This window comes from Pseudomonas sp. FP603 (assembly GCF_030687415.1).
Classification (GTDB): Bacteria; Pseudomonadota; Gammaproteobacteria; order Pseudomonadales; family Pseudomonadaceae; genus Aquipseudomonas; species Aquipseudomonas wuhanensis.
Map to the genome: position 1 here is coordinate 1,830,457 of NZ_CP117431.1, position 57,671 is coordinate 1,888,127.

A 57,671-nucleotide genomic window follows, 5' to 3' on the forward strand; every position below is an offset into this window, starting at 1 on the left:
AATCAGGCGCGACAAGGCTTGGGGTTGAGTGACACACTTTTTTAGGTGCAGAATGGACGCCCTTGAGGTTTTGCCTCGCCTGCTAGAAAAGGAAACTCGATGACTCGTCTTCGTGCCATCTGTACCGCGGTTGCACTGGTTTGCGCCAGCGGCCAGGTTTTTGCCGATACCGCCAGCCACAACGCCAGTGCCGAAGCTTTCCTGACCCTGGCGCACGCTGACAAATTGGGCACTCCGGTGTACATGCAAGTGCAGCAAATGTTCGCTCAGCGCTTTGAACAGACCAAAGCTCCTGAATCGAAAAAAGCCCTGCTGGAAACCTATCAAGCCAAGGCCAACGCCGCTCTGGACGCAGCCATTGGCTGGAACAAGCTGAAGCCGGACATGGTCAAGCTTTACACCACCAATTTCAGCGAATCCGAACTCAAGGATCTGGTTGCGTTCTACCAGTCGCCACTGGGCAAGAAAGTCCTGGAAAAAATGCCGCAGCTGACTCAGCAATCGGCCCAGATGACTCAAGCCAAGCTGGAAAGCGCGGTGCCTGTGGTCAACAAACTGCTGGCTGACATGACGGCCGAGCTGGAGCCTAAAGGCGCCGCTCCTGCCAAGAAAAAGCCTTAAGCGGAGTTCGGGATGACCATGCAACAACGCATCGAATCGACGCTGGGGCTGCTACAGCCCGAGCATCTGCAAGTGCTGGATGAAAGCCACATGCACAGCCGTGGGTTACAGACCCACTTCAAGGCGGTGGTGGTCAGCCGGCAGTTCGAAGGGCTCAATCGCGTCAAGCGTCACCAGAAGGTGTACGGCACTTTGGGCGAACTGATGGGCGAGTTCCATGCGTTGGCGCTGCATACTTACACGCCGGAAGAATGGGCACAGATCGATGCGGCTCCGGCCTCGCCTACCTGTGCTGGCGGCAGCAAGCATTAAACATCGGTTTTTTGCTAGAATCCGCAACGCGCCGCTCACCCGGCGCGTTTTTTTTCGCATCCGGTTCACCCCTTACGAGGGTAGCCACCTGGAGAATTACCCATGACACAACAGATTGTCGTGGCGGCACTGTATAAGTTCGTCACCCTGGAAGATTACGTCGCCCTGCGCGAGCCGCTGCTGCAAGCAATGGTCGACAACGGCATCAAAGGCACGCTGCTGATCGCCGAAGAAGGCATCAACGGCACTGTGTCTGGCAGCCGCGAAGGCATTGACGGGCTGATGGCCTGGCTCAAGAACGACCCGCGCATGGACGACATCGACCACAAAGAGTCGTACTGCGACGAGCAGCCGTTCTACCGCACCAAAGTCAAACTCAAGAAAGAAATCGTCACCCTCGGCGTCGAAGGCGTGGACCCGAATAAAAGTGTCGGCACTTATGTGGATCCGCAGAACTGGAACGCGCTGATCAGCGATCCTGAAGTGCTGCTGATCGACACCCGTAACGACTATGAAGTCTCGATCGGGACCTTCGAAGGCGCCATCGATCCGAAGACCACCAGTTTTCGCGAATTCCCCGACTACATCAAAGCCAATTTCGACCCGGCCGTGCACAAGAAAGTCGCGATGTTCTGCACCGGCGGCATTCGCTGCGAGAAGGCTTCGAGCTACATGCTCAGCCAGGGTTTCGATGAGGTTTATCACCTCAAGGGCGGCATTCTGAAGTACCTCGAAGAGGTGCCGCAGGAAGAAACCAAATGGCAGGGCGACTGCTTCGTGTTCGATAACCGCGTGACCGTGCGTCACGACCTCAGCGAAGGCGACTACGATCAATGTCATGCCTGTCGTACGCCCGTCAGTGTGGAAGACCGCGCATCCGAGCATTACGTGGCCGGCATCAGTTGCCCGCATTGCTGGGATAAGCTGAGCGAGAAAACCCGTCGCAGTGCCATCGACCGGCAGAAGCAGATCGAACTGGCCAAGGCGCGCAACATGCCGCACCCGATCGGTTACAACTACAAGCAAACTCCTTCCGAGGCTTGAACCATGTCTGCATGTCGCCTGCTCTATGTGATGGATCCGATGTGTTCCTGGTGCTGGGGTTTTGCACCAGTGGCCAACGCGCTGGTCGAGCAGGCGCAGGCAGCGGGGGTGGACGTGCATCTGGTCGTCGGCGGTTTGCGTACCGGCAGCGGCTCAGCGCTGGAGCCGACCACCCGGCGCTACATTCTTGAGCACTGGCAAGCGGTGCACGAGGCCACCGGCCAACCGTTCAAGTTTGAAGGCGCGCTGCCCGACGGGTTTGTCTACGACACCGAGCCTGCCTGTCGGGCGCTGGTGACGGCGCGCAGCCTGGCACCGGATTGCGCCTGGAAACTGCTCGGGTTGATCCAGCATGCGTTCTACGCCGAAGGTCGCGACGTCACCCACGCCAGCGTGTTGGTGGAGCTGGCAGAGCAGGCCGGTTTGCCGCGTATCGAGTTCGCCGCCGCTTTCGACCGTGCCGATCAGCACGCGGCGACCGCTGCCGATTTCACCTGGGTCCAGGACCTGGGCATTGCCGGTTTCCCGACCTTGCTGGCGGAGCGTGATGGTCAATTGGCGTTGCTGACCAATGGTTATCAGCCTTTGAGTGTGTTGTCACCGTTGCTCGGCCGCTGGCTGGAGCGCGCTGCCTGTGCATGACCTGCCCGACGACGTTCCAGCCCCTGCACGTGTCGACCGTCTGAGCTGGGCGGAAATCCGTCGCCTGGCCCTTCACCATAAAAAATCCTTGTGGATCGCCAACGGCGTCGCGGTATTGGCAACGCTGTGTAGCGTGCCGATCCCCTTGCTGTTGCCGTTGCTGGTCGACGAAGTGCTACTGGGCCACGGCGACGCCGCGCTGAAAATCATGAACCACGCGCTGCCCGACGTCTGGCAAAAAGCCGCGGGTTACATTGGCCTGATGCTGCTGGTGACTCTGGCGCTACGCTGTGCTGCGTTGTTGTTCAATGTGGTGCAGGCGAAGTTATTTGCAGCGCTGGCCAAAGACATCGTGTATCGGATTCGGGTTCGGTTGATCGAGCGACTCAAGTGCATCTCACTGGGGGAATACGAAAGCCTGGGCAGCGGCACGGTCACTACGCACCTGGTCACCGACCTGGACACGCTGGACAAATTCGTCGGCGAAACCCTCAGTCGTTTCCTCGTGGCCATGCTGACGCTGGTGGGCACCGCCTCCATCCTGATGTGGATGCACTGGAAACTCGCGCTGCTTATTCTGTTGTTCAACCCGCTGGTGATTTATGCCACGGTGCAGTTGGGCAAGCGGGTCAAACACCTGAAGAAACTCGAGAACGACAGCACCTCGCGCTTCACTCAGGCCTTGACCGAAACCCTGGATGCCATCCAGGAAGTGCGCGCCGGTAATCGTCAGGGCTTTTTCCTCGGGCGGCTTGGCCAGCGAGCGCGTGAAGTGCGCGATTACTCGGTGAACTCGCAATGGAAAACCGATGCATCGAACCGTGCCAGCGGCTTGCTGTTCCAGTTCGGCATCGATATTTTCCGTGCCGCGGCCATGCTCACCGTGCTGTTTTCCGACCTGTCCATCGGCCAGATGTTGGCGGTGTTCAGCTACCTGTGGTTCATGATCGGTCCGGTGGAACAACTGCTCAACCTGCAGTACGCCTTTTACGCTGCCGGCGGTGCGCTGTCGCGGATCAACGAACTGCTGGCCCGTGCAGACGAGCCGCAATACACCGGCAGTGTCGACCCGTTTCAAGGGCGCGACACGGTGGGCATCGAAGTTCAGGGACTGAGTTTCGGCTACGGCGACGAGTTGGTGCTGAACCAAATGAACCTGTCGATTGCCCCCGGTGAAAAAGTCGCGATTGTCGGCGCCAGCGGTGGCGGTAAAAGCACCCTGGTGCAGTTGCTGCTGGGCTTGTACACGCCGCTGGCCGGCACCATCCGTTTCGGTGGTTCGACTCAGGAAGAGATCGGTCTGGAAACCGTGCGTGAAAATGTCGCCGTGGTCTTGCAGCATCCAGCACTGTTCAACGACACCGTGCGCGCCAACCTGACCATGGGCCGTGAACGCAGCGACGAGGCCTGCTGGCAGGCGTTGGAAATTGCTCAGTTGCACAACACGGTGCGTGAATTGCCCAATGGCCTGGACAGCATTGTCGGGCGATCCGGTGTGCGTTTATCCGGCGGGCAGCGTCAACGCCTGGCGATTGCGCGGATGGTGTTGGCCGAACCCAAGGTGGTAATCCTCGACGAGGCCACGTCCGCCCTGGACGCGGCCACCGAATACAACCTGCACCAGGCATTGGCGCGGTTCTTGAGCAACCGCACCACGCTGATCATTGCGCATCGGTTGTCGGCCGTGAAGCAGGCTGACCGGGTGCTGGTGTTCGATGGTGGGCAAGTTGCCGAGGATGGCGACCATCAGCAATTGATTGCTGATGGTGGGTTGTATGCAAAGCTTTATGGGCATTTACAGCGGTGGTAAGTGGTGTGCCGGATTAGTCCCAGATGACCTTAAGTGCATCTTTTCCACCCGTATGAGCAAACTGTTGCATCACCACCGAGCAGGAGTCGCAAGGCGCCATGGTGGTGGCCACTATGACGTTACTGCGAGTGGCGTCATCCGGATATTTATCTCGTATCACCTTGATCAGCTTGCTTTCGCTATCCAGAGAGGTAGGTCTGAGGGTCAACTCCGGTGTGTAAGTCGCCATGTTGTCTATGGTGCGAGGTATGGATTGCAATTGTCCCTGGACCTCTGTGCCGAGGGATGTCCTTGGGAAGGTGGTGCGATAGTCGATATTGAAGTAGGTGGTGTCACCCACCTTTACCTCTTTGGCGTTGGGATGCTTTGCAAAGAGTGGTAAGAATCGGGTGTCACCTCCGCCACCAGAGACGCTGACATAAACCTCGGTATTTCCCGGACGAGGCGTTATTTCTGCATAGGCAATGTTTCGGGGGCGATCCATGCTTTTGTGTTTTTTTACAATGGATTGAAGCTCCTTCATCGTATTGGATATTCTCAAGTCGCTCAGTTCATCCGCTTTGTAGAGTGGCTTGTCAAACAACGTGTTGAAGATTTCTGCGGTTCTGGTACGTAGTGCCGTTGGGGCTTCCTTACTGCGCGTCCAGGTTTTCGTCGATTCGGGGAACTGGCAGACGATCATGCGTGTTTTGTGATCGAACATGACTGCCTCACCCGGGGTAGTGGAAACTTTAACTTTCTTCAAATTATCAAACGGGGTGGTCGGCGTGCCAAGGGCGATGGAAAGTTCGTCCAGAGAGCGGACTGCTATATCCACTTTTTCCACTCCGTGGATTCTAGCCATATTGTTGGCTTGTAACGATCCGGTAAATACGGTGAAGAGCTCTTGATATAGCGGATCCTCCAGTAGTTGATGGGCGGGAATGCGCTGTAACCTATGTGAGCCGATGAGACTCTGCCCTTTAACGATTTCGGCGTAGTAATAGTCCGCAGCGCTGAGCTGGGTGAATAAATACTCTTTTTTTGCATCAATTTTCGATTCGATGATCAGTCCGCCGACTTGTCGCATGTCGTCATCAAGCCCCTCATACAATCCCCTGATTTTGAATCGTCCAAATATCCCCTTATGAAACTCGATAGTCACTTGGATACGTGCGTTTAAAGACAGTTTTTTACCGACACCAAATACAGATTTTGCGCCTCTGTAAAAATTTAATACTGAGCCCGACCCTGTATAGAGTTGGCCGTCCAGCGCCAATACGGGTACAGAACGACCTGGTTTGACCGGTGCAGGTGTATAGATCTTGTCGCCGAACCACTCGCAGTAGTACGGGCTGGGGTCGTAACTGCCTTGTTCCGGTGTGGGCGCCAACTCTCTATGAACGAAGCTATTACGGCAGACCGGATCTCCAAGGCCGCGCCGCACACGACAGGGTTGAGCCTTCAGTGTATTGCTGGCATCAATAACATCGACACGGCGCAATGCTACTTGGTCGAGTCGATAGGGAATCTTGTCGATGAGTAGGGTGGTGCGCCCATCCACTTCAAGTATCTTGTGCAGGTGGACGTGCTCCGGCAGATCAAACAGGATGTCAGTGTTCGTCTCTGCAAGGCTGGTGTAACTGGAACGGCCAATCGAAACTTCTCCAGCGCTTTCACTCAGTCGTGGCCCGTAAGGCTTACCCGACACAGGGTCGATAAGGTGATACGCCGATTTCCCGATCAAACCGGTGTTGCGTACAGGCACATCTTCGACTCCCCGCAATACTGTCAGTTGGTCATTTGACGCCAGAGGACGCCATCGGCCTGGATCAGTCACTTGTGGCATACCTTGTACAAAGTCGTATTGTCCTGCTCTACCGGCCCATGCCTTCAGGTTTAAGTAACCTCTTTTACTGAGTCTGAATACGCTTCGGCCTCCTGCTTTTAACAAGGACGGGACGCCATCGAGCGGGTTCAGGGTTGAAATAAGTAGCGTACCCGTGAGTTTTGCGAAGGAGGGGAGCGTGGTGCTAATACTCACTTTACCTGCCGTGGTGATTAGCTTCAGCGACCCTGATGCGAATTTCCCTACGGGAAGCGCGAATGAAACCAGATCAGCGAATATGCCAAACACGCCACGAGCCAACCGATCACGATCTCCTGATATCAGGTCGTCGACGCTACCCCAGAAGGGCACAAACATCTTGGCCACTTCAATTACTTTGTCACGCCTGGCGTCTTCACGGTCAAACCGGGTTTCACCATAGCAACTGTCGTAAAGTTTTTTTTCGTCAATAAAGAGCAGGTTGCTCGATATGAAATTAGTAATTGTAAAGGTGGTCGCCGATTCTAATGTTTGAGGGATGACGTCGTAGTCCTCCCTCTTACCTGATTCGCCAAGCGTGCTGCCAAGCTGATCCATGATGGCCTGGCATTCTGCGTTGGTGCCAGGAGGGGTTCCTTTTACGTGCGCATCCCAATCGAAAGGCAGGGTTTTGTGGCGTAGAACAGTCACGCTAACAGACGAACCCTTGCCGATTTTCCATTTTTCCAGCGTACTTCTTCCCCCGATATGGTGTGGTTGAATATCCGGTCGACGACGAATCACACCCGCCCGTGGCAGGAGTTCGTAGTAGTAAGTTCTGCCATCGCAGGTCGCTTCTAAAATGAAGCCATTGCGCGCCCGAAGGGGTAACGTTTTATTTTCGGATTCATTCTCTGCCTCAATCCCCGTGGTTGCTTTTCTTAGGGTGTATACCTTCACCGCGCCACATTCCAAGGCTTGGCGATCAGCCAAGGGAAGGGAGGCGAGCTGGTGGGTGATTAACGTCCGATAGGCACTTCTGGTGAAATCAAGGTAGATATTGAAGTGAGTTTTGAACGCCTTCTCAATATCTGGCAGTGTTCTGTTTTCATGAGGGTTTGAGGTAAAGCCGGACCAATCCAGATTAGTCTGCACCGTACGATCGTCATCGATTCTGACCCAGGCATCGGTTACGACTTTGCCGTCTGGCTCAGTGATGAGCCATTTTTTTTCTCCGGAGAGCTTTCCGGATGCATAGACATCAAGAAACGTATATGCATTAGGTGCGAGCCTGCCTACGGGGCCGCTAAACCGTATAGCGGGAGCGGTATAAGAGCTGGCCTCTTCGACGAGTTTCCTGCCGTCCATCACGAAGCGGCCGTCCCCGAACAGTTTTGCCATTTTAAGTTTGGCAATGTTCAGTCTCTCGGGTGGACGGAGATCGAGCCAGCTGACAGTGCTTTTTAAACTGTGGACCGTGGAATCAAGCTTTTTCGTAGCCTCTTCCACTTCCTGCATTGTGTAGTTTGCGTCGGCCTTGTAGGGAACCAGGCCGTTTGTGACTGCCCACTCCAACGTCGGTTTCAATCTTGTAAGGGTGATCAGTTTCAGATCTTCAGCCGTGGCTTCACTGGCGTGTTCGATAGGTAGATCGACCAGTTGCTGGAAACTCAGTCTTCGCAACAACATCGGGTTAATAGCGTTGGCAAGATAGACACCATGGACAAAGTTTACCCAAACGGTAGAGCTGCGGTAGGGCAGTTTGGGTGGGATATCGCGGATCTGAAATTCTGCTGGAAACAGCGGTTGATAAAGGCATGCAATCAAAACAGCTTCCTTCACTGATGAGGCGCGTTTTGAAGTGAGTAAATGCGACTCGAACTCGGTCTGGATCTCCTGGTAGCTTTTCCCCCAGTTGGATGGCTTTTGCCAAAGGTAGCCGGCTATACCGTCTGGATTTTCGTTATTAGGAGACGCGAGCCAGAGGCGAAGGGCTTTGACCAGCAACTTGATTCGTATCCCCGGAGCAGTATCTTCACCGGGCTTGCCGCCGAACCAGCCCAGGGCTTGCAATAGCTTGTTTGCCAGTTCCTGAGCTTTGGCCGATACCAGGATTTTTTCCAGGTATACCGAAGGTCTCGCACGGATTTGCATTGTCGTCAGGTTGTCAGGATCGGTATCGCCAAGGTACCTCACCAACGGTGTTCCCGGTGCAGGCAGGAATTGACGTACCGTGTTGATGATCTGTGTGTGGGTGATTGCGCGGACCCATTCGTCAATCGTGATCGGCAACGACGAGTGTGTTTTTTTCAAGAAGTTATAAGCTTTGCGCTCTTTTGAGGTTGGTGCGCGGCTCAACTCGTCGATGTCTATTCCGTTTCCAAGCTCCATTGAGTGGCGAGCGCGCTTGTCCTCCAATGCATGAATCGCGGCTTCGCGTTGTTCGGAGTTTTGCGGATCCCAGGGCGCAATACCGTAAAACAGGGTCATTCTTGCAAGAGTGAAGAGGTTGTCGAAGCGAATCTGTCCACCTAGCATTCGAGCGGCTTTTTCGATTTTCGCAAGCAAGTCGCTCAATACGGGTTGCTTGTTCAGTTCAAGCGGGACGGTTGTTTCCCTGTTCTGTGCGCGTGATTCATAGATGGCCTGCCCATCTTTCATAGTGACCGTCAAATAGCTGTATGACGCGTTCAGTGTTGTGCACAGTGTCCGATAGTCCTTGTCTTGAATCAGTGCCTGCAGCCAACGCTGCCCGATTTCATTTTCCAGGGCCATGGGAGAAAAAGATCGGGGTGTGATCTGCATGTCGGCAAGCTTGGCCAGCGGTGTTTCATTGTTTCGCATGAGCGATAGCAAAAAATCGTAGTCGTCCAGTAGGCCTTGATGTTTTTGCGCATGAGAGGGCGATTGGCTTTGTGACGAATCCGCTGAGGGGGTGGGGGAAACTGGTATTGATGGCATGTTGATGATCTCTGGTAATTAATGAGCGGTCCTCTGCGCGCCTGGATAAAGTGCAAGTCTGAGGAGGCCCATATCAAATCAGTCCAGAAAAATCAGTGGTGGTAGATATGTATGGCGTCCGGGAGCGTTGTAACTATCTGCCTTAGGTATTCAAGGGTGGGTTGCGCCAAAGAATCCTCTACCTCTTGCGAGGAACTGCTGCGGCTCCTAGTCTTGCGTGAGTGGTCGGTCTGGATGCTGATCGCCAGCGCCTATGCAAGGGATCTCATGAAGCAAAAAAGGACTCGCGCAACCCCTCGGCTGTTGGGCATCGTCTGGCCTTTTATCGCCGTCGTGTTATTTCAGGCTCTGTTGGGAGGCGTCAGTCTTTACGTTCTTGCAGCGGTTCGCGGCTACGTAGGCGGTGAGAGCCTGTGGTCCAAGGGCCAGAAAGACGCCATCTATTACCTCAATCTCTACGCCGACAGTCGTGACGAAACGATTTTTCTCAAATACCAGAACGCGATTGCGGTGCCTCAGGGTGGCCATGAATTGCGCCTGGCGCTGGATCATCAGCCGCCCAATATCGAGGCGGCGCGAACCGCGATCCTCAAGGGCGGCAACCACCCGGACGACGTCTCCAGCGTGATTTGGCTGTACCTCAATTTCCGGCACTTCAGCTACCTTGAAAAAGCCATCGAACTCTGGGCGGTCGGTGACGGGTATCTGGGGCAACTCGATGACGTCGCCCGGGAGATGCATCAGCGCTTTACTGAAAGCCAGGCCACCGATGCCGACGTAAAACGCTGGAAAGACCAGATTTTTGCCATCAATGATGGCGTGACGCCAGCCGCCAAAGCATTCAGTGATGCCTTGGGCGAAGGCTCGCGGGTAATTCTGCGGCTGCTGTTGGTGACGAACCTTGCCACTGCGCTGGGTTTGATTGTGTTGGCGCTGCTGCGCACTCAAAAACTGCTCAAGCAGCGCCATGCCTTCGCCGATGCCTTGCAGTTGGAGAAAGACCGGGCACAGATCACTCTGCAATCGATTGGCGATGGGGTGATCACCACGGACGTCGAGGGGGCGATCGCCTATATGAATCCGGCCGCCGAGGCCTTGACTCACTGGAAGGCCGAACAGGCGGCGGGGTTGCCATTGGCAGCACTGTTCAATCTGTTGGACGAGAACGCCCAGACCGATGGTTTTACTTTGATCGAGCACATTTTGAGCGGTCAGCTCGGCGGTGGCAGCGAGCATTCCAAACTGATCCAGCGTCTGGATGGCAGCACGGTTTCGGTCACTCTGGTCGGCGCGCCGATCCGCAACGTGGGCAAGGTCAGTGGCACCGTGCTGGTGCTGCACGACATGACTCAGGAGCGGCAGTACATCGCCAATCTGTCCTGGCAGGCGACCCATGACGCCCTGACCGGGTTGGCCAACCGCCGCGAATTCGAATATCGCCTCGAACAGGCCCTGCATTACCTGACGCGCCAGGCGGGGCGTCACGCCTTGATGTTCCTCGACCTGGATCAATTCAAACTGGTTAACGACACCTGCGGTCATGCGGCGGGCGACGAGCTGTTGCGGCATATCTGTGCGTTGTTGCAATCAGGTTTGCGCGAAGGCGACACCCTGGCCCGGTTGGGTGGCGACGAGTTCGGCATTCTGTTGGAAAACTGCGCGCCGGAAGCGGCCGAGAAAATCGCCGAAAGCCTGCGCCAGACGGTGCAGAACCTGCATTTTGTCTGGAAAGGCCGGCCGTTTGTGACCACCGTGAGCATCGGGCTGGTGCATGTAGCCCAGAGTCCGGCCACCCTCGAAGCTTCGCTGCGTGCCGCTGACATGGCTTGTTATATGGCCAAGGAAAAGGGCCGCAACCGGGTTCAGGTCTATCACGCCGACGACACGGAGCTGTCCTTGCGCTTTGGCGAGATGGCGTGGGTGCAGCGCCTGCACGTGGCGTTGGAAGAAGACCGCTTCTGCCTGTACGCCCAGGAAATCGCGCCCCTTGGTCCTGACGAGCAGGGTGGCGGGCATATTGAAATCCTGCTGCGCCTGCATGACGAAGCGGGGCGCATGATTCTGCCGGACAGTTTCATTCCCGCCGCCGAGCGTTACGGTTTGATGACGTCGATTGACCGTTGGGTGGTGGAAAACGTTTTCAAGGTGATTGCCCAGTGCATCGTTGAAGAGCGCGAAGGGCCGTTGGCCATGTGTGCGATAAATCTGTCAGGTATTACTATCGGAGATGAGGCGTTTCTGGACTTCCTTCGTGAACAGTTTGTTGCATATTCAATTCCACCTGAAATGATTTGTTTTGAAATTACAGAAACCAGTGCGATTGCAAACCTGGGCAGTGCAATTAGATTTATCAATGAACTCAAAGGTTTAGGTTGTCGTTTTTCGCTAGATGACTTTTGCGCCGGTATGTCTTCATTCGCTTACTTGAAACATTTACCTGTAGACTTCCTGAAGATCGACGGGAGTTTCGTAAAGGATATGCTGGACGACCCGATTAACCGCGCCATGGTCGAAGTGATCAATCACATCGGTCATGTCATGGGTAAGCGCACGATTGCCGAGTTCGTTGAAACACCTCAGATCGAGCAGGCATTGCTGGAGATCGGGGTGGATTACGCTCAAGGGTATGTGATTGAACGCCCGCATCTGTTTACCTGGGATAGTTTGCAAAGTCGTCCTGCCCGGCCCCGACCTTTGTTGTTCAAGGCGCCCGGCACGTTCCGTTGAAACTCTTGCTGATCTGAAAATCACAATCAAAAGGAGCGCGACAGTGATCGAGACATTCAACAGAATCGGACCACTCATGGAAGCTGCAAGTTACCCCGCCTGGGCTCAGCAACTGATCCAGGATTGCAACGAGAGCAAGCGCCGGGTTGTCGGACACGAACTGTATCAACGCATGCGAGATAACAAACTCAGCGCTAAAACCATGCGCCAGTACCTTATTGGTGGCTGGCCGGTGGTCGAACAGTTCGCTTTATACATGGCACAGAACCTGACAAAGACCCGTTTTGCACGCCACCCTGGCGAAGACATGGCGCGTCGCTGGCTGATGCGTAACATTCGCGTCGAATTGAACCATGCCGATTACTGGGTGCATTGGAGTCGTGCTCACGGTATCAGCCTGGAAGATCTGCAAGCCCAACAGGTGGCCCCTGAGCTTCACGCCTTGAGCCACTGGTGCTGGCACACCAGTTCGTCGGATTCGCTGATCGTGGCCATCGCCGCCACCAACTACGCCATCGAAGGGGCGACGGGGGAGTGGTCGGCCCTGGTTTGCTCCAATGGTGTCTATGCGGCAGCGTTCCCCGAGGAAGATCGCAAGCGGGCCATGAAGTGGTTGAAGATGCATGCCCAGTATGACGATGCCCATCCATGGGAAGCGCTGGAGATCATCTGCACCCTGGCGGGCATGAACCCGAGCAAAGCGCTGCAAGTGGAATTGCGCCAGGCTGTCTGCAAAAGTTACGACTACATGTACCTGTTCCTGGAACGTTGCATGCAGTTGGAACTGGCAGTGAAAACTCCGGTTGCCCGTGAGCGGATGGCGTTGGCCGAAAGCTGATCCCCTGAAAGCAACACAAACCAAATGTGGGAGCAACTGTCTTGATGTCTTTTATTTTGAAGTTTGATCAAAGGGCAGCCGAACTTCCACAGTCTCAAACCATGTGATTTCCCAAATGAGCAAGCAGTCTGTTTAGGCTGCCTGCTCTCTCCACTCAGTTTGGTCACGGATCATCGCGTTCAGCCTTATCAACAACACCCGCATGCAGGCGATCAGCGCCACTTTCGCGCATTTACCTCTCAGGCGAAGCGCGTCATATCGGGCTTTGAACTCGGGTTGTCGCAAAATCACAGCCCAACTGGCCATGTACATCGCACGTCGCACGGCAAATCGGCCACCGCTTATATGACGAGGCCCTTCGTGGTTGCCGCTGTCGTCGTTGTAAGGGGCGATCCCTGCCAGTGCTGCGATCTCGTGCCGTCCAACCTCTCCCAGCTCAGGCAGGTAGGCCATGATGCTGGCTGCGGTCACGAGCCCTAGTCCCTTAACCGAGCGCAAGCGGGCAATTTTTTCACTGTCCAGGTCTTTGGCGCTTTGGCAGATCAGCTGTTCTATCGACTTTATTGCCTGATCTAAATAGTCGATATGGCTTTGCAACAAGGGTTTTATCGAGTCGACAGAAGCCGTTTTGATACGCCGCCTGTCGTCACTTTGCTGCTGAACAAAGTTTTCGCGTTGCTGTACCAGCGCACGCAAATTGTCCTGTTCGGCGCTGGTGATACGGCTATCGGCGTCCTTTATAATCGTTGCAAATTCGGCGAGAAGCCGCGCATCTATCGCGTCTGTTTTAGCGCGATAACCCATTGCCTTGGCAAAATCTTTCGCCCGACGAGGATTGATTCGTAAGACGTCAAAGCCGCCCCTTTGAAGCACCTTCATGGGCCCCCGCTCGTAGCCACCGGTGGCTTCCAGTAACACGCGGGTGACTTCGAAGCCTTTTAACCAATCAATCAGCACCGGGAAACCACTGGCGCTGTTCGGAAAACTCGCACCAATGCCTTGCGAATTAATCCAGACTTCCAGACTGTCTTTGGAAACATCAATGCCTGCGCAGGAAAACATGGCTAAACCCTCTTACACTCATAGAAGCGCTCTGGTTGGGCTCCACGCTTGTAATGTTCGAGGTCGGCTCGTTCAACTGTTCGGGCTCAATAACCAGAGTGGAGAGGTGAATGGCAGCATGGGCTCCCACACGTGCTGCTAGCACTCCGGGCGTTCAGCTTGCCACTCACCGCTCTCATCTTCAGTCTAAGTCCTGCGCAAGACACAAGCGGGCTTGTGTGGCACAAGCCCGCTCCCACATGGATTATGCAGCGTTGCTGAAATATCAGCCCGCCATCGCCAGGCGGTTACGCCCCTCGCGCTTGGCCACATACAGCGCACTGTCGGCCCGTCGCAACAAACTTTCGGCAGACTCGCCGGGCAGCAGCGTCGAGCAACCGATGCTGACCGTCAGATCGATCATCTTGCCCTCGGCCTCATAGTCCTGAGCCTGCGCCGCAAACCGCAGTCGTTCACCGACCATGGCTGCAGCTTCCCGACTGGTGTTGGAAAGCAGAATCATGAATTCTTCGCCACCAAACCGGAACACCATGTCGACGTTGCGCAACTGGTTTTTGATCGAGGCTGCGACGGCCTTCAGTACTTCATCGCCGGCACTGTGCCCATAGGTGTCGTTGATGTGTTTGAAGTGATCGATGTCCAGCATCAGCAGCGACAGGGGCTGCGAGTGTCGCCGCGACATCTCGATTTCCCGTTCCAGCGTCTGATCCATGGCGATGCGGTTGCCGGTATCGGTCAACGGATCACGCAATGCACTTTGGGTCGCTGCTCGGTAGAGCAGGGCGTTTCGCATGGGGAAGAGCAGGGTCGATAGCAATGACTCCAGGTTGCCCTGTTCCTGTTCGCTGAAACGCTGATTGCGACGGAACACCAGCTCACCCAATTGCTCGCCTTCATGGCTAAGGCTGTAGCTGATTGAATGATGACCCCGTGCGCCGAATTGCAGGCGCAAGTCGCTGGGCTGATGTTCATAATTCAAGGCATCCAGCGGCACAAGGCGCTGAATTTCACGGAAGAAAAGTCCGAGAATGCGTTGCGGCTCAAGACTGGTTTGCAGTTGCAGGCCCAGCGCTTGGCGCAACTGCGCAAGACTGACGGGCCGCTCCAGGAGGGGAGGCTGCTGACCAAAGCCCAGGCGTTGCAATTTGGCACTGTCGAAGTCAATTGCGTTGGTCTGGGAAGGTGATTTCATATGGCGTGAGCCCCTAAGCAGTAAGGCTGTCTTACAGGCTGGGTGAGAGCGGCTTTGGGCTGCGCGTCATACTGGTCCATCAGTCCCGTAGGACATGTGGCACGAGTTTAATCCGCTTTGCCGAAGATTAGTAACCTCTCGGCCGAAGCTCCGCTTCTTCTGCTTTCACACGGCGTGTCTGAACAAAATTAGAGCGAAAGTCGTGCCATTCGGTTCAGTCGAATAAAAAGCTTTAAAAATCAAAATACTGGAAGGTTGTACGCGAGAAATTGCGCAGGGTTATGACATTTATTTGACTTGAAGCAGGGTGGTTACCACAGGGTTTGAGTGCCGCGGCGGGAAGCCGTCGCGGCAGAAAAGCGACGCACGGGCATTACTGAGCGTTGAATGCCTGGCCATTGATACCGGTACTGTCCGGACCCATCAGGTAAAGGTAGACCGGCATGATCTCCTCGGGTGTCGGGTTGTTCAGCGGGTTTTCACCGGGGTAGGCCTGAGCGCGCATGCTGGTGCGGGTAGCGCCGGGGTTGATGCTGTTGGAACGCACCGGTGCCACTGTATCTACTTCGTCGGCCAGGGTTTGCATCAAGCCTTCGGTAGCAAATTTGGAAACGCCGTAAGCGCCCCAGTACGCACGACCCTTGCGGCCGACGCTGCTGGAAGTGAACACCACTGAGGCGTCCTGAGACAGCTTGAGCAGTGGCAGCAGGGTGCTGGTGAGCATGAACATGGCGTTGACGTTGACGTGCATGACGCGCATGAAGTTCTCGCCGGACAACTGCTCGATCGGTGTCCGGGGACCGATGATCGACGCGTTGTGCAGCAAGCCATCGAGGTGGCCGAACTCGGTTTCGATCATTGCCGCCAGTTCATCGTACTGATGGGGCAGGGCGGTTTCCAGATTGAACGGGATCACAACCGGTTGTGGATGCCCGGCTGCTTCGATCTCGTCGTAGACCTGAGTCAGGTTGGCTTCGGTCTTGCCCAGCAACAGCACGGTGGCGCCGTGGGCGGCGTAGGTTTTTGCAGCAGCAGCGCCGATGCCACGGCCAGCGCCGGTGACCAGGATGACCCGATCCTTGAGCAATTCAGGGCGGGCGGAATAATCAAACATAAAAAACCTCACAAAAACAGAAGACAGATCGCGGCGCGGCCAATCGCGGGCAAGCCCGCTCCCACAGGATCCCGTTGTTGGGCAAAGAATGTGTGAACACTCTCAGTCCTTGTGGGAGCGGGCTTGCCCGCGAAGGCGTCATCATTCACGCCACATCCCCGGAGCTTGAAACCGGTTCTCAGCAGCCACAAAGGGCGCTATCAAGCACCTGACGCAACTCCAGCGGATGATCGACCACCACATCCGCGCCCCAATGCCGCGGGTTATCGTCCGGATGAATATAGCCATAGGTCACGGCAGCCGTTTTGGTGCCGGCATCGCGGCCGGATTCGATATCGCGCAGGTCATCGCCGACAAACAGCACACTGGCCGGGTCCAGGTCGAGCATCTTGCACGCCAGGATCAACGGCTCCGGATCCGGTTTGCTGTTCTTCACATGATCCGGGCAGATCAGCAGCGCCGAACGCTCGGCCAGCCCCAGTTGTTGCATGATCGGCTCGGCGAAACGCAGCGGTTTGTTGGTGACGACGCCCCAGATCAGGTTGGCCTTCTCGATGTCGGCCAGCAATTCGCCCATGCCGTCGAAGAGCTTGCTGTGAACCGCGCAACCTTTGACGTAGCGCTCCAGAAACTCCAGGCGCAGCTCCTCGAAACCCGGCGATTCCGGGTCCATCGAGAAAGTCACCGCGACCATCGCTTTGGCGCCGCCGGAGATCTCGTCACGGATGTGTTTGTCATTCATCGGCGGCAAACCACGATCCGCGCGCATCGCCTGGCAGATGGCGATGAAATCCGGCGCGGTGTCGAGCAGGGTGCCGTCCATGTCGAAAAGGACTGCTCTGATACGCATCGGCTTACTCCTCGCGCAGGGTCTGGATCATGTAGTTGACGTCGACATCCGCCGCCAGTTTGTAGTGCTTGGTCAGTGGATTGTAGGTCAGGCCGATGATGTCCTTGACGGTCAGGCCAGCCATGCGGCTCCAGGCGCCAAGCTCCGAGGGGCGGATGAATTTCTTGAAGTCGTGGGTGCCGCGCGGCAGCAACTTCATGATGTATTCGGCGCCGACGATGGCGAACAGATAGGCCTTCGGGTTGCGGTTGATGGTGGAGAAGAACACCTGGCCGCCCGGTTTGACCATTTTGAAACAGGCGCGGATCACCGACGACGGATCCGGCACGTGTTCAAGCATTTCCAGGCAAGTAACTACGTCGAACTGCTCGGGCATTTCTTCAGCCAGGGCTTCGGCGGTGATCTGCCGGTACTCGACGCTCACACCGGATTCCAGCTGATGCAGTTGAGCGACGGCCAGCGGCGCTTCGCCCATGTCGATACCCGTCACGGTCGCGCCGCGTTGAGCCATGGCTTCGCTGAGGATGCCGCCGCCGCAACCGACGTCGAGGACTTTCTTGCCGGCCAGATGGACGCGCTCGTCGATCCAGTTGACCCGCAGCGGGTTGATGTCGTGCAGCGGTTTGAACTCGCTTTCGCGGTCCCACCAGCGATGGGCCAGGGCTTCGAATTTGGCGATTTCGGCGTAGTCGACGTTGCTCATGGTGTCAGTCCTCTAAAACTTGAAAAATCCTGTTGCCCCGGTTTTGGTCCAGGGTGCTTACGATTCGGTGTGGCCGCTGATGCGCCTGCCCCAGGCCTTGGCAGTGGCACACAGCTGCGCCTCATCCAGGCGGGTCAGGCGACGGTCGTCGAGCAGTTGCTTGCCAGCGACCCAAAGGTGTTTCACGCAGTCGCGGCCAGTGGCATAGATCAGTTGCGAAACCGGGTCGTAGACCGGCTGCTGTGCCAGGCCCGACAGGTCGAACGCGACGATGTCCGCCGCTTTGCCGACTTCCAGCGAACCCGTCTCAGCTTCGATTCCCAGCGCGCGAGCGCCATTGAGCGTGGCCATGCGCAGCGCGCGATGGGCATCCAGCGCCGTGGCGGAGCCGGCGACGGCCTTCGCCAGCAACGCAGCGGTGCGGGTTTCGCCGAGCAGGTCGAGGTCACTATTGCTGGCCGCGCCATCGGTGCCGACCGCCACATTGACCCCGGCCTGCCACAAGCGCTCGACCGGGCAGAAACCGCTGGCCAGCTTCAGGTTCGACTCCGGGCAATGAATCACATGGGTGTTACTTTCTACCAGCAGCACCAGGTCTTCATCGCTGATCTGGGTCATGTGAACGGCCTGCAGGCGCGGCCCGAGCAGGCCCAGGCGGCCGAGGCGGGCCAGCGGGCGTTCGCCGCACTGCTCGACCGACTGCTGCACTTCGAAAGCGGTTTCATGGACGTGCATATGAATCGAGGCGTCCAGTTCTTCAGCGATCACCCGGATTTTTTCCAGGGTTTCGTCGCCCACGGTGTAGGGTGCATGGGGTCCAAAGGTGATTTTGATTCGCTCGTGATGCTTGAGATCGCCAAATAATTCAACACCCTGACGAATGGCTTCATCCGCCGAGCCGGCGCCTGGAATCGGGAAATCGAGGATCGGAATGGCGATCTGGGCGCGAATGCCGCTGTTATGGACGCGTTCGCTGGCAACCTTCGGGAAGAAATACATGTCGGAGAAACAGGTGATGCCGCCTTTGATCTGCTCGGCAATGGCCAGGTCAGTGCCGTCGCGTACGAAAGCCTCGTCGACCCACTTGGCTTCGGCCGGCCAGATGTGGCTTTCCAGCCAGGTCATCAGCGGCAGATCGTCGGCCAGCCCGCGGAACAGCGTCATTGCCGCATGCCCGTGGGCATTGATCAGGCCGGGGGCGAGCAACATGTCCGGCAATTCGCGGACTTCGGTTGCGTTAAACTTCAAGGCTGCTGCGCGCGGGCCGATAAATACGATGCGACCGTCGCGGATGCCCAAGGCATGCTCTTTAAGGACCACGCCAGCCGGTTCGACGGGTACCAGCCAGGTCGGCAGCAATAACAGGTCGAGCGCAGCGGTGGGGGTCGGCATCGAAAGTCGGTTCCAGTGCTTTTGTAAAGGATGGCGAAGTATACCCGAGCGTCTTCGCGGGGGGATCGCTATAATCGGCGGCTTTTGTTCATGAGTGCGGGGTATGTGGATGCGCGATCGACTGTTGGCTGCGGAGAAGGTGAAGGCCATCGATTGGCGTGATGGCGCCCTGTATCTGCTGGATCAGCGTATTTTGCCATTCGAGGAAACCTGGATCGCCTACACCAGCGCTGCGGGAGTGGCTGAGGCCATTCGCTCGATGGTGGTGCGCGGCGCGCCGGCCATTGGCATCAGCGCGGCGTATGCCATGGTGCTGTCAGCCCGCGCCCGAATTGCCGAGGGCGGTGACTGGCAGGCAGCGTGGGAAGAGGATTACGCGTTACTGGCCGATTCCCGTCCAACAGCGGTTAATCTGTTCTGGGCCTTGAGTCGCATGCGTGACCGCCTGGACCGCCTCAAGGAAGACGCAGACCCTCTGGCTGCGCTGGAAGTCGAAGCCATCGCCATCCATGAAAGTGATCGCGAAGCCAACCTGACCATGGCCCAACTGGGTGTCGATCTGATCCGCAAGCATCAGGGCAACGCCCAGGCGATCCTCACGCACTGCAACACCGGCGCACTGGCCACCGGCGGCTTTGGTACGGCGCTGGGGGTGATTCGCGGGGCTTTCATCGAAGGCATGGTCGAGCGCGTTTACGCCGACGAAACCCGGCCATGGTTGCAAGGTTCGCGATTGACCGCATGGGAATTGGCCAATGAAGGCATTCCCGTGACCCTCAATGCCGATTCCGCCGCTGCGCACATCATGAAAACCAAAGGTGTGACCTGGGTGATCGTCGGCGCCGACCGCATCACCGCCAATGGTGATGTGGCGAACAAGATCGGCACCTACCAACTGGCGGTCAACGCCATGCACCACGGCGTGCGTTTCATGGTGGTGGCGCCGAGTTCGACCATCGACATGAACCTGGCCAGTGGTGACGAGATCCCCATCGAAGAGCGCGACGGCCGCGAGTTGCTGGAAGTCGGCGGCAAGCGGGTCGGGGCGGATGTCGATGCGTTCAACCCGGTGTTCGATGTGACGCCTGCGGATTTGATCGACGCGATCGTTACTGAAAAAGGCATCGTCGAACGGCCTGATACCGCGAAAATGGCGCAGTTGATGTGCCGTAAGCGGTTGCATTAAAGGTATCCGGCGCCTGATAAATCGCCTTCGCGGGCAAGCCCGCTCCCACAGGAATCTGTGTCGAACCGAAAATCACTAGGCAGGCAGCGATCCCTGTGGGAGCGGGCTTGCCCGCGATTAGGCCCTGAAAATCAATGAAGCAAGCCGAATCTGCCCTGAATTCTCCATTCAACACGGCTCTAAGCCCCTCTCGTCCCCTTCAAGCCTGTCACCGGTCAACTAACTATGCTCCATGCGCATCTGGGGGATAGGTGCGTGGCGGCTCTTGTGATAACATCCGGCGGTTTCCAGGGTAGCCTGATGTGGCTGCCTTTACTGCGCAGATCCATGGCATAACTCGTTGATTTGTCGTAAGTCGGTGCATGGCACTCAGTCTGCATCGGCGAGCTTCGTTCGTCCCATATGGATGTGACGAAGTTTCACCAGAAAAAGGAATCAGGCTTCTCATGGGCGAACTGGCCAAAGAAATCCTCCCGGTCAATATCGAAGACGAGCTGAAGCAGTCCTACCTCGACTACGCAATGAGCGTGATTGTCGGGCGGGCACTGCCGGATGCGCGCGATGGCTTGAAGCCCGTGCACCGGCGTGTGCTGTTCGCGATGAGCGAGCTGGGCAACGACTTCAACAAGCCGTACAAGAAATCTGCCCGTGTTGTCGGTGACGTGATCGGTAAGTATCACCCTCACGGTGATACCGCGGTGTACGACACCATCGTTCGGATGGCGCAGCCATTCTCGCTGCGTTACCTGTTGGTAGACGGTCAGGGCAACTTCGGTTCGGTGGACGGCGACAACGCCGCGGCCATGCGATACACCGAAGTGCGCATGACCAAGCTGGCGCACGAGCTGCTGGCTGACCTGCACAAAGAAACCGTGGACTGGGTGCCGAACTATGACGGCACCGAAATGATCCCGGCGGTCATGCCGACCCGTATTCCCAACCTGCTGGTCAACGGTTCCAGCGGTATCGCCGTGGGCATGGCGACCAACATTCCGCCGCACAACCTCGGTGAAGTCATCGACGGTTGCCTGGCACTCATCGACAACCCGGAACTGACCGTCGATGAATTGATGCAATACATCCCCGGTCCGGACTTCCCGACCGCCGCGATCATCAACGGTCGCGCCGGCATCATCGAAGCCTACCGCACCGGTCGCGGACGCATTTACATGCGTGCCCGCTCGATGATCGAAGACATCGACAAGGTCGGTGGTCGTCAGCAGATCGTCATCACCGAACTTCCTTACCAGCTGAACAAGGCCCGTCTGATCGAGAAGATCGCCGAGCTGGTAAAAGAGAAGAAGCTCGAGGGCATCACCGAGCTGCGCGACGAGTCCGACAAGGACGGTATGCGCGTCGTGATCGAATTGCGTCGCGGTGAAGTGCCTGAGGTGATCCTCAACAACCTCTACGCCCAGACCCAGCTGCAAGCGGTGTTCGGTATCAACATCGTCGCGCTGATCGACGGCCGTCCGCGGATCCTGAACCTCAAGGACCTGCTGGAAGCGTTCGTTCGTCACCGTCGCGAAGTGGTTACCCGCCGTACCGTGTTCGAACTGCGTAAGGCGCGCGAACGTGGTCATATTCTGGAAGGTCAAGCGGTTGCCCTGTCGAACATCGACCCGGTCATCGCCCTGATCAAGGCTTCCCCAACACCGTCGGAAGCCAAGGAAGCGCTGATCAGCACGGCCTGGGAATCTTCCGCCGTGGTCGCGATGGTTGAACGTGCCGGTGCCGATTCTTGCCGTCCAGAGACCCTGGACCCGCAATACGGTCTGCGTGAAGGCAAGTACTTCCTGTCGCCAGAGCAGGCGCAAGCCATTCTGGAACTGCGCCTGCACCGTCTGACCGGTCTGGAACACGAAAAGCTGCTGGCCGAATATCAAGAGATCCTCAACCAGATCGGCGAGCTGATCCGCATCCTCAGCAGCGCCACGCGCCTGATGGAAGTGATCCGCGAAGAGCTGGAAGTGATCCGCGCCGAGTACGGCGATGTGCGTCGCACCGAGATTCTCGATGCCCGTCTCGACCTGACCCTGGGCGACATGATCCCGGAAGAAGAGCGCGTCGTGACCATCTCCCACGGTGGCTACGCCAAGACCCAGCCTTTGGCTGCGTACCAGGCTCAGCGTCGTGGCGGTAAAGGCAAATCGGCTACCGGCGTCAAGGATGAGGACTACATCGCTCACCTGCTGGTCGCCAACAGCCACACCACGCTGCTGCTGTTCTCCAGCAAAGGTAAAGTGTACTGGCTGAAAACCTACGAAATTCCGGAAGCGTCCCGTGCTGCCCGTGGTCGTCCGCTGGTCAACCTGCTGCCGCTGGACAGTGATGAATACATCACCACCATGCTGCCGGTCGAGGAATACACCGAAGGTCACTTCATCTTCATGGCCACTGCTAAAGGCACCGTGAAGAAGACCCCGCTGGAATCCTTCAGCCGTCAACGCAGCGTTGGCCTGATCGCGCTGGAGCTGGACGAAGGTGACGTACTGATCTCTGCCGCCATTACCGATGGCGAGCGCGAAGTCATGCTGTTCTCCGACGGCGGCAAGGTCACTCGCTTCAAGGAAACCGACGTTCGCGCCATGGGCCGTACCGCTCGCGGTGTCCGCGGTATGCGTCTGCCGGAAGGCCAGAAGCTGATTTCCATGCTGATCCCGGAAGAAGGCAGCCAGATCCTCACCGCTTCGGCGCGTGGTTTCGGCAAGCGCACCGCGATCACCGAGTTCCCTGAGTACAAGCGTGGCGGTCAGGGCGTTATCGCCATGGTCAGCAACGACCGTAACGGCCGTCTGGTCGGCGCGGTCCAGGTGCTTGACGGCGAGGAAATCATGCTGATTTCCGACCAGGGTACTTTGGTTCGTACCCGTGTCGACGAAGTGTCCAGCCTGGGTCGTAACACCCAGGGCGTGACCCTGATCAAGCTGGCCAGCGATGAAACACTGGTGGGCCTGGAGCGGGTTCAGGAGCCGTCGGAAGTCGAAGGCGAGGAGCTGGAAGGCGAAGGTCTTGAAGGTGAAGAGGGTGCAGTGTTCGACGGTGAGGTCGTGATCGACGACGTTGCCGAAGACCAGCAACTCGACGCCGCCGCTGACGAAGAGCCGCAAGAGTAAGCGGGCAAGCAGGGGGCGGATGAAGATTCGCCCCCTTGTTGTTTGTCCCGGTTGAAAATATCGACACCCACGAAGATCCTGTGTGGAAGGGCTTTTGTGGGAGCCGGGCTTGCCCGCGATGCAGGCGCTGCGGTGTTTCTTGCACACCGCGGTGATGCAATCGCAGGCAAGCCAGCTCCCACAAAAGCTTGCTCCAGCAAGGGGTTGTGTTGACTGATATCGTGATTTTTATTGCGTGATACCACCAAATCAGAGCGAGATTGGATGTGAGCAAGAGAGCCTATAACTTCTGTGCCGGTCCTGCGGCGCTTCCCGAAGCTGTCCTGAAGCGCGCCCCAGGCTGAACTTCTTGATTGGCACGGCAAGGGTCTGTCGGTCATGGAAATGAGCCATCGCAGTGATGAGTTCGTGTCCATTGCCACCAAGGCCGAGCAGGATCTGCGTGATCTGCTGAATATCCCCTCGAACTATAAAGTGCTGTTTCTGCAAGGTGGCGCGAGCCAGCAATTTGCTCAGATTCCTCTGAACCTGTTGCCGGAAAGCGGCACCGCCGACTATATCGACACCGGTATCTGGTCGCAGAAAGCTATCGAAGAAGCCTCGCGCTACGGCCACGTCAATGTTGCCGCCACCGCCAAGCCTTACGACTATTTCGCTATTCCCGGTCAGAACGAATGGAGCCTGTCGAAAGATGCGGCCTACGTTCACTACGCACCGAACGAAACCATTGGCGGCCTGGAATTCCAGTGGATCCCGGAAACCGGTGATGTACCGCTGGTTGCCGACATGTCCTCGGACATTCTCTCGCGTCCGGTGGATGTCTCGCGCTTCGGCATGATCTACGCCGGCGCCCAGAAAAACATCGGCCCGAGCGGCATCGTCGTGAACATCGTTCGCGAAGACCTGCTGGGTCACGCCCGTTCCATTTGCCCGACCATGCTCAACTACAAGGTCGCGGCCGATAACGGTTCGATGTACAACACCCCGCCAACCCTGGCCTGGTACTTGTCCGGTCTGGTGTTCGAGTGGCTGAAAGAGCAGGGTGGTGTTGAAGCCATCGGCAAGCTCAATGAAGTGAAGCAGCGCACGCTGTATGACTTCATCGACGCCAGCGGCATGTACAGCAACCCGATCAACAAGTCGGACCGCTCGTGGATGAACGTGCCGTTCCGTCTGGCCGACGATCGTCTCGACAAGCCGTTCCTGGCCGGTGCCGACGAGCGCGGCCTGCTGAACCTCAAGGGCCACCGTTCCGTGGGCGGCATGCGTGCCTCCATCTATAACGCCGTCGATATCGTTGCGGTCAACGCGCTGGTTTCGTACATGGCAGAGTTCGAGAAGGAACACGGTTAATGTCTGAGCAAGAACTCAAGGCACTGCGCCTGCGCATTGATGCTCTGGACGAAAAAGTCCTGGAGCTGATCAGTGAGCGCGCACGCTGCGCCCAAGAAGTTGCGCGAGTAAAGATGGCCTCGCTGGCCGAAGGCGAAGTGCCGGTGTTCTATCGTCCCGAGCGTGAAGCTCAGGTGCTCAAGCGTGTGATGGAGCGTAACCAGGGGCCGCTGGGCAACGAAGAAATGGCGCGGCTGTTCCGCGAAATCATGTCCTCGTGCCTGGCCCTCGAGCAGCCGCTGAAAGTGGCGTACCTCGGCCCTGAAGGCACCTTCACTCAGGCTGCGGCCATGAAGCACTTCGGCCACGCGGTGATCAGCAAGCCGATGGCGGCGATCGACGAAGTGTTCCGTGAAGTGGCAGCCGGTGCGGTGAACTTTGGCGTGGTTCCGGTGGAAAACTCCACCGAAGGCGCGGTCAACCACACCCTCGACAGCTTCCTCGAACACGACATGGTGATCTGTGGCGAAGTCGAGCTGCGTATTCACCATCACCTGTTGGTGGGTGAAAACACCAAGACCGACAGCATCAGCCGCATCTATTCCCACGCCCAGTCCCTGGCCCAGTGCCGCAAGTGGCTGGACGCCCATTACCCGAATGTCGAGCGCGTGGCGGTTTCGAGCAACGCCGAAGCGGCCAAGCGGGTCAAGGGTGAGTGGAACTCGGCGGCGATTGCCGGCGACATGGCCGCCGGTCTGTACGGGTTGACTCGTCTGGCCGAAAAAATCGAGGATCGTCCGGACAACTCCACGCGATTCCTGATGATCGGCAGCCAGGAAGTGCCGCCGACCGGCGACGACAAGACCTCGATCATCGTCTCCATGAGCAACAAACCCGGCGCGCTCCACGAGCTGCTGGTGCCGTTCCACGACAATGGAATCGACCTGACGCGCATCGAGACCCGTCCGTCGCGCAGCGGTAAATGGACCTACGTGTTCTTCATCGACTTCGTCGGCCACCATCGCGATCCGCTGATCAAAGGTGTGCTGGAAAAGATCAGTCAGGAAGCAGTAGCACTCAAAGTGCTGGGTTCCTACCCGAAAGCAGTTCTCTAAGGGCGGTAGCAAATGAGTGGCAACTTCCTCGCTCTGGCACAGCCGGGCGTGCAACAACTTTCGCCTTACGTTCCGGGCAAGCCCGTGGACGAACTGGCCCGCGAGCTGAACCTCGATCCGGCCAATATCGTCAAACTGGCGAGCAACGAAAACCCGTTGGGCGCCAGTCCGAAGGCACTGGCAGCCATTCGCGAGGCGCTGACCGAACTGACCCGCTATCCGGACGGTAACGGTTTTGCGCTCAAGACCCTGCTGGCCGATCAATGCCGAGTCGAGCTGAACCAGGTAACGCTGGGCAACGGCTCCAACGACATTCTGGAGCTGGTGGCGCGTGCCTATCTGGCGCCGGGCCTGAACGCGGTGTTCAGTGCGCATGCGTTTGCGGTCTATCCGATCGTTACCCAGGCCGTCGGTGCCCAGGCAAAAGTGATCCCGGCCAAAGACTGGGGCCATGATCTGTCGGCCATGCTCGCCGCGATCGATGCCGATACTCGCGTGGTGTTCATTGCCAACCCGAACAACCCGACCGGGACCTGGTTCGACGCCCAAGCGCTGGACGATTTCCTGCAGGACGTGCCGGCCCATGTGCTGGTGGTGCTGGACGAGGCCTACATCGAGTACGCCGAAGGCAGCGACTTGCCCGATGGCCTGGACTATCTGGCGGCCTACCCGAACCTGCTGGTCTCGCGCACCTTCTCCAAGGCCTATGGTCTGGCGTCGCTGCGGGTTGGCTATGGTTTGTCCTCGGCCATCGTCGCCGATGTGCTGAATCGCGTGCGTCAGCCGTTCAACGTCAACAGCCTCGCACTGGCGGCCGCTTGTGCGGCGCTGCAAGACGTCGAGTACCTGGCCGAAAGCCGTCGCCTGAACGAGTCCGGCATGCAGCAGTTGCAAGCGGGTTTCCGCGAGCTGGGGTTGAGCTGGATTCCATCCAAAGGCAACTTCATCTGTGTCGATCTGGGTCGCGTTGCGGCTCCAGTGTTCGAGGGGTTGCTGCGTGAAGGCGTGATCGTGCGTCCGGTGGCCAACTACGGCATGCCGAACCACCTGCGTATCACCATCGGTTTGCCGGCAGAAAACAGCCGTTTCCTCGAGGCGCTGACCAAGGTTATGGCTCGTGGTTGATGTCACTGCACTGCAATCTGCTCAGCCTATGATCGGTCGCCTGGTGGTGGTCGGCCTGGGGTTGATCGGCGGTTCGTTTGCCAAAGGCTTGCGTGAAAGCGGCCTGTGCCGCGAAGTGGTCGGGGTCGATCTCGATCCGCAGTCGCGCAAGCTGGCAGTCGAGTTGGGCGTGGTGGATCGCTGCGAAGAAGACTTGGCAGCGGCTTGCCAGGGCGCTGACGTTATTCAACTGGCGGTACCAATCCTGGCCATGGAGAAATTGCTCGCGCTGTTGGCGGGCATGAACCTGGGGCAAGCGATTCTGACCGATGTCGGCAGTGCCAAGGGCAACGTCGTGCGTGCGGCGACCGAAGCGTTTGGCGGCATGCCGGCGCGTTTCGTGCCGGGGCATCCGATTGCCGGTTCCGAGCAGAGCGGGGTGGAAGCCTCCAATGCCGACCTGTTCCGTCGCCATAAAGTGATTCTGACGCCGCTGGATCAGACCGACCCGGCCGCCCTGGCGGTGGTCGACCGGTTGTGGCGCGAACTGGGTGCCGATGTCGAGCACATGCAGGTCGAGCGTCACGACGAAGTGTTGGCGGCGACCAGCCATTTGCCGCACTTGCTGGCGTTCGGTTTGGTCGATTCGTTGGCCAAACGCAATGAAAATCTTGAGATCTTCCGTTACGCTGCGGGCGGTTTCCGCGATTTCACAAGAATCGCCGGTAGCGACCCGGTCATGTGGCACGACATCTTCCTCGCCAACCGCGAAGCTGTCCTGCGCACACTCGATACATTTCGCAGCGATCTCGACGCCTTGCGCGACGCGGTCGATGCAGGGGATGGGCACCAATTATTGGGCGTGTTCACGCGCGCCCGGGTTGCCCGCGAGCATTTCAGTAAAATCCTGGCCCGCCGGGCCTATGTGGACGCTATGAATTCCAACGATCTGATTTTCCTGGCACAACCTGGTGGCCGCCTGACTGGGCGGATTCGTGTACCGGGCGACAAATCGATTTCCCACCGTTCGATCATGCTCGGTTCCCTGGCCGAAGGCGTCACCGAAGTGGAAGGTTTCCTCGAGGGCGAAGACGCCTTGGCGACCCTGCAAGCTTTTCGCGACATGGGTGTCGTCATCGAAGGTCCGCACCACGGTCGTGTGACCATCCACGGCGTCGGCCTGCATGGCCTGAAGCCTGCGCCGGGCCCGATCTATCTGGGCAACTCCGGCACTTCGATGCGTCTGCTGTCTGGCCTTTTGGCTGCGCAGAACTTCGACAGTACGCTGACCGGCGACGCTTCGCTGTCCAAGCGTCCGATGAATCGCGTGGCCAATCCGCTGCGTGAAATGGGCGCCGTGATCGAGACCGCTGCTGAAGGTCGTCCACCGATGACCATTCGTGGTGGCAACAAGCTCAAGGGCCTGACTTACACCATGCCAATGGCCAGCGCCCAGGTTAAATCCTGCCTGTTGCTGGCGGGTCTGTATGCCGAAGGCAAGACCACCGTCACCGAGCCGGCACCGACTCGCGATCACACCGAGCGCATGCTGCGCGGCTTCGGCTATCCGGTGACCGTCAACGGCGCGACTGCCTCGGTCGAGTCCGGCCACAAGTTGACCGCGACCCACATTGAAGTGCCGGGCGATATCTCGTCGTCGGCGTTCTTCCTCGTGGCGGCGTCGATTGCCGAAGGTTCGGAGCTGGTGCTTGAGCACGTCGGCATCAACCCGACCCGTACCGGCGTGATCGACATCCTGCGCCTGATGGGCGCTGACATCACCCTGGAAAACCAGCGTGAAGTGGGCGGCGAACCGGTAGCGGATCTGCGCGTGCGGGCAGCTAAACTCAAAGGTATCGAGATCCCTGAAGCGCTGGTTCCACTGGCTATCGACGAGTTCCCGGTGCTGTTCGTGGCCGCTGCATGTGCCGAAGGGCGCACCGTGCTGCGCGGCGCCGAAGAGCTGCGCGTGAAGGAGTCGGACCGGATCCAGGTGATGGCGGACGGTCTGCTGGCGCTGGGCGTCAAGTGTGAGCCAACCCCGGACGGCATCATTATCGACGGCGGCCAGATCGGCGGCGGCGAAGTGCACGGTCACGGCGATCACCGAATTGCCATGGCCTTCAGCGTGGCTTCGCTGCGCGCCACTGCACCGATTCGCATCCATGATTGCGCCAACGTCGCGACCTCGTTCCCGAACTTCCTTGCGCTGTGCGCGCAGGTCGGTATCCGTGTTGCACAAGAGGCTCAGTCGTGAAAATCATCGCACCGGTCATCACCATTGATGGGCCAAGCGGCTCTGGCAAGGGCACAGTCGCCGGGATGCTGGCCAAGCGCCTGGGCTGGAACTTGCTGGATTCCGGTGCGCTGTACCGATTGCTGGCGTTCGCGGCGTATAACCATGGCGTCGATCTGACGAATGAAGAGCTGCTCAAAAAACTGGCCGCTCATCTGGATGTGCAATTCATCGCGGCGACCGACGGTCAGCTGCAGCGCATCATTCTGGAAGGCGACGAAGTCAGCGATGTCATTCGCACCGAAAGTATCGGCTCGGGCGCCTCGCAGGTCGCTGCGCTGCCCGCCGTGCGTGAGGCGCTGCTTCAGCGCCAGCGGGCCTTTCAGGAATTACCGGGTCTGGTGGCCGATGGTCGCGACATGGGCACGGTGGTATTTCCCGACGCACCGTTGAAGATTTTCCTGACCGCCAGTGCCGAGGAGCGTGCGCGCCGTCGATACTTGCAGTTGAAGGGCAAAGTCGATGGTGTTAGTCTGTCGAGTCTGCTAGATGAGATACGTGCGCGCGATGAGCGCGACACCCAGCGAGCGGTAGCCCCGCTCAAACCGGCGGCTGACGCCATCCAGCTGGATTCCACGGAATTATCCATCGATCAGGTGCTGGAACGCATCATGAGCGAAATCGCCATTCGCGATATCGCCGGGTGACCAAGAAGCTTCGCAGGGGACCAGTCATAGTCCTGCGGCGCTTCTTTAAAATGAAACTAACCCACATCGTCTGGGATGTGGAGATGGGCGTATTCTTCGCCCTCATCAACAGGAATTAAAATGAGCGAAAGCTTTGCGGAACTCTTTGAAGAAAGCCTAAAAACCCTGAACCTTCAGGCAGGCTCCATCATCACCGGTGTTATCGTTGATATCGATTACCAGGCTCGCTGGGTAACCGTTCACGCTGGCCTGAAGTCTGAAGCACTCATCCCGCTTGAGCAGTTCTACAACGACGCTGGCGAACTGAACATCAACGTCGGTGACGAAGTTCACGTTGCGCTGGACTCGGTTGAAGACGGCTTCGGTGAAACCAAGCTGTCCCGTGAAAAAGCCAAGCGCGCTGAATGCTGGATTGTTCTGGAAGCAGCCTTCGCAGCCGAAGAAGTGGTCAAGGGCGTTATCAACGGTAAGGTTAAAGGCGGCTTCACTGTCGACGTTAACGGCATCCGTGCGTTCCTGCCAGGTTCTCTGGTTGACGTCCGTCCAGTGCGCGACACCACGCACCTGGAAGGCAAAGAGCTGGAATTCAAGGTCATCAAACTCGACCAGAAACGCAACAACGTTGTCGTTTCCCGTCGCAGCGTCCTCGAAGCCGAGAACTCCGCCGAGCGTGAAGCTCTGCTGGAATCCCTGCAGGAAGGCCAGCAAGTCAAAGGTATCGTCAAGAACCTCACAGATTACGGCGCATTCGTCGATCTGGGTGGCGTCGATGGCCTGCTGCACATTACCGACATGGCTTGGAAGCGTATCAAGCATCCTTCCGAAATCGTCAACGTTGGCGACGAGATCGATGTCAAGGTTCTGAAGTACGATCGCGAACGCAATCGTGTTTCCCTGGGCCTCAAGCAACTGGGCGAAGATCCATGGGTTGCTATCAAAGCCCGTTACCCAGAAAGCACTCGCGTTACCGCTCGTGTAACCAACCTGACCGACTACGGCTGCTTCGCTGAGCTGGAAGAAGGCGTTGAAGGCCTGGTACACGTTTCCGAAATGGACTGGACCAACAAGAACATCCACCCTTCGAAAGTCGTACAAGTCGGCGACGAAGTGGAAGTTATGGTTCTGGACATCGACGAAGAGCGTCGTCGTATCTCCCTCGGCATCAAGCAGTGCAAATCTAACCCATGGGAAGATTTCTCTGGCCAGTTCAACAAGGGCGATAAAATCTCCGGCACCATCAAGTCGATCACCGATTTCGGTATCTTCATTGGTCTGGACGGCGGCATCGACGGTCTGGTTCACCTGTCCGACATCTCCTGGAACGAAGTGGGCGAAGAAGCCGTTCGCCGCTTCAAGAAGGGCGACGAGCTGGACACCGTTATCCTGTCGGTTGACCCAGAGCGCGAGCGCATCTCCCTGGGTATCAAGCAACTGGAAAGCGATCCGTTCTCCGAGTACGTTCAAGAGAACGACAAAGGCGCCATCGTTAAAGGCATCGTGAAAGAAGTTGACGCTAAAGGCGCCATCATCACTCTGGCCGACGATATCGAAGCGACTCTGAAAGCCTCCGAAATCAGCCGTGACCGCGTTGAAGACGCGCGCAACGTTCTGAAAGAAGGCGAAGAAGTAGAAGCCAAGATCATCAGCGTTGACCGCAAGAGCCGCGTAATCCAGCTCTCGATCAAGTCGAAAGACGTTGAAGACGAGAAAGAAGCCATCCAAAGCTTGAAAGACAAGCCTTCGGATAGCATCGCTGCTGGTCCTACCACTCTGGGCGACCTGTTGCGTGCACAAATGGAAAAACAGAACTGAGTTCTGTCAGACCATAGAAAAAGGGCGACTTCGGTCGCCCTTTTTTGTGTCTACGATTTGGTGAATCCAAGCGTGCTGATGCCGCCTTATTTCTTTCGTGAAACCAATGATCTACATAAACTGTCTGTAACTTCATACAGGTCAATCGTCTATTCAAGGCTAGGCTTAGTCTGAAGTGAACGACCGCCGTGCAATGCGCCCGGCATAAGGAAGTGAATGAACAAGCTCATTGTCGTGATAGCAGTACTGACATTGGCAGGTTGTACCACCAGCGCCAAGACTCATGCGGTACGCGGAGTCAGTGGTATAGAGATCGATTGTTCAGGATTGGGCTCCGGATGGGAGAGGTGTCACAAGAGAGCCGCCAGGGAGTGCAAGGGTGCAGGTTATAAAGTTGTTGTAAGGTCCGATGACGCGAAGGAGGAAGATGAATTCCCTTTTGGCTTCAATCCCGCGGGTTATCTGACGCGCACCATGCTGGTTATCTGTAGGTGAATGCCGGGTTTGAGCAATGTTCCGATGTTCTGAAATCGGGCACCTCATTGCAAGGAAAGATATGTCAAAACTCGGGCTGTTCAAATTTCTCCGGGCATGCTAAAACCTTTGAAGCGCTTTTCCTAGCTGCTTGAAAAAGAAGGGAAAAATATGACGAAGTCGGAGTTGATCGAACGAATTGTCACCCATCAAGGGCTGCTCTCATCCAAGGATGTGGAGCTGGCCATCAAGACCATGCTTGAGCAAATGTCCCAATGTCTGGCCACCGGTGATCGAATCGAGATCCGTGGTTTTGGCAGCTTCTCCCTGCACTATCGCGCGCCGCGCGTAGGCCGCAATCCGAAAACCGGTCAGTCCGTCAGCCTCGACGGCAAGTTCGTTCCGCATTTCAAGCCAGGCAAAGAACTGCGCGATCGCGTGAACGAAGAAGAGGAGGAGGGGCTTTGACAGCTGCTGCACTTCAAGGAACCGCTGATGCGTAACCTCAAGCGCGTACTTCTCGCTGTATTTGTCCTATTGCTCGTTCTGGCGATCCTGGCGTTCGTTCTTGAGAACCAGCAAAGCGTGTCACTGTTATTCCTGGGCTGGGCAGGTCCACAATTGCCTGTGTCGCTGATCATGGTGATTGCGCTGCTGATTGGCATGGTGATCGGGCCGATTCTCGGCTGGTTTCTGGGACGTACGTCCAGAGCCTCACGCAAGCGCCTTGTCTGACGGCGACAAACCCGTTGTACGCGTCTAATTTGCGTCGCAGCTTGTCCATATCCATTAGTAAAACCTTCATTAAGCTGTAAAATGCTGCGCTTGATCGATAAGGCATTCCCGAATCGGTTCAGACTGACTCTGTCAGAAGCCTCAGCTGACTTGATGGCTTTTGCATTCATGGATTAGACAGTGCGCGATTGGCGGCCCTGTCAGCAACTTAAGGGTATGGTTTCGCGTGAAAATTCTAGTTACCGGCGGCGCCGGGTTTATCGGCTCGGCAGTCATTCGTCATATCATCTCCAACACTAACGACTCTGTCGTTAACGTCGATAAACTGACTTATGCCGGTAATCTTGAGTCGCTGGCCGAAGTCAGCCAGAACTCGCGTTACGTGTTCGAGCGCGTCGACATCTGCGACCGTGATCAAGTAGACCGTGTCCTGCGTGAACACCAACCAGATGCCATCATGCACCTGGCCGCAGAGTCCCACGTTGACCGCTCGATCTCCGGTCCGTCTGAATTCATCCAGACCAACATCATTGGCACCTACACCTTGCTGGAAGCTGCACGCCATTATTGGGCGGCACTGGATGATGCGCGTAAAGCCAACTTCCGCTTCCATCATATTTCCACCGACGAAGTCTACGGAGACCTCGAAGGTCCGGAAGACCTCTTCACCGAAACCACGCCGTATCAGCCAAGCTCGCCGTACTCGGCCAGCAAGGCCAGTTCCGATCACCTGGTTCGCGCCTGGAGCCGCACCTACGGTCTGCCGACTCTGGTGACCAACTGCTCGAACAACTACGGTCCTTGCCACTTCCCTGAGAAGTTGATCCCGCTGATCATTCTTAATGCACTGGAAGGCAAGCCGCTGCCGGTCTACGGCAAAGGTAACCAGGTCCGTGACTGGCTCTATGTCGAAGACCACGCCCGCGCGCTTTACAAAGTCGTGACCGAAGGCGTAATCGGCGAGACCTACAACATCGGCGGCCATAACGAGAAGCAAAACATCGAAGTGGTGCATACCCTGTGCGCACTGCTCGACGAACTGCGTCCAGACTCTGCTCATCGTCCACATGCCAGCCTGATCACCTACGTCCAGGATCGCCCGGGCCACGACCAGCGCTACGCGATCGATGCCAGCAAAATCCAGCGCGAGCTGGGTTGGGCGCCGGAAGAGACCTTTGACACCGGTATTCGCAAGACCGTCGAGTGGTACCTCAACAACACTGAGTGGGTGGCTCACGTGAAGAGCGGCAGCTACCAACAGTGGATTGACCAGAACTACGCGGATCGTTCGGACAAGGCATGAAAATCCTCCTGTTGGGAAAAAACGGCCAGGTCGGCTGGGAGTTGCAACGCTCCCTTGCACCGCTTGGTGAGTTGATCGCCTTGGACCGTCACTCGGTCGATGGTTTGAACGGCGACCTGTCCGACCTCGACGCACTGCGTGCGACGATCCGTCAGGTTAAGCCCGACGTCATCGTCAACGCTGCGGCCTACACCGCTGTCGATAAAGCTGAATCCGAGACAGAGCTGGCCGACCGCGTAAACGGTCAGGCGAGTCAGGTCATGGCTGAAGAGGCTGCATCCCTGGGCGCCTGGCTGATTCACTATTCGACCGACTATGTGTTCAGTGGTGAAGGCCTGAAGCCATGGCAAGAGACAGATGCCGTCGCCCCGGTGAATCACTACGGCACCAGCAAACTGGCCGGCGAACAAGCGATTACTGCTTCGGGCTGCAAGCACCTGATCTTCCGCACCAGTTGGGTCTATGGCGCGCGCGGCAACAACTTTGCCAAGACCATGCTGCGTCTGGCCAAGGACCGCGAAACCCTGAGCGTCATCGCCGACCAGATCGGTGCCCCGACCGGTGCAGATTTGATTGCCGACGTGACGGCGTTGGCCATTCAACAAGTCTTGCAGCGCCCTGAACTGGCGGGCCTGTATCACCTGGCGGCCGCCGGCGAAGTGTCCTGGCACGGCTATGCCAGCCATGTGATCGGTTTTGCCAAAGCCAACGGCGAAGAACTCGCCGTCACGGTGATCAATCCGATAGATACGACCGCCTACCCAACACCGGCGCGCCGCCCTCTGAACTCACGGTTGAACACTCAGAAGCTGCGCGACAATTTTTCTCTACACTTGCCGGATTGGCAAAGTGGTGTCACCCGAATGCTGATGGAAGTCCTGAATAAATGACCACGACAAATCGTAAAGGCATCATCCTCGCTGGCGGCTCGGGCACTCGTCTGCACCCGTTGACCCTCGGCGTGTCCAAGCAGATGCTGCCGATCTACGACAAGCCGATGATCTTCTATCCGCTGTCGGTGCTGATGCTCGCCGGTATGCGCGAAATCCTGATTATCTCCACCCCTGAAGACCTGCCAAGTTTCCAAAAATTGCTGGGTGACGGCAGTCTGTACGGCATCAAGCTGACCTACGCCGAGCAACCTAGCCCGGACGGCCTGGCACAAGCCTTCATCATTGGCGAAGAATTCATCGGCAAAGACCCTTGCTGTCTGATCCTGGGCGACAACATCTTCTACGGTCAGCACTTCTCGGAAAACCTGCGTTCCGCCACTACTCAAGAGCACGGTGCGACTGTATTTGGTTATCACGTATCCGATCCGGAGCGTTTCGGGGTCGTCGAGTTCGACGCTGCCGGCCGTGCCTTGAGCATCGAAGAGAAGCCGCTGAAGCCAAAATCCAGCTACGCGGTGACTGGCCTGTACTTCTACGACAACCAAGTCGTCGAGATCGCCAAGAATATCAAGCCATCCCCACGTGGTGAGCTGGAAATCACTGATGTTAACCGTGCATACCTCGAGCAGAAGACCCTCAACGTCGAAATGCTCGGTCGTGGTTTTGCCTGGCTGGATACCGGTACCCATGATTCGCTGCTGGAAGCCAGTCACTTCGTGCATACCATCGAGCAGCGTCAGGGGCTGAAAGTGGCTTGCCTGGAAGAGATCGCTTATCACAATGGCTGGATCACTGCCGAGCAGTTGGGTACTCAGGCCGATGCCCTGAAGAAAACGGGCTACGGTCAGTACCTGCAGAAACTCCTGGACTCGCCTTCCCACTGATTCGAAGGCTCAATCCTTTCGAACAGTAGCGTTTAATCAGTCCAGGCAGGAATGGCATGCCAGTAAAACATCCCAAGGTTGCGGTTTTGCTGGCTGCCTACAATGGCATGCAGTGGATCGAGGAGCAGTTGGCCTCGATCCTCGACCAGTCAGCTGTCGACCTAACCGTTTATATCAGTATCGACCCCTCCACTGATGGTACCGAGGCGTGGTGCGCGGTTTATGCTGCCCAGCACCCAAGCGTAATTGTATTACCTGCTGCTGGCGCCTTCGGAGGGGCTTCGCGCAACTTTTTCAGGTTGATCCGTGATGTTGATCTTGATAAATACGACTTTGTCGCCTTTGCCGATCAGGATGATGTATGGCACTTGGATAAGCTTCAGCGCGCGACCCATGCGATTCAGTCCCGTGAAATAGATGCCTATTCCAGTAACGTCACCGCTTTTTGGCCGAACGGCAGGACGCAGTTGCTGGACAAGGCTCAGCCTCAGGTTGCCTGGGACTTCCTGTTTGAAGCGGCTGGGCCAGGGTGCACGTATGTGATGAGTCAGAAGATGGTGGCGACTTTGAAGGCGTCCATGTTGAATAATTGGGCTGACCTGCAAGGTGTCAGCTTGCATGACTGGTATTGCTACGCCTTTGCGCGTAGCCACGGCTTCAAGTGGTTTATCGACCCGCAGCCATCCATGCAGTATCGCCAGCACGAGCGAAATCAGGTTGGGGCCAATACTGGCCTCAATCCGTTGATCGCGCGTTACAAGACGATTCATGACGGTTGGTGGTTCTCCCAGGTCCGGCTAATTGCATGTCAGGTGGGGCGAAGTACTGATCCTTTCGTTCAGGGCTGGTTACGTCTAGGGCGCGCGCAGTTATTGAGGCTCTCTTTAAGTGCCTGGAAATGTCGTCGGCGTGCGCGGGATAAGGTTTTCTTTTTTTTGATTTGTTGGGCCACTGCATTGATCGGAAGTAAATCCAGATGAAAGGTCCGCAGGTTTTAGTGACGGGCGCGACCGGATTTGTCGGCGAGGCTGTGGTCTTCAGGTTGTTGCTCGACAAGAAATTCACCCCCGTCGCCGCGGTTCGCGCAAGCACGCGTTTGAGCGGTTTGTGCCGAGTCGTCCCCTTCGATCTTGATCTGCCAATAGGCAAGTCGATGCTGGAAGGCGTCGCCGTTGTCATTCATTGTGCGGCCAGGGTGCACGTCATGAACGAAACGGCTGCGGACAGCCTCGCGGCGTTTCGTAAAGCCAATGTCGAGGGCACCGTTCGGCTTGCCAGGCGTGCAGCAGAGTCCGGCGTGAAGCGTTTTATTTTTATCAGCTCGATCAAAGTGAATGGCGAAAGCACAGTTCGCGATATGCCGTTCAAGGCTACGGATACGCCCGCGCCAGTTGATCCTTATGGGGTGTCCAAGCGCGAGGCAGAGGCTGCGTTGATGCAAATCAGCCTGGAAACCGGAATGGAGGTCGTTGTCATCCGTCCGCCCCTCGTTTACGGGCCGGGTGTCAAAGCCAACTTCCTCAGCATGATGCGTTGGCTGGATCGCGGCGTGCCTTTGCCATTGGGCGCTATTAATAATCAGCGCAGTCTGGTCGCACTCGGAAATCTCACGGACCTGGTGGTGACCTGCATTGACAACCCTGCTGCCGTCGGTCAGGTCTTTCTGGTTAGCGATGGCGAAGATCTGTCCACGACCCAATTGCTGCACCGTATGGCATTTGCATTGGGCAAGGTCGCGAGACTGCTGCCAGTGCCTTCGGGGTTGTTGAGAGTGACCGCCTCGATGGTGGGCAAGTCAGGGGTTGCCGAGCGGCTGTGTGGTTCTTTGCAGGTGGATATCCAGCCCACACGCGAGTTGCTTGGATGGCGTCCGCCTATCAGTACAGAAAAGGCTTTGCGTCAGGCTGCCGCCCATTATCGGGATAAAGAGACAAGATGATTTTTGCGTTATTGGTGGTGGTGTTTGCTATTTCTTGGGGGCTGACCCGGTTTTTGCGCCGGTATGCCTTGTCCCGAAGCCTGATGGATATTCCGAACGAGCGTAGCGCTCATTCTGTTCCCACGCCTCGCGGGGGCGGTGTATCAATCGTTGTCGCGTTTTTGTTCGCGCTTCCAGTTCTGACATTGTTGGAGTTGTTGCCGTTGCCGGTGCTGATAGCATTGTCGGGGGCGGGAATGTTGATTGCAGCAATCGGCTTCGCCGATGACCATGGTCATATCGCTGCGAGGTGGCGATTGCTGGGGCACTTTATCGCAGCGGGTTGGGCGTTGTTCTGGCTTAACGGGCTGGCGCCCATTGAGCTGTTGGGTGTTTCGCTGACGCCGGGATGGTTGGGCGGTGTCGTTGGGGCGATTTATCTGGTCTGGATGCTTAATCTCTATAACTTCATGGACGGTATCGATGGTTTAGCCAGTGCTGAAGCTATCAGCGTGTGTTTGGGGATGTGTCTGGTCTATTGGGTGGGTGGCGTTGTTGAACTGGTTTGGGCTCCGTTGGTGCTGGCGGGGGCCGTTGCGGGTTTTCTTTGCTGGAATTTTCCGCCTGCCCGGATCTTTATGGGCGATGCGGGTAGCGGCTTCCTCGGCATCATACTCGGGGCGATGGCGCTTCAAGCGGCCTGGAGCAAGCCGGAGCTGATTTGGAGTTGGTTGATTCTGCTAGGGGTTTTTATTGTTGATGCGACTTGGACACTTGTTCGGCGGCTGATTCGTGGAGATAAGGTCTATCAGGCTCATAGTAGTCATGCCTATCAGAACGCGGCGCGTCGTTGGGGGCATAAAAAGGTGACGATAAGTGTGGCAGTCATCAATGTCGCTTTTTTGCTGCCGCTCTCGATTCTGGTTGTACACGGTCATTTGAATGTCGTGGCAGGGATATTCGTGGCGTATGCTCCGCTCGTCTGTTTGGCTTATCTATTCAAGGCGGGCAGGTCATAAATTCTAATCAAGTTGACATTGCTCTTTGCTTCTTTGCTTCATAGGGGTTTCTGGTTTGCTCATTCGGCGGTGACAAGCCTGGTGCACCCATCCGTCAGTCCTTTGTGCTGGTGTGTCGCTGGACGGTGAATGGGAAGGCAATGATCTGGCTGGCGATCGTTTTGCAGCCGTATTCAATTTAGTGCGTTTGACGCACGTCATGGCCTTCTCGCGAATATCGTCCAGAATGCCTGCATCGAAAAAAAGCCCCGCGAATCGGTATGTGTTCGGTAGAATGTGCGGTTATGACTCGCGTCCGGATTGAGCTTGCGCTGCATGCGCAGGACCTTCTGATTCAGGTCGTGAGCGCGGCTCCGCGGGCCTGTATTTATGCATGGACGCGGATCGCTATGTCTCTTTTTCATTTTTTTGTTTATTTATTGGCCGGTCCGTTTGTTGTTGCATTGACCGAAGGGCGGGGAAGTGTTCAGAGATGGGAAGTCTTATGGATAGACGTCAGATAAACGTGGGCTGGTGCGTAGCCTCACTGTCGCTCGACATGGCCAGCGTGCGCTACCGGGCATTACTTCCTTTGTTGGCACTTGAAGCGCAAGGCTTTATCTGCAGTCTGTTTACCAGTCGAGGCCCTGTCAATCTTGAAAGCCTCGATGCTCTTGTCATCGTCAAAGCCTTTTCTGTTGAAAGCCTGGCATTGGTTCAGCGTGCCCGGGCACTTAACATACCCGTCATTATCGATCTGTGTGACAACATTTTTGTGCCAGGTTATGGAAAGGGGCCGTTGGGCACGCATGGCGAAATGTTCACCAGAATGGCCCAACTTGCAACTGCCGTTGTGACAACCACCGAACCTTTGGCAGACGTTATAAAGGCTCATGTGCCGGGCGTTGTCGTGCACGTCATTCCCGATGGCCTGGCTTCTGAAACGGTAACGGACGAAGGCAGCAAGCTCATCGAAGGCGCCAGGGCGATAGAAAAAAACACGGCCCCATCCTTGTGGCGCAACCGGTTGAAGAAGTTGTCGAATGAGATCAAGGATTCAGGGGGTATCCACACGTTCAAACGTTTGCTGAAGATGTTTAAGCATTTGCTGAAAAAGCAATTGCAACTCGTCAGAAAAAAGCGTGGCAGGGATGGTTCGATCGCAACGGTCATGGCCATTCCGAGAGCGCTTTTGCGCCCGCTTCGGAAACAAGTGGTCAGCTTCAAAAAGGCGACGGTTGTCGCCGCTCCCGTGATTATCCCCGTCATTTCAAATACCCCGGCCCGCGATCCGTCGAAAACCATGTATTTGCTGTGGTTCGGAAATCACGGCGCTGATTACGCTGCTTTCGGCATGTTGGACCTGCTTCTCATTCAGAATGCCTTGGAAGCGATCGCGCTGGAATATCCGGTTGAGCTTGTGGTGATCAGTAACAATGCTGCCAAGTACGAGCGCTTTATCAAGCCGATGGCAATTGCATCGCGCTATGTGGAATGGTCGATCAACGTTTTAGACGATTGGATGGCTGTTTCACGGGTTGTTCTGATCCCCAACTCCTGCGATCCGTTCAGCGTCTGCAAGTCCGCCAATCGAACGGTTCACGCCCTGATCCAAGGCATTCCTGTCGTCGCTACCGCAACGCCTGCATTGTCGCCGCTGGCTGGCAGCATCATGACCGGTGATTTTTTGCAGGGGCTGCGTCGTTATCTGTCGAGCACCGAAAATGGTCGCCAGGACGTAGCACTCGCCAGGACGCTGATCGAGCAGCACTTCAGCTCTGCTGTCATTGGTTCTCTGTGGCGGGATGCGCTGCAATCGGTCATCGCTCAAAGCTCCGGCGCAGCAGATGTCCACGGAGCAGAGGTCCTGGTGGTACTGCACCTGGTCCAGGATCTTGATCTTGCGCTGCCCATCATTCTTGAACTCAAACAGCGCGAGATAGCAGTGCAAGTGGTGTGCAGCCACGCATTGCTCAAGGCTTCTCCGCGAGTAATGAAAACCCTGTCACTTCATCAGAGCAATGTCCGGGTGGTGTCAGCCACCGAGCCATTGGTTTCATTCCGTTTCGGTTCCCGGACCAGAGCGCTCCTGACGGTGTCGGAAACCAATCTCAGTCCTCATCAATTCAGTCGCACGCTTACCGAGGCGGCGAAGGTCGCCGGCATCATGACCGCGACCTTGCAACATGGCCTCGAGAATGTGGGGTTGACCTATAGCGACAAGATCCATTCGATAGACCGGGTCAATTTCGCCGCCGACAGGATCTACCTTTGGGGCGGGCTAGACACCTTGCACGCAGATGTCAGCGCAGCCACTCGCGCAAAATGCGTTGCAATCGGTTGCTCCAAAGTTGGCCGGGATGAAAGCGCCAACCTGGATGCGTTGATCGCTCCCGAGGCGTGTGTGGTCGGTGTCTTTGAAAACCTGCACTGGCATCGTTACTCCGAAGCGTATCGGCAGTTTTTTCTTGAAGGGGTGACCTCGTTGGCGGATCAGTTCCCTTCCGTCACCTTTTTGATCAAGCCTCATCACGCGGGTCTGTGGCTGACCTCCCGTTACAAAGGAGACAAGCCCGTCGCCTCGAACCTGATCATCGCCGATCCCAAGCAGGCGGAATGGGAGCGTTATACCGCTGGCGGCCTGTTGGGTCGAATGAAAGCGGTCATCACCAGCCCCTCTACCGTGGCCCTCGATGCAGCAGCGCGGGGGTTGCCGGTTGCGGTGGTCAAGGGCGATCTCGACACTGATACCTATGCCCCGCTTTATACCATCGAGCAGATGGCGAACTGGTCCGCGTTCATCGAGTGCGTTCTGGATGAAAGCCAAGCGCCAGAGCTCAAGCACCTTTCCGAGCGCTTTGTAAACCGTATGGTCTTGGAAGGCGATGCCGCCGCCCGATTGGTTGACGACTTGCTCTCTACGTCCATGCTTAATGATGTCAGTGCTTGAAGGTGGCGGGCCGATGCGCATCTTGGGAATAAATGACAGCTCCTATAAAATAACCGGGCAACATCGAGCCGGTGATATTCGCTATGCGTGCTCCAGCAACGTCACCCCTGCAGAGCCTTGGACCAGAGCTTTAAATGAGTATCCGGTCCGCTATAGGCATCTTGTAAGGTGGTCGATAGTTGATTTTCAGAGTGCTAACGTTTTAAGAGGAATTTCCCATGGTTGATGGTGACGAAGTAATACGGGTATATGTAGGTGTCGATCGTTCGCAATTGCTCGCCGTTCCTGTTCTTGAATACTCCATCAAACGCCACACGACTGCAAATGTTGAAGTCATTCCGATGTTGGATCTCCCAGTTCCCGAGCCACTGGATCCGCGCAATGGTCAACGTACCGGTTTTTCATTCAGTCGTTTCTGCATTCCAAAGCTTTGCGGCTACAAGGGCAAGGCCATTTACATGGACGCAGACATGTTGGTGTTTCACGATATTCGTGAGTTGTGGAACATTCCGTTCGACGGTGCGAAAATTATAATCCAGCAAGAAGTCAAGTTTTCCGAAGCGTCGACCGACAAGGTTGGAGCGCCGAAAACTCGCAAGAAACAATGCGCCGTCATGCTGCTTGACTGTGAACAGTTGGACTGGGAAATCGAAACCATCGTTCAAGAAATGGATGAGGGCAAGTACGATTATGACCAGCTGATGTGGGAGCTGATCATTCTTGAGGAAAAATACGTCAAGTATGGCGTGCCTTTTGAGTGGAACAGCCTCGAGCATTTGGATAAAGACACTCGGTTGATTCATTACACCGACGTTTATACTCAGCCCTGGTCTGCTTGTGCAAATAAAAACGCCGGGCCATGGTTTGCGGAAGTTCGGTTGATGCTTAAAAATGGGGCGTTGACCGAGGCGGAAATCCAAAAAGAGATCGATCTTGGTTATTTCCGACCTTCATTGATTCGTGATATCAAATATCGTCATCTTGTTCCGTCGTTTCTCCATAGTCTTTGGGACAAGAAGAATGCGGCTCGGGACAAGCTTGCCGGTTATGTTCCTCATAAAGCCGTTTACGAAGCCAAGCGGCGCCGTCAGCAGGTTATCAAGGACTACGAAGCCAGGCTCCCAGCCAACAACTCTAACGGGCAAAAGGCTTCAAACGCATGATTACGTTGCTCAAGGCGCTTTTCAAAAAGCGCCATATCATCGCGCTGAATGAGTTTGATGTCCTCCTCGACGGGAACCCGAAGGGGAGGAATATTCTTATATTCACAGAGCAGGTGAATGCCACGTATTTCATTAGCTTTGATATCCCTCTGCGCGAGATGCATCAGCGAGGAGAGGTCAATGTCGCTGTGGTGTCGCAAAAACTAGTTTCGCAAAAGGGGGCTGGTTGCTGGGAACAGTGGAACGATAGCTTTAAACCTGAGTTGGTCATATTTACTCGATATGGTCAACCGTTTGGTGTGGATATACTCAAGTTCTTTAAAGCACTGAATGTTCCCGTCATCTATCACATTGACGATAACTTGCTTGAGCTACCCCCTTCTCTAGGGGCCGAAATTCAGAAGCGTCAAGGTGCTAAAGATGTCATTGATGCGCGTCGAAATTTGCTGGCGCAATGTGACCTGATTTATGCATCGACCCCTCATCTTGCCGAACTGCTCAAAAGTCTGTTTCCGAGGCAACATGTTTTTACTGGAGAGTATTTTCCGTACATGGGGCAACGGGTGACAGTTAATCGACAAGAGCGGCAGTACCAGACTATTGGGTACATGGGATCAAAAGGGCACCAGGAAGATCTGAATTTGGTGGTTCCGGTGCTTGAGCGATTACTCGAAGAGCAGCCGAAATTGCACTTTGAAGTATTCGGGACGATACAGATGCCCGAGCGTCTTTTGCGTTTTGGAGAAAGAGTCAAAAGCCATAAAGTCAACAAATCTTATACTGAATTCTTATCAGTCCTGGCTGGGTTGAACTGGGATATTGGTCTCGCTCCATTGGTCAATGAGGAGTTCAATCTTTGCAAGGCTCCCACGAAATATCTTGAATACTCTGCTGCCGGTATTCCCGTGGTGGCGTCGAATATTCCGGTTTACAGCATGATTATTCCGGAAGGCGCTGGAGTCTTGGTAAACGAAGATTGGTACTCAGCGTTGGTACTATATCTTGACTCGACAGACGCTAGAAAGCGGGCTGTTGAGATAGCTCAGTCTTATTGTTCTGAGCGCTATTCGCTTCATAAGCTCGAACAACAACTGACCACGATTTTTGATACGGTTAGCGTGTGTTGAGGCCTCATGGATTTTTTTTGAGGCGGTTGCAGGTGTTGAATAATTTTGTTATGCAAAAAAATAAATAGATGATGTGGGATTGGTGGCGATGTTATTCAACTCTATGGAATATGTAATTTTGCTGGGGATCACCCTGGCTTTCTACTGGTTGTGCCCATCATTGCGCGGCAGGCAATGGATCGTGCTGCTGTCCAGCTTGTATTTCTACATGAGTTGGAGCAAAGAGTTCGGCTTCATGTTGCTGGGGGTTATCGCCGTCAACTGGCTTATTGCCGGCAAGGTCTCGGCCACCAAAACGCGTGGTTGGCTGATTCTTTCGTGTGTGCTGAATCTCGCATTGCTGTGTTACTTCAAGTACATGAATTTCTTTCTGGAGAATATTGAGTACGTCGCCAGACTCAAGGACCCTTCGTTTGAAATAGGTTTGCTGAAGGTGATCCTGCCGCTCGGCATTTCGTTCTATGTTTTCGAATTGATTTCCTATCAGGTCGATGTCTACCAGAGAAAATTCAAGCACGAGAAGAACCCGGTCGTTTTCGCCATCTTCGTGTTGTTTTTTCCACACCTCATCGCCGGCCCTATCTGTCGGGCAAGCCAGTTCATGCCTCAGATACACGTGAAGCAACGACTGGATGGCGCTCATTGCTACAACGGCCTCTACTATTTTATCGCCGGCCTAGCACTCAAGTGCGGGATCGCTGACGGGATAGCTCCCTTTATCAACGTCATATTCAAGGCGCCAGACCAGTACTCCGGGCTTGACAATCTTTTCGCGGTTATCGGGTTTGGCGTACAGATCCTGTGCGACTTCTGGGGCTACTCGCTCATGGCCTTGGGAGCGGCGTTGCTTTTCGGTTATGTGCTGCCTTACAACTTCAATGCCCCCTATTCATCGCTGTCCATCAAGGACTTCTGGCGCCGTTGGCACATCACCCTGAGCAACTGGTTGAGAGATTACCTTTACATTGCGCTAGGTGGCTCGCGCACCCAGGCCAAATGGAAAATTCAACGAAACCTGATCCTGACTATGTTGCTGGGTGGATTGTGGCATGGCGCCAGCTGGAATTTCATCATCTGGGGTGGTTTGCACGGTGGTGCGCTGGCCATTAATCGCTGGTTCGAGAATAGCGGTTTGCCCTTGTCGTTGAAGCGAGTGCTGCAATGGGTACCGGTTGCGTGGTTGTTGACCATGACGGTGGTTTTTGTCGCGTGGATATTTTTCCGTGCAGCCAATGCGGGTGACGCAATGATGATGCTCGAGCGCATCGTTGTTCCCGCCTCGGGCTGGGCTCAAACGAAGCTCGCGCCATTGTTTTTCGAGTTGCTGCTTCTTTACCTGCCATTGCAATGGTTTGTTCACCGCACGACCTATCAGCATGATATTACGAACGCCTTTCCCTGGCAGGCGGCATTCGGCTTTGCCTCGTTGGTTCTTTTCTCTTACATCTATTATGTAGACGGTAATGACTTCATATACTTTCAATTCTAAAAGCTTGAGGTTGACGCGATCCAGTCTGCTCAAGTTATACGTACTGACGGCTGTATTGGTGGTCATTGGGTTTATTGGCCTGGAAGTTGCCGTTCGTTATCGTGAATCCCTCAAACAACCGGATGTCATGCAAAGTGCTTCGGCGTTGATGACGGCGTTGCCGAACATGACGATATCGGGGCGGGAACTGGGTAATCAGTTGCTGATTCAGAACGTTGCCTTGTTTGGCAAGTACCCCGATCCGGCTGAGGTGACCTCTGGCTACGTCGGTACTTCACGCAGTAAGGTGCTGCGCCCCAGCAAGTTCGGTGTGCCGGATGCGGTCGTGGGGGCCGGAAATACGTACAACGAAATTACTTATGGATTGTTGCTTCAGGCAGAAATCTTGCGCTTGAAGTTTCCAAATTTGAAGCGGGTTTACGTCGAAGCTTCTTTTTTGCTGCGACGTCCCGGCAGGTTGGTTGTCGAGCCTGACCATCTTAAGTACCTCCCGTTGTTTAAAACCCTGGCGCCCTTGTGCTCAAGTGATGTGCCAGGTTGCCAGCAGGTGTTTGCTGAGGCGGCCAAGCTGACCAACGCGTCAATGGCAAGCTGGAAGCCGGAGATGCGTTGGCACAGAAGTGAGTTTCGATTCTCGTCCTTGTTGCCGAGGTCACAGGAATCAATGCCTGTCCAAGCTGATCCTTTGCTTGGAAAACTTGAGGCAAACGGTGAGAAAAAGGGGCAATTCAAGGCCCTGACCGAAAAGGCCGAAATGCTGCCTGAAGTGACCAATGACAACATCAAGGTTCAACGCCTGAGGGATATTTCGAGCAACGCCCCGTGGGATGGTTTGTTTGACATGTTTGCCTTGTGGGGACGTGATCATGGTATCCAGATCGTGTTGTTTCAACCGCCAGTACGCTCGGATCTCTATGCATTTCAGGTCAAGTATGGCCTTCAACAGCACGTTGACGACCTGTTGCGCGTTTCCACGAAATATCAGATTCCCTTTATCGATCTCGATAAACCGGAATTGGATTACATGAAAGACTGGAGTCTGTTCAGTGACGAAGACCATATGGACGCGTGTGTCGGCAGCGGTTTACTTTTGTTGGCGCTAGAGGCCGGTGCCAATCGGTTTGAACAGCAGCATGATCTCTATCCTGTGCTGGAGCGGTCTGCTTTGGAGCGTGACAACGAACGTCTGAATGTGTGCAAAAAGTAGAGGCTCGCCATGGTTCAGGCGTGGAGAAATTGTGGTGAGTATTCGATGCTATATTGTATTGGATTTTTAAAATGTGTTTTGGCAAGGTGTTGTGAGAATGGTTAATCGGACTGTGCAGTGGTTCATCGCTCCGGAAGTAAGCGGTGATGAGCCCCTTTTACTGTTTTCTGCCTGTGACGCGGGTTATCTCGGTTATGCCATCTCTTTGATCAAAAGTGTAGATCTGTATTCTCCAGGTGCTACCTTCTTTTTACACGTCATCAATCCCGGTGCGGACACTGTGAGCCGTATCGGAATCCTGTCTGGCTGTTTGGTGTCGACACGACTCAGCGTATCATTCGAAACCATTGATCTTTCAGCTCTGAATATAGATCAGCAGCGCGCTTATTACGCCAGTGCCCGCTTTCTGCAACTTTCCAATATTCTGTCTGTATTTTCTGTTCCTGTGTTCAGTATTGATGCTGATTCGTTGGTGGTTAATCCGTTTGATTTTGATTTTTCGAACAAAACAGACGCCGACGTCATTATTGTTCGGCGAAACCTGACCGAGGATCAGCCAGAGCATTTGGCTATTGCTACGGGGTCTATCTGGCTGGCTCCTTCGGAAGGGATTATTCGGTTGCTGAGAGAAGTCTCCAGCGAAATCGACAAGGGCGTTGTTGAGCGCTCTCTAGAATGGTTCGTCGATCAAAGGTTGTTTTTCAGGCAGATGAACGCATATGCCGATCAGCTCAAGTTTTACAATTTGAAGCGTAAATATGCCGATTGGACATTTTCCACTTCCAGCATTCTCTGGGCCGGCAAAGGCGGTCTCAAACTTTATGACTTGCGTTTTTTTCTGCTTCAGAACCTGCTATGCGACGACGCGCAAAAACGTACCATTAGCCATCATCTGGCTGAAGAGTTTTTTACTGTAGACAACTCACTTGCCAATGAATGGATTCGTTCACGGATAGCCACGGCAGTAGAAGGGAAGTACCTCCAGAGCCTTAGTAATCGGTCCCTGAACCTGGAAGCGTCCACCCGGACTATTGCCTTTTACATTCCCAGACTCGACCTTCCCTGGAAGAGGATGCCGGCAACGTCAACCCAGTTTCCCGTGGTCAGTGATGACGTTATCGATTTGCGTTTGCGCTGGAAGGAATTTGCCGTGCGCATGGCTAATGCGCTTGAGCGTGCCGGTCTGACCGTCAATGTTATCGAGTTGCCAGGCTGGGAAATCGATCGTGAAAGAATTGACGCGGATGGCGCTGCTCTCGCGTTTGTTCCCCATCGATGTCACCTGAACTTTTTGGATGGCAAGACTCCGGTGTTGTTTTACATGCAAGAGTTCTTTCGATGGGCTTTTGTTGTCGATGGGCGGGGATGGAGTGCAGCGTCCAGCGTGTATCCCGTTGCACGAAATATCAACTCTGATAAGGCACAAACGTCTTTTAACGAATATCGAGCGCGTCTTGTGGATGGTCGCTTGGCTAGCAAGTTTGCCCAGCAAACTGCCAAGTCGAAGAGACAGTTGATTGATGAAGGTTTGTTACCATTTGATATCGGTGGCCGCTGGTTCCCCCGTCGCACTCTGCGCCCCTATATTTTTTTTCCTCTGCAGATTCCTACAGATCAATCGATTCAATTGTTCTCCGATTTTTCGGAACAAGTGCTTGTTGAGTCGTTGGTGGAATGGGCGAAGGAAAATGGCGTCACTGTGGTGCTGAAGCCTCATCCTGCAAACATGAAGAGCATGAAGCCTTTCGAGAAAATGGTCGATGATACGTACATTTTTTACAGCGAAGCCAATGTTCAGGATTTGATCGCGCATGCTACTGCGGTTTATACCATTAACAGTGGCGTGGGTTTTGAGGCGCTGCTGCAAGTCAAGCCCGTTGTCACTTTCGGTCGCGTCGAGTACGACTGTGTTACATTCAACGCGACGCCGGCCACTTTGGATGAGGCTTGGGGTTATGTTCAGAACAGTACCGCAGCTGAGTTGGAAGTAAGATACAAGAATTTTGTAGATTGGTTTCTTGAATGCTATGCGGTGGATATGTCTCAACCGGAAGCGTCAAAGGCCCGACTGGATGAAATTGCAGCGCAAGTTCTTTCGATAATTTCACAATTTGTTGTGCGCTGAGGATAGATCGTCACTATGATCGCAAGTATTATCAACTCAAGTTTAGCCCTGGCACGTCGCAGTATTGTCATGCAAATAAAGCAGCATGCATTGGGTTATGCTTGGACGCTAATCATCCCGATGCTTTACGCCGGCTGTTATATCTTTGTAAAACGTCAACTCAACGGTGAAGCCACCCACACGGTGGAAGGAAGCTGGGATGTATTGCGTGCCTTTGCCGGGATCACACTGTTTCAGTGCTGGATGCATATGGTTCAGGAAACTTCCGAATTCATTCGACGCAATCGTGGTTTGCTCAAGGGCATGAATGTGGGGCCCGTTCCTTTCGTGCTGGCCGTTGCGTTTGAGGGCGTTATCGCGCTGGTTATCAGAGTGGTACTGATCCTGATTGCTGTTCCTGTACTCGGGCTTACGTTGCCCACGGATATCTCGTCATGGCTTTGGTTTTTCTGCAGTCTGATTGCCTTGTTGATATCGGCTACCATGCTCGGCCTGCTGTTGGCGCCCTGGGCTGTACTATACGCCGATGTGCGTAAAGGCCTCAGTTCAATCAGCTTGCCGATGATTCTGATTTCCCCCATTTTTTATGCGGCCCTTGAGCAAAAAAGTGGCGCGTTGTTTTGGGTGAATGTTTTCAACCCTATTGCCTCTCCTCTGGCGGTCATCTCCCGATCCCTGCACGGTGAGGCGTCTGTTTATATGCTCCCGATGTTGATCGCGATGGGGGTTTCGCTTCTGGTACTGTGTTGGCTGATCAAGTCCTTGAGTCGTCAGGTGCCAATTCTTCTTGAACGGATGGGTAACTGATGAGTGCTTTGCTTGAAATCGACGGTTTGTGGAAGAAGTATTCCAGGGATCTGAAATCATCCGTCAAATATGCATCTAAAGACTTGCTGCGGGGGGCGTTGTCACGAGGCGCAGCATCCACTGAATTGCGCGACTCTGAGTTTTGGGCTCTGCGGGATATCAATGTTTCGTTGCGCAGAGGCGAAGTACTTGGAGTATTGGGACATAACGGCGCAGGAAAGAGCACGTTACTCAAGTGCATAGCGGGAAAGCTCGTTGCCGACCGCGGCAAGATTTCTCGCAAAGGGGAAATCGGATTCCTGCTCGAAATGAGTGCCGGATTTGTGCCTTCCATGACGGGCAGGGACAACGTATCTGTACGTGGTCAGCTTATGGGGAAATCCGGCAAAGAGCTCAAACACTACATTAGCGCTGTTCAGGATTTCGCCGGGCTCAATGAGTTTTTCGATTCCCCTGTGCAATTTTACAGCTCGGGGATGAAATCCCGTCTGGGATTTGCTGCCTCCACGGTCATTGAGCCCGACATCCTGATCATCGATGAAGTGCTCGCGGTGGGTGATCTTTCATTTCGGCTGCAGTGTTATGAACGAGTCAATGAGCTGGCAAGGAATGCTGCGGTGTTGTTTGTCTCTCATTCCATCGGACAAGTTGCACGCATGTGCGATCGCGGTTTCTTTCTTGAGAAGGGCCGGGTCATTTTTGATGGCGGCATACAACAAGCCATTTCCATCTACCAGGACAAGTTGGGTGACCAAAGCGAGAAGAAACGCGGTCACGTGTTGAATCCGGAACTGGTGTCATTTGACTTGTTGATTGATGGAAGCGTACTGCCTTCGGGACAGACTATCCCTTATGGCGCGCAAATGGCTCTGGATATCGATGTTTCCAGGCTGCCTGCCAATGCTCAGGTCTGTGTATTTTTAAGAGACAGTTCGCAAGGTGTTCTCATGGATTGGAACTCAGCTCGTTGTAACTTGAGTTGGCCTGACGCTGCCAGTCGGCTGGTCGCTCAGTTGGGCGGCGCAGAGTTGGCCCCTGGCCCCTATTCCTTGTCCATCCAGGTAATGAGCCCGGATGGGGTCAGTCACCTGTCCTTGTCAGAAAGTGTTGCATTCAGGGTCAGTGGAGAATACTTGAATGCCGTGCCTGTACAGAAGCTTGCTGACTGGCGGTTTGGAGGGCCCCAGGTATGAACCTGCAGACCGACGATCATCCAACGGAAATGGCTAGAAACACTGTTCTGACGCCGGTCCGCGTCTTTGTAGCCGCCACCCCGGCTGAATGGCTGCCAATGCGAGTGCTGGAATTTTCGATCAGAGAGCGGTCTTCGCTGCCGGTCGAACTGTCGGCGATTTATAGCCATCAGCGACCAATCCCTCAGCCTAAGTGCCTGGAAAACCGGGCCCGTACACCGTTTTCCTTTCAGCGGTTCCTCATCCCGGAGTTGTGTCAGTTCAAAGGGCGAGCCATTTATATGGACGCCGACATGCAAGTCTTTGATGACATTGAAGGGCTTTGGAACCAGTCGTTTTTTGACAATCACCTGTTGACGGTAGAGAGCGGCACTCAAGGCCGCCGCTCGCAATTCAGCGTCATGGTGTTGGACTGCGAGCGATTAAACTGGAAGATAGAAGATATTGTCGCTGATCTGGACAGTGGGGCGCTTGAATACCGCACATTGATGTTCGAAATGAGCGTTGCAAAGAAAATCGGCTACTCGGTGCCAGTGACATGGAACTCTCTGGAGCACTACTCGGCTGGGCAGACGTCATTGCTGCATTACACCGACATGAACACTCAACCTTGGGTCTCTCTCGAGAATCCAAACGGTCATGTCTGGATGGCGTGCCTTAGAAGAGCTATCGAAAGCGGCTTTATTAGCCGTGCCGAGGTCGCGAGGGAGGTTGACCAGCGTCATGTAAGGCCAACGCTGTTAGCCCAGATCGACTCTGGCATAGATCATACGTCTGAGTTGAGTGTCACTGCGGTGATTCGTGATTTTGCGTTTCAGGCGCCTTATCACAAGTTGGGCAAGAAATGGCTGGGTCGACTCAGAACCCGCACGCTGTATTACGTACGACTGTGCCAATATCTCATTAAAAAACTGTGACCGGAGCCAGTATCACTTTTTGAAAAGGGCACCTTGTATCGGTGCCCGCTGCGCCGACCTAAATCTTGTTCAGGCAGATGGCCAGAATGAGGCTGATGTTACCTGCCAGAGTCTGGCGATAAACACCTGATTTTTTCATGAGGCGAAACCTCTTGAAGATCGAGCTTTGACGTCCTTGTTTGAAGTCATTCAATATCTGCCGGTTCAGGGGTGTTAGCTCCCCTTCAAGCAATTCAAGAATCTGCACATTTGAATCACTCCAGCGGCTGAAGCGTCCGTCGATCAACTTACCGATACGTATCATGCGTTCTTTGAAGCCGGAATTGGCACCGATGACATTGCCACCGTGCTGGCGGTAGTCCAGCGTCGGTTCTGAGTCGTAGATTACGTTTCCGCCACAGGCCGTCGTTAAGAGATAGGTAAGCCAGTCGTGCGCGACAATGGTCATGGCGTGTGGGGTCTTGTTCAAGAGGTCCCGTGCTACGCCATTGAGGAGCATGGTATTGGCGCCGGCAATGCTTTGGATCAGCGCATTCTGGAAGACCGGGGCTCGTTTGAAGTCAGGTGAAAAACCAATAATTCTGCGGTTTTCGTCGATAAGGCGAGTTCGCGAACAATATAGGGCCGGCAGATCGGCGGGTAACGACTGCAATTGTCGGATACTTCTTTCCAGCTTGTTATCGAACCAGATATCGTCCTGATCACTGAATGCAAAAAAATCCGCTTTTATATTCTCGTTTCTTACCAGCGACATGAAGTTTTCAGCAAAGCCTGCACGCGGACCGCTGAACACTTGTATGCGTTGTGCGTTGATCAGATCCTGGTAATTTTCAAGCAGTGCAAGAGTCCCATCGGTAGAACCATCATCCGAAATGTATAGCGTCCACTTTTGATGTGTCTGGGCAATGAAGGAATCAATTTGTTCTTTGAGAAATGCGTAGCCGTTAAACGTACACAGAAGTATTGCTACTTCAGGGGGCGTCGGTGAATTCCTTGAGGTTTCGACGAATAGCTCAGCGTCTGATCTACCGGACAGGGGCGGTTGCTGGTCCATGCGTCCTCGCATCTTGAGTTTAAAAATTGCATTCTTAATATGTTAAAAAAAGACTGATATCCACTTGACATCATTTCGGATGATAGAGCGGCCGTCGGGAATGCGCACAACGCGTGCATTTTATCTGTCTGGAAGGTTTAATCTCTACTTTTTTACGCTTTACTAGCGACTAGAGTGAATACTGAAGCGTGCCCGGACCCTCGGTGCCTGCTTCGCTTGTCGAAGGAATTGTTCTGTGACTGTGGTGCGATCCCTGCATGGTTTGGACTAACTGAGATCAAAAATGGAAGGAAGGGGAATGGACAAACTGCGGATATTCCTTTTGGGAATGCCTCGCCAGAGAAAGCGCCTGATTCAGGTGATCATGGACGTGTTCCTGGTCTGGATCTCGCTGTGGGGTTCGTTCGTGGTTCGATTGGGTATAGACGATTTGCTTGAGCCTTTGAGGGCTCACCTGTGGTTGTTTCTCTGCGCACCAGTGATTGCGATTCCTCTATTCATTCGATTTGGTATGTATCGGGCAGTCATGCGCTACTTTGGCAACGATGCGTTGATAGCCATTATCAAGGCGGTCAGCCTTTCTGCGCTCGTTTTAGCTGTGGTCGTTTTCTGGTACAGCAACCACCAAGCCGTCGTCCCACGCTCCATCATTTTCAACTACTGGTGGCTAAGCCTCGTCATCATCGGCGGCCTGCGCCTGTGCATGCGCCAATACTTCATGGGCGACTGGTTCACCGCCGCCCAGCACGTACCGTTCACCAGTCGCGATGACGGCCTGACCAAAGTCGCCATCTACGGCGCAGGCGTGGCAGGCAATCAGTTGGTTGCTGCATTGCGCATGGGACGGGTGATGCGCCCCGTGGCATTCATCGACGACGACCCCAGCATCTCCGATCGCTCTATCTCAGGCCTTCAGGTCTACAAACCCAAACACATCCAGCAGATGATCGACGTCACCGGCGCCCAGGAAATTCTCCTGGCCCTACCGTCATCCACCCGCGCACGACGCCGGGAAATTCTCAATCTGCTGGAAGGCTATCCGCTTCACGTACGAAGTGTTCCGAACTTCACCGATCTGGCCAGCGGCCGGGTCAAGGTTGAAGACATTCAGGAAGTCGATATCGCTGACTTGCTGGGCCGTGATGCCGTGCCAGCCCAGGCTGATTTGCTTGAGCGCTGTATCAAAGGCAAGACCGTGATGGTCACTGGCGCTGGCGGGTCGATCGGTTCTGAGCTGTGCCGGCAGATTTTCTCCCTTGGCCCGACCACGCTTCTGCTGTTTGAGCACAGTGAGTTCAACCTCTACAGCATCCTGTCGGAATTGGAGCAACGCGCCTGCCGTGAGTCGGTAACGGTCAAGTTGCTGCCCATCCTCGGCTCCATTCGTCATCCGCACAAACTGCTTGATGTGATGAAGACCTGGCGCGTAGATACCGTTTATCACGCAGCCGCTTATAAACATGTGCCGATGGTCGAGCACAACATTGCCGAAGGTGTGCTGAACAACGTCATTGGCACGTTGAACACCGCTCAGGCTGCCTTGCAGTCGGGTGTGGCCAACTTTGTGTTGATCTCCACCGATAAAGCGGTTCGTCCGACCAACATCATGGGCAGCACCAAGCGTCTGGCGGAGTTGACCCTTCAGGCACTCAGTCGTGAAGTCGCCCCGGTATTGTTTGGCGACAAGGCCAATGTATCCCGGGTCAACAAAACCCGTTTCACCATGGTTCGTTTTGGCAATGTGCTTGGGTCGTCCGGTTCGGTGATTCCGTTGTTCCACAGCCAAATCAAATCCGGTGGGCCGTTGACGGTCACGCACCCGAAGATCACCCGTTACTTCATGACCATTCCCGAAGCCGCCCAACTGGTGATCCAGGCCGGTTCCATGGGGCAGGGCGGTGATGTGTTCGTGCTGGACATGGGGGAGCCGGTGAAGATCATCGAGCTGGCGGAGAAGATGATTCACCTGTCCGGTTTGAGCATCCGCTCGGAAAAGAACCTGCACGGTGACATTTCCATTGAGTTCACGGGGTTGCGCCCGGGCGAGAAGCTCTACGAAGAGTTGCTGATCGGGGATAACGTCGCTGCGACGCCACATCCGATGATCATGACCGCCAACGAAGATCATTTGCCATGGGACGTGCTCAAAGGGCGTTTGACTGAGTTGTTGCTCGCGGTCGAGGAGGACGATTACTCCCGCGTGCGTCAGCTCCTGCGCGAAACGGTCAGCGGCTACACCCCCGACGGCGAGATCGTCGACTGGATCCACCAGCAACGCCGTCTCGAGCCCTGATTGTTTCACATCCTGTAACGGACACATTTTTGACAGCTCCATCACATCGCCTAAGTTTAGGGAGCAGCTTCGGAAAAGCTGCTTTCTCAATCGATGTCATGGAGCTTCATTTATGCGTACTGGCTATTTCTACTCTCTGGTTTTTGCCCTGCTCACTAGCGCCTCTATCGCGGCCATTGCTGCGCCGGCAGCGGCGCCGGAGGCTGCCAAGGCACCCTTGATGCTGGACGTTGCCGCCAAGGCTCAAACCGGTAAGGTCGATCTCAATGGAGCCGATGCGCCGACTCTGCAGCGCGAGTTGTCCGGGATTGGTGAAGCGAAGGCCAAGGCGATTGTTGCGTATCGTGAGAGTAATGGGCCGTTTTCGTCCGTTGACGAATTGCTGGAAGTGAAAGGGATCGGCAAAGCCATTCTGGACAAGAATCGCGAGAAGCTGGAAGTGAACTAAGCTTGTAAATCCACACCAAGAGGCCGGTCATTGACCGGCCTTTTTGCATATTGCTGCAGATGGGGTGATCTGACGCCTTTCATCGGAGGACAAAAAATTACGGCTATCATATGGCGCTTAAATTATGCCTATAATAAATTCGTCATTCGCTGAAGCGCCCTGATTTTTAGGCGCTCGCCTTCCTCAAGCATCCTCCAGGAGTATTGTCATGAATTCTGTCCAGACCCAAGGTACGGCCCTTGTCACCGGCGCATCTTCCGGCATCGGCGCGGTTTACGCGGAGCGGTTGGCGGCGCGTGGTTTTGATTTGTTGCTGGCGGCTCGTGATCTAGATCGGCTGGAGGCAGCAGCGAGCAAGTTGCGCGCCGCGCATGGCGTTCAGGTGGAAGTGCTCAAGGCGGATCTGACGCAAAAGGATGATGTATTGAAGCTTGAGCAGCGTCTGCGCAGCGATTCGAGTATCAGCCTGTTGCTGAACAACGCCGGTGTCGCGGCGGATGGTTTGCTCGCCAACGCGGATATGGATCAGCTGGAGCGGTTGATTCAGCTGAACGTCACCACGGTGACGCGGCTGGCCTCGGCAGCGGCGGCCGGGTTTTCCAAGGCCGGTCGCGGGACGATCATTAACATTGCATCCGTGGTGGCGTTGTTTCCGGAGCGATTCAACGCGACGTACAGCGCGAGCAAGGCTTATGTGTTGAGCCTGACTCAGTCGTTGAACGCCGAACTGGAGGGAACCGGGGTCCAGGTTCAAGCGGTGTTGCCAGGCGTAACACGCACTGAAATCTGGGAGCGTTCCGGTATCGATGCGACCCAGATTCCGGCGGACATGGTCATGGAAGCGGGGGAGATGGTCGACGCGGCATTGTCGGGTCTGGATCAGGGTGAATTGATCACCATTCCTTCCTTGCCGAATCTCTCTGAGTGGGAGTCCTATGTAGCGGCGCGTCATGCGATGGCGCCGAATCTGTCCAGAAGCACGGCCGCCACGCGTTACAAGTGAGGCGTCATGAATCGGTTTGAGGTATTTGCACTATGAGTAATCGTCGAGTGGTGGTTACAGGCATGGGCCTGGTGTCGCCGTTGGGTAGTGGCGTTGAAGCGGTTTGGGCGCGTCTGTTGGCCGGGCGCTCCGGGTTGCGGGCATTGCCGGACGAAGTGGTTGCCGATCTGCCGGCCAAGGTCGGTGGCGCGGTGCAGACTCTGGCGGAAGATCCCGAGGCGGGTTTTGATCCGGATCGAGCGACGGCGCCCAAAGAGCAGAAGAAGATGGACCGCTTCATTATGTTTGCCATGGAGGCGGCGCGTCAGGCCCTGGAGCAGGCCGGTTGGCAACCGCAGGACGCCAACGCCCAGGAGCGTACTGCCACCATTATTGGCTCGGGCGTGGGTGGTTTCGGCGCGATTGCCGATGCGGTGCGCACCACCGATAACCGTGGCCCGCGACGTTTGTCGCCGTTCACCATTCCTTCGTTTCTGGTCAATCTTGCCGCGGGCCATGTGTCGATCGAGCACGGTTTCAAGGGCCCTTTGGGGGCTCCGGTAACAGCGTGCGCGGCTGGGGTTCAGGCGATTGGTGACGCGGCGCGGTTGATTCGATGTGGCGAGGCGGATATCGCAGTGTGCGGCGGTGCGGAGGCGGCGATCGATCGGGTCAGCCTGGCCGGGTTCGCGGCAGCTCGGGCCTTGTCCAGCGGTTACAACGACACCCCGGAGCGCGCCTCGCGACCGTTCGACAGTGGTCGCGATGGCTTTGTGATGGGCGAGGGCTCAGGTCTTCTGGTGATCGAATCCCTGGAACATGCCCTGGCGCGCGGCGCTCAGCCGTTGGCCGAGTTGGTCGGTTACGGCACCAGCGCCGACGCCTATCACCTGACCGCGGGGCCTGAAGATGGCAGCGGTGCGCGTCGGGCGATGTCGCTGGCGTTGGCTCAGGCGGGCATTTCGCCGGCACAGGTGCAGCATCTCAATGCTCATGCGACTTCAACACCGGTTGGCGATCTTGGGGAATTGGCGGCCATCAAGTCGTTG

Annotated in this window: 44 protein-coding genes and 1 pseudogene (1 of these 45 running past the window's edge); 37 read left to right on the top strand and 8 right to left on the bottom strand. The window is 55.6% G+C overall.

Annotated features, from left to right (window positions below; all coding sequences use genetic code 11):
- Positions 1-99 precede the first annotated feature (99 nt).
- From PSH65_RS08430 to PSH65_RS08450, 5 genes are all read left to right on the top strand, one after another.
- Positions 100-621: a DUF2059 domain-containing protein gene (locus PSH65_RS08430; RefSeq protein ID WP_008071591.1), complete on the top strand. Its 522-nt coding sequence runs from the start codon at positions 100-102 to the stop codon at positions 619-621.
- A 12-nt stretch (positions 622-633) separates the two neighbouring features.
- On the top strand, positions 634-933 hold the full coding sequence (locus tag PSH65_RS08435; RefSeq protein ID WP_007939900.1) for a BolA family transcriptional regulator: 300 nt from the start codon (positions 634-636) through the stop codon (positions 931-933).
- 102 nt (positions 934-1,035) lie between these two features.
- A complete protein-coding gene (locus PSH65_RS08440; RefSeq protein WP_305425788.1) occupies positions 1,036-1,977 on the top strand; it encodes a rhodanese-related sulfurtransferase in 942 nt (313 codons plus the stop codon).
- Positions 1,978-2,016: 39 nt separating this feature from the next.
- Positions 2,017-2,619 carry a DsbA family protein gene (locus PSH65_RS08445; RefSeq protein ID WP_187326510.1) on the top strand — a complete coding sequence of 201 codons (603 nt, stop codon included), beginning with the start codon at positions 2,017-2,019 and terminating at the stop codon, positions 2,617-2,619.
- Positions 2,612-4,429, top strand: coding sequence for an ABC transporter ATP-binding protein (locus tag PSH65_RS08450; protein WP_305425790.1), 1,818 nt, complete (start codon positions 2,612-2,614; stop codon positions 4,427-4,429). The genes PSH65_RS08445 and PSH65_RS08450 overlap by 8 nt, the downstream gene beginning before the upstream one ends.
- 13 nt (positions 4,430-4,442) lie before the next feature.
- Here PSH65_RS08450 and PSH65_RS08455 read toward each other — a convergent pair whose 3' ends face one another.
- Complete coding sequence (locus PSH65_RS08455) at positions 4,443-9,176, bottom strand: hypothetical protein (RefSeq protein WP_305425792.1); 4,734 nt, start codon at positions 9,174-9,176, stop codon at positions 4,443-4,445.
- 267 nt (positions 9,177-9,443) lie between these two features.
- Between PSH65_RS08455 and PSH65_RS08460 the strand changes: the two genes are divergently transcribed.
- Together PSH65_RS08460 and PSH65_RS08465 are read left to right on the top strand one after the other, a co-directional pair.
- The gene (locus tag PSH65_RS08460) at positions 9,444-11,903 is read left to right on the top strand and encodes an EAL domain-containing protein (RefSeq protein ID WP_305425794.1); all 2,460 of its coding nucleotides are present in this window, start codon (positions 9,444-9,446) and stop codon (positions 11,901-11,903) included.
- Positions 11,904-11,946: 43 nt separating this feature from the next.
- Positions 11,947-12,741 carry a TenA family transcriptional regulator gene (locus PSH65_RS08465; RefSeq protein ID WP_305425796.1) on the top strand — a complete coding sequence of 265 codons (795 nt, stop codon included), beginning with the start codon at positions 11,947-11,949 and terminating at the stop codon, positions 12,739-12,741.
- A gap of 132 nt (positions 12,742-12,873) precedes the next feature.
- Here the strand turns inward: PSH65_RS08465 and PSH65_RS08470 are convergent, their stop codons facing one another.
- The 6 genes from PSH65_RS08470 to PSH65_RS08495 form a co-directional block, all read right to left on the bottom strand.
- Complete coding sequence (locus PSH65_RS08470; RefSeq protein WP_305421584.1) at positions 12,874-13,803, bottom strand: transposase; 930 nt, start codon at positions 13,801-13,803, stop codon at positions 12,874-12,876.
- Positions 13,804-14,068: 265 nt separating this feature from the next.
- Positions 14,069-14,995, bottom strand: a complete 927-nt coding sequence (locus tag PSH65_RS08475; protein WP_305425797.1) for a GGDEF domain-containing protein — start codon at positions 14,993-14,995, stop codon at positions 14,069-14,071.
- A gap of 373 nt (positions 14,996-15,368) precedes the next feature.
- Positions 15,369-16,109, bottom strand: a complete 741-nt coding sequence (locus PSH65_RS08480; protein ID WP_223483726.1) for a YciK family oxidoreductase — start codon at positions 16,107-16,109, stop codon at positions 15,369-15,371.
- Between the two features lie 178 nt (positions 16,110-16,287).
- Positions 16,288-16,959, bottom strand: coding sequence for an N-acetylmuramic acid 6-phosphate phosphatase MupP (gene mupP, locus PSH65_RS08485; RefSeq protein ID WP_305425798.1), 672 nt, complete (start codon positions 16,957-16,959; stop codon positions 16,288-16,290).
- 4 nt (positions 16,960-16,963) lie between these two features.
- Positions 16,964-17,662: a bifunctional 2-polyprenyl-6-hydroxyphenol methylase/3-demethylubiquinol 3-O-methyltransferase UbiG gene (gene ubiG, locus PSH65_RS08490; RefSeq protein WP_305425799.1), complete on the bottom strand. Its 699-nt coding sequence runs from the start codon at positions 17,660-17,662 to the stop codon at positions 16,964-16,966.
- Between the two features lie 57 nt (positions 17,663-17,719).
- The gene (locus PSH65_RS08495) at positions 17,720-19,054 is read right to left on the bottom strand and encodes a TRZ/ATZ family hydrolase (protein WP_305425800.1); all 1,335 of its coding nucleotides are present in this window, start codon (positions 19,052-19,054) and stop codon (positions 17,720-17,722) included.
- A 109-nt stretch (positions 19,055-19,163) separates the two neighbouring features.
- Here PSH65_RS08495 and mtnA point away from each other — a divergent pair, with 109 nt between their 5' ends.
- The 26 genes and pseudogenes from mtnA to PSH65_RS08625 all read left to right on the top strand — a co-directional run bounded on the left by mtnA (position 19,164) and on the right by PSH65_RS08625 (position 51,845).
- Positions 19,164-20,240, top strand: coding sequence for an S-methyl-5-thioribose-1-phosphate isomerase (gene mtnA, locus PSH65_RS08500; protein WP_305425801.1), 1,077 nt, complete (start codon positions 19,164-19,166; stop codon positions 20,238-20,240).
- A gap of 446 nt (positions 20,241-20,686) precedes the next feature.
- Positions 20,687-23,356, top strand: coding sequence for a DNA gyrase subunit A (gene gyrA, locus PSH65_RS08505; protein WP_008005952.1), 2,670 nt, complete (start codon positions 20,687-20,689; stop codon positions 23,354-23,356).
- Positions 23,357-23,622: 266 nt separating this feature from the next.
- Positions 23,623-24,709: pseudogene (gene serC, locus PSH65_RS08510) on the top strand (3-phosphoserine/phosphohydroxythreonine transaminase).
- A complete protein-coding gene (gene pheA / locus PSH65_RS08515) occupies positions 24,709-25,803 on the top strand; it encodes a prephenate dehydratase (protein ID WP_030128742.1) in 1,095 nt (364 codons plus the stop codon). Before serC ends, pheA begins: the two are co-directional and overlap by 1 nt.
- 12 nt (positions 25,804-25,815) lie before the next feature.
- Positions 25,816-26,928, top strand: a complete 1,113-nt coding sequence (gene hisC, locus PSH65_RS08520) for a histidinol-phosphate transaminase (protein WP_063341135.1) — start codon at positions 25,816-25,818, stop codon at positions 26,926-26,928.
- A gap of 28 nt (positions 26,929-26,956) precedes the next feature.
- A complete protein-coding gene (locus PSH65_RS08525; RefSeq protein WP_305426958.1) occupies positions 26,957-29,164 on the top strand; it encodes a bifunctional prephenate dehydrogenase/3-phosphoshikimate 1-carboxyvinyltransferase in 2,208 nt (735 codons plus the stop codon).
- Positions 29,161-29,850 (top strand): (d)CMP kinase, encoded by a 690-nt coding sequence (cmk, locus tag PSH65_RS08530; RefSeq protein WP_305425803.1) that lies wholly within the window; start codon positions 29,161-29,163, stop codon positions 29,848-29,850. The genes PSH65_RS08525 and cmk overlap by 4 nt, the downstream gene beginning before the upstream one ends.
- Before the next feature lie 120 nt (positions 29,851-29,970).
- On the top strand, positions 29,971-31,662 hold the full coding sequence (gene rpsA, locus PSH65_RS08535; RefSeq protein WP_030128738.1) for a 30S ribosomal protein S1: 1,692 nt from the start codon (positions 29,971-29,973) through the stop codon (positions 31,660-31,662).
- 216 nt (positions 31,663-31,878) lie between these two features.
- Positions 31,879-32,157 (top strand): hypothetical protein, encoded by a 279-nt coding sequence (locus PSH65_RS08540; protein ID WP_237886278.1) that lies wholly within the window; start codon positions 31,879-31,881, stop codon positions 32,155-32,157.
- A gap of 150 nt (positions 32,158-32,307) precedes the next feature.
- The gene (gene ihfB, locus PSH65_RS08545; RefSeq protein ID WP_007899751.1) at positions 32,308-32,604 is read left to right on the top strand and encodes an integration host factor subunit beta; all 297 of its coding nucleotides are present in this window, start codon (positions 32,308-32,310) and stop codon (positions 32,602-32,604) included.
- A 27-nt stretch (positions 32,605-32,631) separates the two neighbouring features.
- Positions 32,632-32,871, top strand: coding sequence for a LapA family protein (locus tag PSH65_RS08550; protein ID WP_305425806.1), 240 nt, complete (start codon positions 32,632-32,634; stop codon positions 32,869-32,871).
- Positions 32,872-33,097: 226 nt separating this feature from the next.
- Positions 33,098-34,174, top strand: a complete 1,077-nt coding sequence (gene rfbB / locus PSH65_RS08555; protein WP_305425807.1) for a dTDP-glucose 4,6-dehydratase — start codon at positions 33,098-33,100, stop codon at positions 34,172-34,174.
- Positions 34,171-35,064 carry a dTDP-4-dehydrorhamnose reductase gene (gene rfbD, locus PSH65_RS08560; RefSeq protein WP_305425808.1) on the top strand — a complete coding sequence of 298 codons (894 nt, stop codon included), beginning with the start codon at positions 34,171-34,173 and terminating at the stop codon, positions 35,062-35,064. Before rfbB ends, rfbD begins: the two co-directional genes overlap by 4 nt.
- On the top strand, positions 35,061-35,951 hold the full coding sequence (gene rfbA / locus PSH65_RS08565) for a glucose-1-phosphate thymidylyltransferase RfbA (protein WP_305425809.1): 891 nt from the start codon (positions 35,061-35,063) through the stop codon (positions 35,949-35,951). The genes rfbD and rfbA overlap by 4 nt, the downstream gene beginning before the upstream one ends.
- Positions 35,952-36,007: 56 nt before the next feature.
- Complete coding sequence (locus PSH65_RS08570) at positions 36,008-36,931, top strand: glycosyltransferase (protein ID WP_305425810.1); 924 nt, start codon at positions 36,008-36,010, stop codon at positions 36,929-36,931.
- Positions 36,928-37,890 (top strand): SDR family oxidoreductase, encoded by a 963-nt coding sequence (locus PSH65_RS08575; protein WP_305425811.1) that lies wholly within the window; start codon positions 36,928-36,930, stop codon positions 37,888-37,890. The genes PSH65_RS08570 and PSH65_RS08575 overlap by 4 nt, the downstream gene beginning before the upstream one ends.
- Positions 37,887-38,888 (top strand): glycosyltransferase family 4 protein, encoded by a 1,002-nt coding sequence (locus PSH65_RS08580; RefSeq protein WP_305425813.1) that lies wholly within the window; start codon positions 37,887-37,889, stop codon positions 38,886-38,888. Before PSH65_RS08575 ends, PSH65_RS08580 begins: the two co-directional genes overlap by 4 nt.
- 484 nt (positions 38,889-39,372) lie before the next feature.
- The gene (locus tag PSH65_RS08585) at positions 39,373-41,817 is read left to right on the top strand and encodes a glycosyltransferase (RefSeq protein ID WP_305425815.1); all 2,445 of its coding nucleotides are present in this window, start codon (positions 39,373-39,375) and stop codon (positions 41,815-41,817) included.
- Positions 41,818-42,035: 218 nt separating this feature from the next.
- The gene (locus PSH65_RS08590; RefSeq protein ID WP_305425816.1) at positions 42,036-42,980 is read left to right on the top strand and encodes a glycosyltransferase; all 945 of its coding nucleotides are present in this window, start codon (positions 42,036-42,038) and stop codon (positions 42,978-42,980) included.
- Positions 42,977-44,107, top strand: coding sequence for a glycosyltransferase (locus PSH65_RS08595; protein WP_305425817.1), 1,131 nt, complete (start codon positions 42,977-42,979; stop codon positions 44,105-44,107). The genes PSH65_RS08590 and PSH65_RS08595 overlap by 4 nt, the downstream gene beginning before the upstream one ends.
- An 88-nt stretch (positions 44,108-44,195) precedes the next feature.
- Positions 44,196-45,596, top strand: a complete 1,401-nt coding sequence (locus PSH65_RS08600; RefSeq protein ID WP_305425818.1) for an MBOAT family protein — start codon at positions 44,196-44,198, stop codon at positions 45,594-45,596.
- On the top strand, positions 45,571-46,803 hold the full coding sequence (locus PSH65_RS08605; RefSeq protein ID WP_305425819.1) for a hypothetical protein: 1,233 nt from the start codon (positions 45,571-45,573) through the stop codon (positions 46,801-46,803). The genes PSH65_RS08600 and PSH65_RS08605 overlap by 26 nt, the downstream gene beginning before the upstream one ends.
- A gap of 97 nt (positions 46,804-46,900) precedes the next feature.
- Positions 46,901-48,928: a hypothetical protein gene (locus PSH65_RS08610; RefSeq protein ID WP_305425820.1), complete on the top strand. Its 2,028-nt coding sequence runs from the start codon at positions 46,901-46,903 to the stop codon at positions 48,926-48,928.
- 15 nt (positions 48,929-48,943) lie between these two features.
- Positions 48,944-49,735: an ABC transporter permease gene (locus PSH65_RS08615; protein ID WP_305425821.1), complete on the top strand. Its 792-nt coding sequence runs from the start codon at positions 48,944-48,946 to the stop codon at positions 49,733-49,735.
- Positions 49,735-50,928, top strand: a complete 1,194-nt coding sequence (locus PSH65_RS08620; protein WP_305425822.1) for an ABC transporter ATP-binding protein — start codon at positions 49,735-49,737, stop codon at positions 50,926-50,928. Before PSH65_RS08615 ends, PSH65_RS08620 begins: the two co-directional genes overlap by 1 nt.
- Positions 50,925-51,845, top strand: a complete 921-nt coding sequence (locus tag PSH65_RS08625) for a glycosyltransferase (protein WP_305425823.1) — start codon at positions 50,925-50,927, stop codon at positions 51,843-51,845. Before PSH65_RS08620 ends, PSH65_RS08625 begins: the two co-directional genes overlap by 4 nt.
- Before the next feature lie 58 nt (positions 51,846-51,903).
- Here the strand turns inward: PSH65_RS08625 and PSH65_RS08630 are convergent, their stop codons facing one another.
- Positions 51,904-52,899: a glycosyltransferase family 2 protein gene (locus PSH65_RS08630; RefSeq protein WP_305425824.1), complete on the bottom strand. Its 996-nt coding sequence runs from the start codon at positions 52,897-52,899 to the stop codon at positions 51,904-51,906.
- Between the two features lie 298 nt (positions 52,900-53,197).
- On the opposite strand from PSH65_RS08630, the gene PSH65_RS08635 reads away from it, so the two are divergent.
- The 4 genes from PSH65_RS08635 to fabF all read left to right on the top strand — a co-directional run.
- Positions 53,198-55,192, top strand: a complete 1,995-nt coding sequence (locus PSH65_RS08635; RefSeq protein WP_305425825.1) for a nucleoside-diphosphate sugar epimerase/dehydratase — start codon at positions 53,198-53,200, stop codon at positions 55,190-55,192.
- Between the two features lie 112 nt (positions 55,193-55,304).
- The gene (locus tag PSH65_RS08640; protein ID WP_048395905.1) at positions 55,305-55,640 is read left to right on the top strand and encodes a helix-hairpin-helix domain-containing protein; all 336 of its coding nucleotides are present in this window, start codon (positions 55,305-55,307) and stop codon (positions 55,638-55,640) included.
- Between the two features lie 208 nt (positions 55,641-55,848).
- Positions 55,849-56,643 carry an SDR family oxidoreductase gene (locus tag PSH65_RS08645; protein WP_305425827.1) on the top strand — a complete coding sequence of 265 codons (795 nt, stop codon included), beginning with the start codon at positions 55,849-55,851 and terminating at the stop codon, positions 56,641-56,643.
- Positions 56,644-56,675: 32 nt separating this feature from the next.
- Positions 56,676-57,671, top strand: partial view of a beta-ketoacyl-ACP synthase II gene (gene fabF, locus PSH65_RS08650; protein WP_305425828.1) — the 5' portion only. It continues 279 nt past the right edge of the window; 996 of the gene's 1,275 nt are visible here — the first part of the coding sequence; it begins with the start codon at positions 56,676-56,678; its stop codon lies beyond the right edge, outside the window.

Coding starts and splice junctions, on each gene's coding strand:
- mtnA (WP_305425801.1), top strand. CDS start 19,164: ATGCGCGATCGACTGTTGGCTGCGGAGAAGGTGAAGGCCATCGATTGG.
- PSH65_RS08445 (WP_187326510.1), top strand. CDS start 2,017: ATGTGTTCCTGGTGCTGGGGTTTTGCACCAGTGGCCAACGCGCTGGTC.
- PSH65_RS08625 (WP_305425823.1), top strand. CDS start 50,925: ATGAACCTGCAGACCGACGATCATCCAACGGAAATGGCTAGAAACACT.
- ihfB (WP_007899751.1), top strand. CDS start 32,308: ATGACGAAGTCGGAGTTGATCGAACGAATTGTCACCCATCAAGGGCTG.
- PSH65_RS08460 (WP_305425794.1), top strand. CDS start 9,444: ATGAAGCAAAAAAGGACTCGCGCAACCCCTCGGCTGTTGGGCATCGTC.
- PSH65_RS08620 (WP_305425822.1), top strand. CDS start 49,735: ATGAGTGCTTTGCTTGAAATCGACGGTTTGTGGAAGAAGTATTCCAGG.
- PSH65_RS08615 (WP_305425821.1), top strand. CDS start 48,944: ATGATCGCAAGTATTATCAACTCAAGTTTAGCCCTGGCACGTCGCAGT.
- PSH65_RS08550 (WP_305425806.1), top strand. CDS start 32,632: ATGCGTAACCTCAAGCGCGTACTTCTCGCTGTATTTGTCCTATTGCTC.
- PSH65_RS08435 (WP_007939900.1), top strand. CDS start 634: ATGACCATGCAACAACGCATCGAATCGACGCTGGGGCTGCTACAGCCC.
- PSH65_RS08585 (WP_305425815.1), top strand. CDS start 39,373: ATGGATAGACGTCAGATAAACGTGGGCTGGTGCGTAGCCTCACTGTCG.
- gyrA (WP_008005952.1), top strand. CDS start 20,687: ATGGGCGAACTGGCCAAAGAAATCCTCCCGGTCAATATCGAAGACGAG.
- PSH65_RS08495 (WP_305425800.1), bottom strand. CDS start 19,054: ATGCCGACCCCCACCGCTGCGCTCGACCTGTTATTGCTGCCGACCTGG.
- PSH65_RS08640 (WP_048395905.1), top strand. CDS start 55,305: ATGCGTACTGGCTATTTCTACTCTCTGGTTTTTGCCCTGCTCACTAGC.
- PSH65_RS08470 (WP_305421584.1), bottom strand. CDS start 13,803: ATGTTTTCCTGCGCAGGCATTGATGTTTCCAAAGACAGTCTGGAAGTC.
- PSH65_RS08590 (WP_305425816.1), top strand. CDS start 42,036: ATGGTTGATGGTGACGAAGTAATACGGGTATATGTAGGTGTCGATCGT.
- rfbD (WP_305425808.1), top strand. CDS start 34,171: ATGAAAATCCTCCTGTTGGGAAAAAACGGCCAGGTCGGCTGGGAGTTG.
- PSH65_RS08455 (WP_305425792.1), bottom strand. CDS start 9,176: ATGCCATCAATACCAGTTTCCCCCACCCCCTCAGCGGATTCGTCACAA.
- PSH65_RS08645 (WP_305425827.1), top strand. CDS start 55,849: ATGAATTCTGTCCAGACCCAAGGTACGGCCCTTGTCACCGGCGCATCT.
- PSH65_RS08595 (WP_305425817.1), top strand. CDS start 42,977: ATGATTACGTTGCTCAAGGCGCTTTTCAAAAAGCGCCATATCATCGCG.
- PSH65_RS08630 (WP_305425824.1), bottom strand. CDS start 52,899: ATGGACCAGCAACCGCCCCTGTCCGGTAGATCAGACGCTGAGCTATTC.
- PSH65_RS08570 (WP_305425810.1), top strand. CDS start 36,008: ATGCCAGTAAAACATCCCAAGGTTGCGGTTTTGCTGGCTGCCTACAAT.
- PSH65_RS08600 (WP_305425818.1), top strand. CDS start 44,196: ATGTTATTCAACTCTATGGAATATGTAATTTTGCTGGGGATCACCCTG.
- PSH65_RS08610 (WP_305425820.1), top strand. CDS start 46,901: ATGGTTAATCGGACTGTGCAGTGGTTCATCGCTCCGGAAGTAAGCGGT.
- PSH65_RS08430 (WP_008071591.1), top strand. CDS start 100: ATGACTCGTCTTCGTGCCATCTGTACCGCGGTTGCACTGGTTTGCGCC.
- rfbA (WP_305425809.1), top strand. CDS start 35,061: ATGACCACGACAAATCGTAAAGGCATCATCCTCGCTGGCGGCTCGGGC.
- PSH65_RS08580 (WP_305425813.1), top strand. CDS start 37,887: ATGATTTTTGCGTTATTGGTGGTGGTGTTTGCTATTTCTTGGGGGCTG.
- PSH65_RS08440 (WP_305425788.1), top strand. CDS start 1,036: ATGACACAACAGATTGTCGTGGCGGCACTGTATAAGTTCGTCACCCTG.
- rpsA (WP_030128738.1), top strand. CDS start 29,971: ATGAGCGAAAGCTTTGCGGAACTCTTTGAAGAAAGCCTAAAAACCCTG.
- PSH65_RS08605 (WP_305425819.1), top strand. CDS start 45,571: ATGACTTCATATACTTTCAATTCTAAAAGCTTGAGGTTGACGCGATCC.
- PSH65_RS08525 (WP_305426958.1), top strand. CDS start 26,957: ATGATCGGTCGCCTGGTGGTGGTCGGCCTGGGGTTGATCGGCGGTTCG.
- hisC (WP_063341135.1), top strand. CDS start 25,816: ATGAGTGGCAACTTCCTCGCTCTGGCACAGCCGGGCGTGCAACAACTT.
- mupP (WP_305425798.1), bottom strand. CDS start 16,959: ATGCGTATCAGAGCAGTCCTTTTCGACATGGACGGCACCCTGCTCGAC.
- pheA (WP_030128742.1), top strand. CDS start 24,709: ATGTCTGAGCAAGAACTCAAGGCACTGCGCCTGCGCATTGATGCTCTG.
- PSH65_RS08480 (WP_223483726.1), bottom strand. CDS start 16,109: ATGTTTGATTATTCCGCCCGCCCTGAATTGCTCAAGGATCGGGTCATC.
- PSH65_RS08575 (WP_305425811.1), top strand. CDS start 36,928: ATGAAAGGTCCGCAGGTTTTAGTGACGGGCGCGACCGGATTTGTCGGC.
- PSH65_RS08635 (WP_305425825.1), top strand. CDS start 53,198: ATGGACAAACTGCGGATATTCCTTTTGGGAATGCCTCGCCAGAGAAAG.
- PSH65_RS08475 (WP_305425797.1), bottom strand. CDS start 14,995: ATGAAATCACCTTCCCAGACCAACGCAATTGACTTCGACAGTGCCAAA.
- PSH65_RS08540 (WP_237886278.1), top strand. CDS start 31,879: ATGAACAAGCTCATTGTCGTGATAGCAGTACTGACATTGGCAGGTTGT.
- ubiG (WP_305425799.1), bottom strand. CDS start 17,662: ATGAGCAACGTCGACTACGCCGAAATCGCCAAATTCGAAGCCCTGGCC.